A 56350-nucleotide genomic window follows, 5' to 3' on the forward strand; every position below is an offset into this window, starting at 1 on the left:
TCTCGTTCGACGGGGTCACCGGCGCCTTCGCGATCACCTCGGACCCGATCGTCATCGCGCTCGGGCTCGGCTTGATCGGCTCGATGTTCGTGCGGTCCATCACCATCTACCTGGTCAAGCAGGAAACCCTCGACCGGTACGTCTACCTGGAACACGGCGCGCACTGGGCGATCGGCGCGCTGGCCGTGATCATGCTCGGATCCATCGATCCGGGTTTGCAGGTGCCCGAGGCGGTCACCGCCTCGGTGGGTGTGGTCTTCATCGGGGCGGCGCTGGGCTGGAGCCTGCTGCGCAACCGGCGCAGGGCGCAGGCTAGTGGCGATCGCAAGCGCGGCGAAGCCGGGAGCAGCGGGTCGCCACCATCGGGCTAGTGGCGGGTCGCCACCGTCGAGCTAGTGCCCCTCGGCCTTGAACCGGTCCACCGAGCGCTGAATCTCGGCCTCGGCCTCCGCGCGGCCGACCCAGTCCGCCGCCTTGACGAACTTGCCCGGCTCCAGGTCCTTGTAGTGCACGAAGAAGTGCTTGATCACGTCCAGCTCGAACTCGGGCACGTCGCCGATGTCCTGGATGTGGTCCCAGCGGTGGTCGCCGGCCGGCACGCACAAAACCTTGTCGTCGCCGCCCTTTTCGTCGGTCATCCGAAACATCCCCACCGGGCGGGCCTCCACGATCACCCCGGGAAACACCGACTGCGGCAACAGCACCATGGCGTCCAGCGGGTCACCGTCCTCGCCGAGGGTGTCCTCGATGTAGCCGTAGTCGGTCGGGTAGCCCATCGCGGTGTACAGGTAGCGGTCCAGACGCACCCGTCCGGTCTCGTGGTCGATCTCGTATTTGTTCCGCTGGCCCTTGAGGATCTCGATGGTCACGTCGAATTCCACCGCGTCGGCTCCTTGTCTGGGTGTCTGCATGGGCAGGCCAATTTTGCTCTGCTACACCCTAGTCGAGCCCATCGGCGCCGATTCGGCAGAATGGGTTCAGACAGTCAGGAGAGTGATGGCCCGTACTCGCTGGCAAAAATCCACCCCAGTGTTGATCGGGTTGGGCGTGCTGGCGTTCGTCGCTGCCGTGGTGGTGGCGGCGACGTTTTTCACCACGACCGGGCACGGCGCGGGCAGCGCGCGCGCCCCGATCCCGCCTCCGCACGCGCCCACGGTCAAGCCCGGCATGGTCCCGGTGAGCGACACCGCCGAGTTACCCAGCGGGCCCGGCGTGGGCGCCGCGCTGGCACCGGTGGCGGGCGATCCCAACCTCGGCAAGCTCGGCGGCCGGATCACCGACGCCCTCACCGGAAAAGAGCTGTGGCAGGTCGCCGACGACATGCCGCTGGTGCCGGCGTCGACCAACAAGGTGCTGACGGCCGCCGCCGCCCTGCTGACGTTGGACCGCCAGGCCCGGATCAGCACCCGGGTGGTCGCGGGCAGCCAGAACGCCCAGGGCCCCGTCGTGCTGGTGGGCGCCGGCGATCCGGTGCTGTCGGCGGCGCCGCCCGGGCAGGACACCTGGTACCGCGGCGCGGCCCGCATCAGCGACCTCGTCGAACAGATCCGGCGCAGCGGGGTGACCCCGACCGCGGTGCAGGTGGACACCTCGGCGTTCAGCGGCCCGACGATGGCGCAGGGCTGGGATCCCGCCGACGTCGACAACGGCGACATCGCGCCGATCGAGTCGGTGATGATCGACGCCGGGCGCATCCAGCCGACCACGGTCAACTCCCGGCGGTCCCGGACGCCGGCGCTGGACGCCGGCCGCGAGCTGGCCAAGGCGCTGAACCTCGATCCCGCCGCGGTGACGATCGCGACGGCGCCGTCCGGGGCGCGGCAGCTGGCCGTCGTGCAGTCGGCGCCGTTGGTCCAGCGACTCTCCGAGATGATGGACCACTCCGACAACGTGCTGGCCGAATGCATCGCCCGTGAGGTGGCGGCCGCGATCAACCGGCCGCGCAGCTTCGCCGGCGCGGCCGACGCGGTGACCAACCGGTTGAGCACCGCCCACGTCGACACCGCGGGCGCGGCGCTGCTGGACTCCAGCGGGCTTTCGGTCGACGACCGGCTCACGGCCAAGACGCTCGACGGGGTGCTGCAGGCCGCCGCCGGGCCCGACCAGCCGTCGCTGCGGGCGCTGCTGGACCTGCTTCCGATCGCCGCCGGCAGCGGCACGCTGGGCGACCGGTTCCTCGACGCCTCGACCAGCCAGGGCCCCGCCGGCTGGCTGCGGGCCAAGACCGGCTCGCTGACCAACATCAACGCGCTGGCCGGGGTGCTCACCGACCGCAGCGGCCGGGTGCTCACCTTCGCGTTCATCTCCAACGACGCGGGCCCCAACGGCCGCAACGTGATGGACGCGCTGGCGACCCGGCTCTGGTTCTGCGGGTGCTCATGACGCCGGCGTCGGAGCTGACGCTGGGCACCGCCGTCGACTGGCAATTCGCGGCCACGGTCGGCAGGCGGCTGGCCCGGCCCGGGCCACCGTCCAGCGACTACACCCGGCGCCAGGTGATCGACGAACTGGTGGGCGCGGCCGCCAAAGCCGAACCCCTGGTCCGTGACGTCACCGGCCTGGTCGCGGGTGGTGCCGTGCCCGCCGCGCGCATCGTCGACCGCCCGGAATGGGTAGCCGCCGCGGCCGAGTCGATGCGGGTGATGATGAACGGCGCGGAGAAGCCGCGCGGGTTTCTCACGGGCCGGGTCACCGGCGCGCAGACCGGCGCCGTCCTGGCCTACGTCTCGTCGGGGATCCTCGGCCAATACGACCCCTTCGCCACCGATAACGGGGCCAGGGCCGGCTGCCTGCTGCTGGTATACCCGAACGTCATCGCCGTCGAGCGGCAGCTTCGGATCGAGCCGTCCGATTTCCGGCTGTGGGTGTGCCTGCACGAGGTCACCCATCGCGTGCAGTTCACCGCCAACCCGTGGCTGCCCGACTACATGTCGCAGGCGCTGGGCCTGCTGACCCGCGACGCCGGTGACGACCTGAAGGAGGTGGTGAGCCGGCTCGCCGACTACGCCCGCAATCGCGGCAATCAGAACTCAGACGCCAACTCGGCGGGCATCCTCGGTCTGGTGCGGGCGGTGCAGTCCGAGCCCCAGCGCCACGCCCTGGATCAGCTGCTCGTGCTGGGCACGCTGCTGGAGGGCCACGCCGACCACGTGATGGATGCCGTCGGGCCGATCGCCGTGCCGTCGGTGGCCACCATCCGCCGCCGCTTCGACGAGCGCCGCCACCGCAAGCAACCTCCCCTGCAGCGCTTGCTGCGCGCACTGCTGGGACTCGACGCCAAGCTCAGCCAATACACGCGCGGCAAGGCCTTCGTCGACCACGTCGTGGGCCAGGTGGGCATGGCGCGATTCAACGCCATCTGGACGGGGCCCGAAACGCTGCCGCTGCCCATCGAGATCGAAGAGCCCCAGCGATGGATCGACAGGGTGCTGTAGGCCGGCTGCGCGCGGCGGTCGAGGCGTTCATCAAGACGCACCTCGCCACCGTCGACCAATGGTGCGTGGCCCTGTCCGGTGGCCCGGATTCGTTGGCGCTGACCGCGGTGGCGGCCCAGCTGCGGCCCACCACCGCGGTGGTGGTGGACCACGGCCTGCAACCCGACTCGGCCGACGTCGCCGAAGCCGCCCGGAAGCAAGCAGTGTCACTGGGATGTGTTGCGGCGCAAGTGGTTCGGGTGCAGGTCGGCACGGAGGGTGGCCCCGAAGCCGCGGCGCGCGCGGCCCGCTATGCCGCGCTGGCCGCCTACCACGACGGCCCGGTGCTGCTGGGTCACACGCTCGACGACCAGGCCGAGACGGTGCTGCTCGGGCTGGGTCGGGGGTCCGGCGTGCGCTCGATCGCCGGGATGCGCCCCTACGACCCGCCGTGGTGCCGGCCGCTGTTGGGGGTCCGGCGCGCGGTGACGCACGACGCGTGCCGGGAGCTGGGCCTGACGCCGTGGCGCGATCCGCACAACAGCGACCCCCGCTTCACCCGGACCCGGTTGCGTGCCGAGGTGTTGCCGCTGCTCGAAGATGTGCTCGGCGGGGGCGTCGCCGAGGCGCTGGCCCGCACCGCGACCGCGCTGCGGGAGGACGGCGAGTTGATCGACGCGCTGGCCGCCCGGGCGCTGCCCGGCGCCAAGGCGGGCGATGGGCTGCGGGTCTCGGCGCTGGCGACGCTGGACGCGCCCGTGCGGCGGCGCGTGATCCGGGCCTGGCTGCTGGCGGGCGGCGCAACGGGGCTGACCGACAAGCAGATTCGGGGGGTCGACACCCTGGTCACCGCGTGGCGCGGCCAGGGCGGCGTGGCGGTGGGGTCGTCCGTGCCCGACGAGCGGTTGTTCGCGGGCCGCCGCGACGGCGTTTTGACGCTGTGGCGCGAACCGGTCGGCTGACCGCAATATCGGGGCCGCCGTTGGTTATCCGCCCGCCGGCGTGGCACTCTGTGGGCGTGGCCCAGATCTCCTCGGCGATCACCCCCGCCCAGCCCGCGGAGCTCTACCCCGGGGATATCAAGTCTGTCCTGCTGACGGCGGAGCAGATTCAGGCGCGAATCGCCGAACTCGGCCGCGAAATCGGGGAGCACTACCGCGACGCCGCGAGCGAGACCGGCCAGGACCTGCTGTTGATCACCGTGCTCAAGGGCGCCGTGATCTTCGTCACCGACCTGGCCCGCGCGATCCCGGTGCCGACGCAGTTCGAATTCATGGCCGTCAGCTCATACGGATCATCGACGTCCTCGTCGGGTGTGGTGCGCATCCTCAAGGACCTGGACCGCGACATCCAGGGCCGCGATGTCCTGATCGTCGAGGACGTCGTGGACTCGGGCCTGACCCTGTCGTGGCTGCTGCGCAACCTCAAAACGCGGCATCCGCGGTCGCTGAAGGTGTGCACGCTGCTGCGCAAGCCGGACGCGAAGGGAGCCCACGTCGACATCGCCTACGTGGGCTTCGACATCCCGAACGACTTCGTCGTCGGCTACGGCCTCGATTACGACGAGCGCTACCGCGACCTGTCCTACATCGGCACCCTGGACCCCAGGGTCTACCAGCAGTAGCTCGCGGCGATCGCGAGCGTGGCGAAGCCGGGCGCGGCGGGTCGCCGCCATCCGGCTTCGCGGCGATCGCGAGCGCGGCGAAGCCGGGCGCGGCGGGTCGCCGCCATCCGGCCGGGTCAGTCCAGCTCCCACACGGCGGTGACCGAGAAGTTCACGGTCTGCTGGCCGGGCTCGAGCGGGACCATCGACGGCATGGCGCGCGGCGTCGGCGTCCCGACCGGCGGGGGGTTGCCGGTGGCCTCCGAGATGGACAGCACCCGGCCCAGCCGGAGCCCGGACAGCTGGGCGTACTGCTCGGCGCGACCCTTGGCGTCGTTGAACGCCCGCGCGCGGGCGTCCTTGACCAGCTGCGAATCGTCGGCGATGGAATAGCGGACCGACCTGATCCGGGTGGCGTCGCCGCCCGTGCCGACGACGAGGGCCAGCAACCGCGACGCGGCGTCGGGCGGGTGGATCTTGACGGCGACGGCATTGGTGGCGCGGTACCCGGTGATGTCGGCCGTGCCGCTGGGGCCAGGGTTGTTGTACTGCGGCGCCAGGGTGACTTCGGTGGTGCTGATGTCCTTGTGGTCGACGCCGGCGCCGAGCAGCGCGTTGATGACCGCCTGCTGACGGTCGTTGGTCTGGTTCATCGCGGTGGTCACGTCGGGGGCGGTGAATTCGATACCGACGTCGGCGGTCAGCGTGTCCGGGACGCCTTGCACTTGCCCGGTTCCCAACACCGTTACCTGGCGGGGGTTGGCGCCCGGGTGCGACGGGTGGGCTCGTCGCATGCCGACGCCGCCGCGACGGTCAGGCCGGCCGCGGCCACCGCGATCGATCGGCGGACAAGGTTCGAGGCGTTGGTTGCGACCGGCATGCCTGGCACCCTAGCCGCTGGCCCCACGGTCCGTGTTGTGAATTTCCGGTCAAGTGGTCGGCGCCGGGGCCCGGTTCCCGGCCCAGTCCGGTTCGTGGATGCGAATAGTGATGTGCGAGAGCCAGTTTGACACCAACACCATGGCGATGATCACGACGATGATCACCACCAGGGGTAGTTCCAGGGCCAGGCTGAGCCATATCGGCCGTGTTGCCGCCGGACCCGCCATGAACCCGACCGGCAGTGCCTGGGCAGCATAGCCAGCGGCCGGATTGGGTCAGCGGGTCGTCCGGCGCCGGTTCACCGGTACCCCGAGCAAAGCAAAATCGGCGCTGCGGCGCGCTCATATAGGAACATATATGACTCCAATCATATTGTATTACCGCGATATTCATGCTGAATCCAAAAGTCGCAGCGGATCCGACCAGCTAAATGAATAGTTGTCCAACCGGCCGTGAAAAGGCGACCCGAAGGCTGTCATCATCCGAGGTCACCGGCCTAACGTGACGAGCGTCGGACTCGGCGCCGGTGATCGTCGCTGAAAGCTGGTTAATTGAAAGGGTTTTGAGGACTCACCATGTCTTTTCTGATGGCACGGCCGGAAATTCTCGATGCGGCTTCGGGTGAGCTGCACGGCATCAATGCCGCAGTGCAGGAGAACAATTCGGCGCTCGCCGTGGCGACGACGGCGGTGGCCCCCGCCGCCGCCGATGCGGTGTCGGTACTGACGGCCGCCCGGTTTTCCCAACACGGACAGCTCTTCCAGGAGATCAGTGCGCAGGCGGCGGCGGTTCGCGAGCAGTTGGCGACGACGCTTGGCATCAGCGCCGGTTCGTATGCCGCCACGGAACTCGCCAACGCCGCCGCGGTCGGTTAGGCGAGGACACGATGCTGGACTTTGCGCAGTTGCCGCCGGAGATCAATTCCGCGCTGATCTATTCGGGTCCAGGTTCGGGGCCGTTACTGGTCGCCGCGGCGGCATGGGGCGGCCTGGCCGCCGGCCTGCATTCCGCGGCTTCGTCCTATGGGTCGGTGATCGCGGGCATCGAGGGCGGCCCATGGCAGGGGCCCGCCGCGACGTCCATGCTCACCGCGGCCGTGCCGCAAGTGGCGTGGCTGAGCGCCACGGCCGGACAGGCCGAACAGGCGGCGAACCAAGCGGTGGCAGCGGCGGGTGCCTATGAGGCGGCATTCGCCGAAACGGTGCCGCCGCCGGTGATCGCGGCGAACCGGGCGTTGCTGATGGAGTTGCTGGCGACGAACTTCCTCGGGCAGAACACCCCGGCGATCGCGGCCACCGAGGCGCAATACGCCGAGATGTGGGCCCAGGACGCCGCCGCGATGTACGAATATGCCGGCGCTTCGGCGGCGGCGTCGACCTTGCCCGCGTTCGAATCGGCGGCGCCCACCACGGACCCCGCCGGCGTCGCCGGTCAGGCCGCCGCGGTGGCCCGGGCCGCCGGCGCGAGCGGGAGCGACAGCGCGCAGGGGCTCGACGCGGTGCCCCAGACCCTGTCGGCGCTGGCCGGGCCGACCAACACGTCCCCGTCGCCGGCCAATCCCACGCTGTCCCTCGGTGGAATCGGCATGAACCCCGAGGGCGACGGCATTGTCGTGGGGGGCCCGTTGGGGGATCTGTTGGAGGGCCTGACCGGGTCTCAAACCCTCGATGCCAGCACGCCTTTCGACGCCTTCATCCGTTTGATTTCGCCGACGCGGTTGTTCACCACGGCGTTCAAGGACATCCAAAGTCTCGCGCAGGGCTTCATGCCCGCCGCGAAGTCCGCCGCCGAGGGCGTCGCCAAGGCCGCGGAAGCGGCCCTTCCCGCCGTTTCGGGTGCGGGACTGGGCTCGATCGGCGCGATCGGCGGGGCCGTCGGCAAGGCGGCATCGATCGGCGGATTGGCGGTGCCCGCCGCCTGGGCGAGTGCGGCCCCGGCGCCGCCGATCGCCGTGGCGCTCAATGGTGCCACCACCGCGGGGGCCGTCGAACGTGCCACGAACGCGGTGGGCGGGGTTCCGATGGTGCCCGCCGCTGGGGCGGGGCGCGGCGTCGCGGCCCACTTCGTCACTCCCCGATACGGTTTCAAGCCCACTGTCATCGCGCAGCCCCCCGCGGGTGGGTGACGCGTCAGAAGGGTGGGTCGTCGGGCAGGGGCTGCAGGGTGGATTGGTCGGGTTCCCAGTCCGGGGGCAGTTCTTCGGGTTCTCGGGGGTCGTTGACCCAGGTGCAGTAGGGGCTGGTGCTCGGTGTCCCCTTGAACAGGAACAGCATGTCGCGCATGTGGTTTCGGAACTTGCGCGCCGCGATTTCGTCTTTGCGGTCCTGTTCGAGGCGGCGGCGGGCCTCGTTGATCGGGCGCTGCTCGCGATTGTGGGTGCGCGCCTGGGTGATCCGCGCGCTGCGCTGCCGGGATCGGCCGCGTCGTCTCGGCTCGGGGGCGGCGCAGGCCGGGGCGCGCGCCGCCGGAAACAGATCCGCACCCACGGGGGAGGTCCGGTAGGTGTTGCCGGTCGGCGAGGTCCAGATCACGGTTCCATCGGCCAACTGTTTGTCGCGCCAGCCCCCGAAGGTTTTGAGCCGATGATGCTGGCGGCACAGGCATTTCAGGTTCTCCGCGACGGTGCGCCCGCCCGCCCGCGGATCTTGATGGTTGAACGGAACGGTGTGGTCGATATCGCAGATCATCGCCGGGCGGGAGCATCCGGGGAAGCGGCAGGTCAGATCGCGGCAGCGCACGAACCGCTCCAGCCCCGCCGGCGGTTGATAGCGCAAGGCCTCGACCGGACTGGTCACCGGGTTGGCCACCAGCACCGACGCGGCGGCCGCCAACCGGCGCACCTGCTCGGCATCGATGACCCCATAGCCCTCCAGATAGCCAGGCCCGGCGCCGTCGGCGTAGACGGTCTGTTCGCCGGCCATCACGTTGACGACCACCCGCGTCCCGGTCGGCTCACTTTCGCGAGTGTGCTCGCCGGCCCGGGTGGGGCAGTCGGCCCGCCGGCACGCACAGCCCAACCGGCGGCCTTCGGCCAGCGCCGACAGTGCGTCGGCGCGGCGCTGATCCATCGTCCGTGGATCGGCCGGGCACACCTGCTTGGCGAGTTGGGACAGCCGGCGATCAAAGGCCGTCGCGGCGGCGGCGGCCACCGAACCGCGGATCTCGGCCATCCCGTTGTCCGCGGCGCTGATGGCGACGTAACGGTCCTCCTCGGCGGCCACCCGACGCTCCCGGGCGGCGTCGGGATCGGCGACCCGCACCGCGGCATCAACCGCGTTGACGATCCGCTGCCGCGACCAACCGTGCCAATTCCCGATCCGGGCGGCCAACGACTCATCGAGCGTGGCGATCACCTTCGGGTCGGTGACGAGATCGGTGCGGGTGATGACCAAACGCACCGTGCGCCAGTCCGTTCGCCCCTCGGCCAACAGCGCCGCCACCCGCGGCAGGCGGGTATCGAGCGCCTCGGCGTGCGACACCAGAAAACTGGCACCCATCGCAGACAGGTTCATCACCGCGGCGACCTCGGCGGCGGTCTGCTCGAAACCGTCGATCTCGGCGTACTCCCGATCGGCCCCGTCGGCAGTGGCCACCCGATGCCGCAGCAGCGCCGCCACCGCCGCCAACCGCCGCGCCACCAGCATCGACTCCTCCCGATGCGTGGACTCGATCACCGCTACCAGAGCGGCGCGATCCGACCGTACTTCGAACATGCGTTCGATTATAGGTGGGCCCCCTGACAAGTTCAGGGCGTGACGAGAACCTTGCAGTGCCGCTCGGGGTCGGCCAGATCGTCGAACGCCGCCCCGACCGCATCCAGGCCCACCTCGCCGGTGATCAGCGGGCTGACGTCGATGTCGCCGTCGGCCAGCGCGCGCAACGAGTCGCCGAACTCGTCCGGGGTGTAGGCGAGCACGAACTGCACGTTGATCTCTTTGGCGATCGCGAAGAAGGGATGCACGGTGTCGGGTTGCATGCACACCCCGGCGACCACCAGTCGAGTGCCCGGCCGCGCGCGGAGCAGCACGTCGTCGATGATGCCAGGCACCCCGACGGCCTCGAACACCACCGCGGGCTTGACACTGTCGAAGGGCGAGCCCTGCGCTGGATCCAGCGTCTGGTGAGCTCCCATCGCGGTGGCGAGCTCCCGTCGCTTCGGTGAAAAGTCCGCCGCCACAATGGTTTCGACGCCCTTGGACCGAAGGGCGGCGACGATGGCGATCCCGATTGGGCCGCAGCCCAGTACCAGCGCCGTCTCCCCGGGCGCGACGTTGGACTTGTTGACGGCATGCAATCCCACCGCCATGGGTTCAGTCAGTGCTGCGTGTTTGGAGTCCAGGCCATTGGGGACGGGCAGCAGCAGCGGCGCGGACAACAGCATCCGTTCGGAGTAGCCGCCGATTGTGCTGTTGCTGTACACAATTGGCTCGACGCCCTTGGCGGACAACAGCACCGGCAGCGAGGTGACCAGGGTGCCCGGTGGATGGGTCTCGGTGTCGGGGCCGGCTTCGAGTATCTCGGCGCTGAATTCGTGACCCATGAAGATGTCGTGGTCCAGGTCGACGTGCATGCCACCGCCGCCACCGGCCGCCCGTTCGGTCATTTCCAGCACCTGGGCGCCGTGGGCGGCGAAATGCAGGTCGCTGCCGCAGATTCCGCATGCCCGCACGTCGACGAGCACCTGCCCGGCTTCGGGGATCGGGTCGGGCACGTCGTCGCGGTAGACCATCCGGCCGTCGCGCAACACCGACGCGCGCATCAGTGCACCGCGTCTTTCTGTTCGTCGACGTGCTCGGTGATGGCCTTGACCACGGCCTCGCCGGCCCGGCCGATCAACTGGTCACGTTTACCTCTGGCCCAGTCGTGGGATGCGCGCGACGCTTCGAGTTGACGTTTGAAGTGGGGAATCACCTTGCGCGCCATCAGGTCATAGCAACGGTACGTCGCCTCGGGTGAGGCCCAGTCATGGCCGAGCATCAGCAGGGTGCCGAAGCCGCCGGAGCGGTCGAGCAGGTCTTCGATGTGGGCGATGGCGTCCTCGGGCGTGCCGATGCAGCAATTCCCCTTGGCCGCGTAGTCCGCGACGAACTCGTGTGGCGTCTGGGTGCCTTCCACGCTGTTGGCCAGCGGGACGAACCCGGCGGCGCCGAAGTAATTCGCGAAATCCTGTAGCCCGTAAGTGCAATCGTCGATGGCCTGCTCGCGGCTGTCGGCGATGTGCATGATGCTCAGGACGCGCCAGTTGCCGCGGTCCGGCTCGTCCCGTCCGGCCTTTTCGGCCTGCTCGCGCACCACGTCCCAGGTGGTTTCCAGCGCCGCGTAGCCGCCCGGCACCGACATCGACAGCGACAGCAGCGAGGTGCCCAGCGCGCCGGCCAGCCGCGGACCGGACGGCGAAATCATTGCCGCCGTGGATATTTCGGGGTAAGGCCAGGTGTAGGGCCGGATGTGCAACTGCGCGTCGCGCAGGGTGAACCAATCGGAGTGGCGGTCGATCCGTTCGGTGGGTGCGGCCCGGAACAGCGCCAGGATGGCCTCAAGGGATTCCTGCATCATCGGTCGCTGTTCGACGGGGTCGATGCCCATCATGTAGGCGTCCGACGGCAGCGCGCCCGGGCCGGTACCGAACATGACCCGGCCGCGGGTCAGGTGATCCAGCAGCACCCAGCGATCGGCGACCATCAGCGGGTGGTGGTAGGGCAGCGAGACCACGCCCGTGCCCAGCCGGATGTGTTTGGTCCGCTCGGCCGCCGCGGCGATGAATACCTCCGGACAGGCGATCAGCTCGTAGCCGCCCGAGTGGTGTTCGCCGAACCACGCTTCGTCGAACCCGAGCCGATCCAGCGCGACGACGCGTTCCATGTCGTACTCGAGTGCGACCGTTGGGGATTGGCCGACGGGGTGAAATGGGGTGATAAAGACACCGAAACGCAGGGGCGCACTCATCAAAGCTCCAATCCGTTGAGGAATTCCAGTAAGGCCGCATTCACCTCGCCGGGGCGCTCCTGCTGCAGCCAATGCCCGGCGCCGTCGATCATCACCTGTTGGTACGGCCCGGAAATCGCCTCCGCAGCGCGGTCGGCACGGGTGAACGACAGGACGGGATCGGCCGTCCCGCCGATGAACAGACACGGGACCGAAATCTTGACGTCGTCGAGTTCGGGCGTGGTCTCCCAGTTGCGGTCGAAATTGCGATACCAGTTCAGCCCGCCGGTGAAGCCGGTCCGCGAGAATTCGGCGATGTAGTGGTCGAGCTCGTCCTGGCTTATCCAGTCCGGCAGGCCGTCCGGTTCGGGAAGGCGTTCGACGAAACCTTCCGGACCGGGGCTGGCCATCCGCACCAGCGCATCCTTGCCGTCGGTTCGCAGGCTGCCCATCATGCGACGGATCACTCGGGCGGGATCGGCGTTCAATTCGGCGTCGGCGACACCGGGCTCCTGGAAGTAGAGGATGTAGAAGAAGTTCTCGCCGAACATCTTTCGCCACGCCTTCGTCGGCGCCACGTGCGGGCGCGGCGTCACGGGCACGCTGAGCGCGGCGACGGCCGCTACCCGGTCGGGGTGCAGCAGCGGGGCGTTCCACACCACGGCGGCGCCCCAGTCGTGGCCGATCCACACGGCACGCTCGGCGCCGACGTCGTCGAGCAGACCGACCAGGTCTCCCGTCAACTGGTGAATGTCGTACGCCTCGACGGCATCCGGGCGATCCGAACCGCCGTAGCCGCGCTGATCGGGCGCCAGCACGTGGTAGCCGGCGTGCGCGAGGACGTCTATCTGGTGGCGCCAGGAGTAGGCCAGTTCGGGAAAGCCGTGGGCCAGGATCACCACGGGTGCGCCGCGGTCGCCCGCTTCGGTCACCCGCAGCCGCACACCATTGGTATCTACTAACCGTTGGGTTGGGGGCACCGTCTCACCAAAGCACAACGGTTGCGCACTGAGAAGGGTCTCTTTGGCCCAGCGCAGCATAATTTGTGCATGCGATTGGACCACGTAGTTCTGTGGACGAAGGATCCGCGCGCGGCGATGGACTTCTATTCGAGGCTGGTCGGGCTGGCACCGGTGCGATTCGCCGAGTTCGAGGCCGCCGAGGCGCCTTTCCCCAGCGTGCGGGTGTCCGAGGATTCCATCATCGACCTGATGCCACTCGAGATGGCTTCCGGCGCGGTGTCGTCCGCGGTGGCCGAAGGAAGCGCCGGCCAACCGGTCAACCACGTGTGCCTCGCCCTGTCGAAGGCCGAATACGACGCGCTCGACGCGCGCCTGCAGGCCGAGGGCGTGGACACCAGCGCGCGGCTGAACCACAGCTTCGGCGCGCGGGGCTGGGCGCCGCAGGGATTCTATTTCGCCGATCCCGACGGGAATGTGGTCGAGGCGCGCTACTACGAGTGAGCCTGCCGGCCCGGGAACTGCCAATCGTTAACTGGACAGCCCGGCGCTGCCGGAGCTGGCGATCGCCACGGAGCAGATGGTGGCGACCCGCTGCGCCCCGGCGCTGCCGGAGCTGGCGATCGCCACGGAGCAGATGGTGGCGACCCGCTGCGCCCCGGCGCTGCCGGAGCTGGCGATCGCCACAGGCGGTAGCCTGGACTTTTCCAGCTGCGTGTATATCGGGGAAGGACCTGGCCGGCAAGGCCGATGATTGATGAACCGGAAAAACGTTATTCGCACCATCACGGCGATTGCTGTCGTGGTGCTGCTCGGCTGGTCGTTCTTCTATTTCAGCGACGACACTCGCGGCTATAAGCCCGTCGACACGTCCGTGGCGATGTCCCAGATCAACGGCGACAACGTCAAAAGCGCGCAAATCGACGATCGCGAGCAGCAGCTGCGCCTGACCCTGAAGAAGGGCAATGGCGACACGGACAACTCCGACAAGGTCATCACCAAATACCCGAGCGGGTATGCGGTGGACCTTTTCAACGCGCTGACCGCCAAGAATGCGAAGGTCAGCACCGTCGTCAACCAGGGCAGCATCCTGGGCGAGCTGCTGGTTTACGTCCTGCCGCTGCTGCTGCTGGTGGGGCTGTTCGTGATGTTCTCCCGCATGCAGGGCGGCGCCCGGATGGGCTTCGGGTTCGGCAAGTCGCGCGCCAAGCAGCTCTCCAAGGACATGCCCAAGACCACGTTCGCCGACGTCGCCGGCGTCGACGAGGCGGTCGAGGAGCTTTACGAGATCAAGGACTTCCTGCAGAACCCCGGTCGCTATCAGGCGCTGGGCGCCAAGATCCCCCGGGGCGTGCTGCTCTACGGTCCGCCCGGGACCGGTAAGACGCTGCTTGCCCGCGCGGTGGCGGGCGAGGCCGGCGTCCCGTTCTTCACCATCTCCGGCTCGGACTTCGTCGAGATGTTCGTCGGTGTCGGCGCGTCCCGGGTACGCGACCTGTTCGACCAGGCCAAACAGAACAACCCGTGCATCATCTTCGTCGACGAGATCGACGCCGTGGGCCGCCAGCGCGGCGCGGGCCTGGGCGGCGGGCACGACGAGCGCGAGCAGACGCTGAACCAGTTGCTGGTCGAAATGGACGGGTTCGACCCGCGGGCCGGCGTCATCCTGATCGCGGCCACCAACCGGCCGGACATCCTGGACCCGGCGCTGCTGCGGCCCGGCCGCTTCGACCGGCAGATCCCGGTGTCCAACCCGGACCTGGCGGGCCGCAAGGCGGTGCTGGAGGTGCACTCCAAGGGCAAGCCGATCGGCCCGGACGCCGACCTCGCCGGGCTGGCCAAGCGGACCGTCGGCATGACCGGCGCCGACCTGGCCAACGTCATCAACGAGGCGGCGCTGCTCACCGCCCGGGAGAACGGCACCGTCATCACCAGCGCCGCCTTGGAAGAGGCGGTGGACCGGGTGATCGGCGGCCCGCGCCGCAAGGGCCGCATCATCAGCGAGCAGGAAAAGAAGATCACCGCCTACCACGAAGGCGGCCACACCCTGGCGGCCTGGGCGATGCCCGACATCGAGCCGATCTACAAGGTGACGATCCTGGCGCGAGGCCGCACCGGCGGGCACGCGGTGGCGGTGCCGGAGGAAGACAAGGGGCTGCGGACCCGCTCGGAGATGATCGCGCAGTTGGTGTTTGCCATGGGCGGGCGTGCCGCGGAGGAGCTGGTCTTCCGGGAGCCGACCACCGGCGCGGTGTCGGACATCGAGCAGGCCACCAAGATCGCACGCGCCATGGTCACCGAATTCGGGATGAGCTCCAAACTCGGTGCGGTCAAATACGGTTCGGAGCACGGCGACCCGTTCCTGGGCCGCACCATGGGAACGCAGGCGGACTATTCGCACGAGGTCGCCCGCGACATCGACGACGAGATCCGCAAGCTGATCGAGGCCGCGCACACCGAGGCGTGGGAAATCCTCACCGAATACCGCGACATCCTCGACACCCTCGCCGGGGAGCTGCTGGAAAAGGAAACCCTGCACCGGGCCGAACTGGAAAGCATCTTCTCGGGCGTCGAAAAGCGCCCGCGGCTCACCATGTTCGACGATTTCGGGGGCCGCATCCCGTCGGACAAGCCGCCCATCAAGACGCCCGGCGAGCTGGCCATCGAGCGTGGCGAGCCGTGGCCGCCGCCCACCCCCGAGCCGGCGTTCAAGGCGGCCATCGCGCGGGCCAGCGAAGCGGCACGGCTGGAGGCGGACCGAAACGCCAACGGCGGCAACGGTTCTCATGGCGGCCAGGGCAGCGGTAAGGGCGCGCCGCACGGGCCCACCCAGCCGGACTACGGCGCGCCGGCCGGCTGGCGCGCGCCGGGATGGCCGCCGCAAGCGCAGCAACCGCAGCAGCAGCCGAACTATTGGCATCCGCCGGCACAGCCGCCGCAGCAGCCCTATTGGCAGCAACCGGCGCCCAGTTATCCGGGCCCGCAGCCCTATCCCGGCCAGCAGGGCCACGCCGGCCACCAGCAGGGCTATCCGGGCGGGCAGGGTCGTTCCGGCCAGCAGGGCCAGGCGCAGCCGTCGTACCCGCCGTACCCGCCGTATCCCCCACCGGGACAGCCCGCCCAGGAGGGTGGCTCGCCCGACCGGCAGGATGACGACGTGAGCCGGTCCAATCCGCCGGCCCACGGCTGAGCAAACGGAGGATTCGATGGCACTGCCGGACACCGCGATGTCCAAGATGCGGGTCTTCGACCAGGACCGTGCCGAGGCCGCGGTCCGCGAGTTGCTGTGCGCGATCGGCGAAGACCCGGACCGGCACGGCCTGCGGGAAACCCCGGCCCGCGTCGCCCGCGCCTACCGGGAGATGTTCGCCGGGCTCTACACCGATCCGGACAGCGTGTTGAACACTATGTTCGACGAGGATCACGACGAGCTGGTGCTGGTCAAGGAAATCCCGCTGTACTCCACCTGCGAACACCACCTGGTGTCGTTCCATGGGGTGGCCCACGTCGGCTACATCCCGGGCAACGACGGCAGGGTCACCGGCCTGTCGAAGATCGCGCGACTGGTCGATCTGTACGCCAAGCGGCCCCAGGTGCAGGAACGGCTCACCAGCCAAATCGCCGACGCCCTGGTGAAAAAGCTCAATCCGCGCGGGGTGATCGTCGTGGTCGAGGCCGAGCACCTGTGCATGGCGATGCGCGGTGTCCGCAAGCCCGGAGCGACGACCACGACCTCGGCGGTGCGCGGAATATTCAAAACGAACGCCGCTTCTCGAGCCGAGGCGCTCGACCTCATCCTGCGGAAGTGAGCCTGGCGCCTGTGCAGGTAATGGGAGTTCTGAACGTCACTGACGATTCGTTCTCCGACGGCGGCCGCTATCTCGACCCCGACAAAGCCGTGGCACACGGATTGGCGCTGGCCGCCGACGGCGCCGACATCGTCGACGTCGGGGGAGAATCCACCCGTCCCGGTGCCACGCGCGTCGACGCCCGTGTCGAGGCCTCCCGGGTCGTCCCCGTCGTCAAAGAGCTTTCCTCGCAAGGCATTACGGTGAGCATCGATACCATGCACGCCGACGTCGCGCGGGCGGCGCTGTGCAGCGGCGCGCGGATCGTCAACGACGTGTCCGGCGGCCGGGCCGATTCCGCCATGGCGCCGCTGCTGGCCGAGGCGAAAGTGCCTTGGGTGCTGATGCATTGGCGCTCCGTGTCGGCGCAGCGTCCGCACGCGGCCCCGGACTATCGTGACGTGGTCGCCGAGGTGCGCGCCGAGTTGCTTGCCAGTGTCAATGCCGCGGTGGCCGCCGGTGTGGATCCCGCTCAGCTGATGATCGATCCGGGTCTGGGATTCGCCAAGACGGGACAACACAATTGGGCGCTGCTGCATGCGCTGCCGCAATTGGTCGCCACCGGGATCCCGGTGCTGCTGGGCGCGTCGCGCAAACGGTTCCTCGGTACGTTGCTGGCCGGGCCCGACGGTTCGCCGCGGCCCCCCGACGGGCGTGAGACGGCGACCGCGGTGATTTCCGCGCTCGCCGCGCTGCACGGGGCCTGGGGGGTACGGGTGCACGATGTGCGCGCCACGGTCGATGCGCTCAAGGTCGTGGCGGCGTGGAACGACGAGACGCACACTGGGCTGGCTGAACACGATGGCTGATCGAATCGAGTTGCGCGGGTTGAAGGTTCGCGGGCAACACGGGGTTTTCGACCACGAACGCGCGAGCGGGCAGGACTTCGTCGTCGACGTCACCGTGTGGATCGATCTGGCGTCGGCCGCCGCCACCGACGACCTGACCGACACCTACGACTACGGCGCGCTGGCCCGGCTGGCGGCCGACGTCGTGGCGGGACCCGCGCGAAACCTGATCGAGACCGTCGCCGCCCAGATCGCCGATGAGGTGATGGACGACGAACGCGTGCACGCCGTCGAGGTGGTGGTGCACAAGCCGCAGGCCCCGATCCCGCAGCAGTTCGCCGACGTCTCGGTGGTGGTGCGGCGGTCCCGGCGCGGTGGCCGGGGTTCGGTGGTGCCGTTATGACGCGTGTTGACGACGATGATGCCGGCTCGGTCCTGTGCGGAGCCGGGATCGAGGAGTGGCGCGGATGACCAGAGTGGTGTTGTCCATCGGGTCCAACCTGGGGGACCGGCTGGCGCGGTTGCAGTCGGTCGTCGACGGGCTGGGGGACGCGGTGCTCGCCGTGTCACCGGTGTACGAGACCGACCCCTGGGGCCGGGTCGATCAGGCGCCGTTCCTGAACGCGGTGCTGATCGCCGACGACCCGGCCTGCGACGGGCAGGGCTGGCTGGCCCGGGCGCAGGAGTTCGAGCGCGCGGCGGGCAGGGTCCGCGGCGAGCGCTGGGGGCCGCGCACCCTCGACGTCGACCTGATCGCCTGTTACGGGCAAGCCGAGGTGACCTCGCGGGAGAACAACCTGACGCTCCCGCATCCGCTGGCCCATTTGCGGGCCTTCGTGCTGATCCCCTGGCTGGCGGTCGACCCGGACGCTCGGCTGACGGTCGCCGAAGGGCCGCGTCCCGTCGCGCAGTTGCTGGCCGAACTGGAGCCCGCCGACCGTGCCGCCGTACGGCGCTCCGACCTGACGCTCGAGCTCACAACCTGATGGGGCCCACCCGCAAGCGTGACCTGACGGCCGCGGTGGTCGGCGCCGCCGTGCTGGGTTACCTGCTGGTCAACGGCCTGTACCGGTGGTTTCCCCCGATCACGGTGTTGACCGGCCTGTCGTTGCTGGCGGTGGCCATCGGCGAGGCGCTGTGGGCGCGCTACGTGCGCGCCAAGATCGCCGACGGCGAAATCGGCCCCGGTCGGGGCAGGTTGCATCCGCTTGCGGTGGCACGCAGCCTGATGGTCGCCAAGGCGTCGGCCTGGGTGGGGGCGTTGATGCTGGGCTGGTGGGTGGGACTGCTGGTGTACTTCCTGCCGCGCCGGTCCTGGCTGCGGGCCGCCGCCGAGGACACCACCGGAACGGTGGTGGCGGCCATCAGCGCGCTGGCATTGGTGGTCGCCGCGCTGTGGCTGCAACATTGCTGCAAGTCCCCGTACGACCCGACCGAGCGCGGCGAGGGCGCCGAAACCTAGCGCCGATCGATCGGCGGATCAACCCAGGTGAGAATCGCCGGAGTAGGGCGACACGCGGATTGACCTCGCGCAGGTACAGTCAGGCCATGACCGTTCTGTCCCGCGGCGCCCGGGTGCGGCGCGGCGGCCGCAGGCCGGGGTGGGTGCTCTTGACCGCGTTGCTGGTCCTCGCGATAGGTGCCAGTTCCGCATTGGTTTTCACCAATCGGGTGGAACTCCTCAAGCTCGCTGTAATCCTGGCGCTGTGGGCCGCAGTCGCCGGCGCCTTCGTTTCCGTGCTCTATCGCCGCCAAAGCGACGCCGATCAAGCCCGCGTCCGCGATCTCAAGCTGGTCTACGACCTCCAGCTCGACCGGGAGATCTCGGCCAGGCGCGAATACGAACTGACCGTGGAGTCCCAGCTGCGTCGCGAGCTGGCCTCCGAGTTGCGCGCCCAGGCCGCCGACGATCTGGCCGAACTGCGCGCCGAGCTGAGCGCCTTGCGCACCAGCCTGGAAATCCTGTTCGACACCGACCTCGCGCACCGCCCCGCGCTCGGGACCGTCGAGAGCGAGCCGCAACCGGAGCGCGCCTACAGCGAGTGGGATCGCAACGGCGAGACCCCCCGCGACAACCCCGTCGATTGGGTGCCCAGCGATCGGGTCACTTCGGTGCCCCAGGACAACCCGCGCGGCCGCGCCGACGAGACGGCCATCATCGACGTCCCCGAAGAACCCCTACTGCCGCCCCGCCAACCGCCGCCACCCCGTCGGGAACGGCCCCGCTACCAGTACGAACCGCCCCAAGAACCCGCGTATCCGGCGCCGGAGCCGGCCTACGCCCCACCGCCGCCGGAGCCCCGGTTCGAACCCCGCCAGCAACCGCCACCGCAACCCGAACCCGAACCGCAGGCTCCGCCGGAGCCCGAACCACAGCCTGCGCCCCGGGCGGAGCGGCACCGCCAGGACTGGCAGCCGACGGCCGCGGAAGGCCAGTGGTTGCCACCCGGGACACCGGGCAGCAACTGGACCGGCGCCGACGCCCCCGGGGAACCGGCGGGCGGGCGGCGGCGCGCCCGGCATTCGGGCCCCGACGAGTCCCGAGACGAACCTCGGGACGAAGCCCGGGACGAATACCGAGACGAAGCCTGGGACGGCCTGCCCGTCGAGCCCCTGCCCCAACCGCCCTACGCCGAGTCCGGCCGCCGGGCACGGTCACGCCATTCGGCGGAGTACCGCGACTACGGGGTGCGCAGTTTCGCCCCCGGCACCGAGCCACCGGCCCCGGCGCCGCCCCCGCCGCCCGAGCCCCCGGTGCAGCAGCGCCCGCCCGCCGGCGCGCCCCCGCCGCCGCGGCTGGCGCCGCCGCCGGCACCGGAGCACACGCCCCGGCACGGCGGTGATCCCCAGCGCGAGGACGCCGGCGCCGCCGGAGAGACCACCGCCACGGGCGGCCAGTCGGTGGCCGACCTGCTGGCCCGCCTGCAGGTGCAGCCCTCCGAGGGCGGCCGGCGTCGCCGCCGCGAAGGCTGAGCTGGGAGCTTCCTCACATTGGGAAACGCCTGGTGATCGACTAGAGTCTTGGTGACCGAACGGTACCCACCTGGTGGGACCGGAACGAACAAGAAATCTGTGAGGTCGTCTGCGATGGTGCAGTTCGACGGTCTGCGCCCGGCCAGGCTCAAGGTGGGAATCATCTCCGCCGGCCGGGTGGGCACCGCGCTCGGTGTCGCGCTGGAGCGCGCGGACCACGTCGTGGTGGCGTGCAGCGCCATCTCCCATGCGTCGCGGCAGCGGGCGCAGCGCCGCCTGCCCGACACCCCGGTGGCGACGCCGCCCGACGTCGCCGCCGGCGCCGAGCTGTTACTGCTCGCGGTTCCCGACAGCGAACTCGCCGGCCTGGTATCCGGGCTGGCCGCGACGTCGGCCGTGCGGCCCGGGACCATCGTGGTCCACACGTCCGGCGCCAACGGGGTGAGCGTCCTGGCGCCGCTGGCCGCGCAGGGCTGCATCCCGCTGGCGATCCACCCGGCCATGACGTTCACCGGCTCCGACGAGGACATCAGCAGGCTGCCGGACACCTGCTTCGGCATCACGGCGGCCGACGAGGTCGGGTACGCGATCGGTCAATCGCTCGTCCTGGAGATGGGCGGGGAGCCGTTCTGCGTCGCCGAGGACGCCCGCGTCCTCTACCACGCGGCGCTGGCCCACGCGGGCAACCACATCGTGACCGTGCTCGCCGACGCCCTGGAGGCGCTGCGCGCCGCGCTGCGGGGCAGCGAGCTGCTCGGCCAACAGTCCGTCGACGACCAGCCGGGCGGCATCGCCGAACGCATCGTCGGCCCGCTGGCCCGGGCGGCGCTGGAGAACACCCTGCAACGCGGGCAGGCCGCGCTCACCGGCCCGGTCGCGCGCGGCGACGCCGCCGCGGTCGCCGGGCATCTGGCGGCCCTGGCCGGGGTCGGACCCGAACTGGCGCAGGCGTATCGGGTGAACGCCCTGCGAACCGCGCAGCGCGCGCACGCCCCCCAGGACGTCGTGGAGGTGCTGGCGCCATGACCCGAGCAAAACCCCCGGCCTTCAAGGCGGGCGAACTCAACCTGTACCCGAACCCGCGTGATGTCACCGACGTCAGCCGCGCCCTGCGCCACACCGGCCGCCGGGTGATGCTGGTGCCCACCATGGGCGCGCTGCACGACGGCCATCTGGCGTTGGTGCGGGCGGCCAAGCGGGTGCCCGGCTCGGTGGTCGTGGTCTCGATCTTCGTCAACCCCCTGCAATTCGGCGCCGGTGAGGATCTCGACGCCTATCCCCGCACCATGGACGACGACCTCGCGCTGCTGCGCGCAGAAGGCGTCGAAATCGTCTTCGCCCCAACGGCCGCCGCGATGTATCCCGACGGGCTGCGCACCACGGTGCAGCCCGGACCGCTGGCCGCCGAGCTCGAGGGCCGCCACCGGCCCACCCATTTCGCGGGCGTGCTCACCGTCGTGTGCAAGCTGCTGCAGATCGTGCGCCCGGACCGGATCTTCTTCGGCGAGAAGGACTATCAGCAGCTGGTGATGATCCGCCAGATGGTCGCCGACCTCAACATCGACGCCCAGGTCGTCGGGGTGCCGACCGTCCGGGAATCCGACGGCCTGGCGATGTCGTCGCGCAACCGCTACCTCGACCCCACGCAACGCGAACTGGCGGTGACGCTTTCGGCCGCGCTGACTGCTGGCGCCCACGCCGCGCACCACGGCGGCGCGGCCGCGCTGGACGCGGCGCGCGCGGTGCTCGACGCCGTCCCCGCGCTCACGGTCGACTACCTCGAGCTGCGCGACGCCGGGCTCGGGCCGGCGCCCGCCCACGGTTCGGCCCGGCTGCTGGTCGCCGCCCGGCTGGGCACCACCAGGCTGCTGGACAACATCGAAATGCAGATCGAAACACCCGCCGGCACCTCAGGGCCGGACGGCAATCACGAATACGCCCAATCACCTTGGAGGAATTGATGCTACGGACGATGCTGCGGTCGAAGATCCACCGGGCCACCGTCACGCAGGCCGACCTGCACTACGTGGGCTCGGTGACCATCGACGCCGATCTGATGGACGCGGCGGACCTGCTCGAAGGCGAACAGGTGACCATCGTCGACATCGACAACGGCGCCCGCCTCGTCACCTACGCCATCACCGGCGAACGCGGCAGCGGCGTGATCGGGATCAACGGTGCCGCAGCGCATCTCGTCCACCCGGGCGACCTGGTGATCCTGATCGCGTACGGGACCATGGAGGAGGCGGAGGCCCGGGCGTATCGGCCGCGGATCGTCTTCGTCGACGCCGACAACAAACCGGTCGACCTCGGCCACGACCCGGCGTTCGTGCCCGAAGACGCGGCCGAGCTGCTGGATCCCCGGATCGTTGCGCGGTAGCCGTGCTGCTGGCGATCGACGTCCGTAACACCCACACCGTCGTCGGGCTCATATCGGGCGCCAAGGAGCACGCAAACGTCGTGCAGCAGTGGCGGATCCGCACCGAATCGGAGATCACCGCGGATGAATTGGCGCTGACCATCGACGGATTGATCGGCGACGACTCCGAGCGGCTCACCGGCGCCGCCGCGCTGTCGACCGTCCCCTCGGTGCTGCACGAGGTGCGGCTCATGCTCGACCAGTACTGGCCGTCGGTGCCCCACGTGCTGATCGAGCCCGGGGTGCGCACCGGCATCCCGCTGCTGGTGGACAACCCCAAAGAGGTGGGCGCCGACCGAATCGTCAACTGCCTGGCGGCCTTTCACAAGTTCGGTCAGGCCGCCATCGTCATCGACTTCGGGTCCTCGATCTGCGTGGACGTCGTGTCGGCCAAGGGCGAATTCCTCGGCGGCGCGATCGCGCCCGGGCTGCAGGTTTCCTCCGATGCCGCGGCGGCCCGCTCGGCCGCGCTGCGCCGCGTCGAGCTGACCCGGCCCCGTTCGGTGATCGGCAAGAACACGGTCGAGTGCATGCAGGCCGGTGCGGTGTTCGGGTTCGCCGGTCTGGTCGACGGCCTGGTCGGACGCATCCGTGACGACGTGGACGGCTTTGCCGGTGACGACGTCGCCATCGTGGCCACCGGACACACCGCGCCCCTGCTGCTGCCCGAGCTGCAGACCGTCAGCCATTACGAACAGCACCTGACCCTGCACGGCCTGCGGCTGGTCTTCGAACGCAACCGCGACGCCCAGCGCGGCCGGCTGAAGACCGCCCGCTAGGGCGCCCGCCGGTCAAGGGCACCACGAGAGTTGATTTAAGCTGGCACGTCGTGAGTGCCGACGAGCCAGATATTCCCGAGCAGTACCGGATCCGCCGGGACAAGCGCGCTCGGCTGCTCGCCGAGGGGCGCGACCCCTACCCGGTCGCCGTCGAACGCACCCACACGTTGGCGCAGGTCCGCGCCGCCCACCCCGACCTGCCGGTCGACACCGCGACCGACGACGTCGTCGGCGTCGCCGGCCGGGTGATCTTCGCCCGCAACTCGGGAAAGCTCTGCTTCGCCACGCTGCAGGAGGGCGACGGCACCACGCTGCAGGTGATGGTCAGCCTCGACAAGGTGGGCCGCGAATCCCTCGACGCGTGGAAGGCCGACGTCGACCTGGGCGACATCGTCTACGTGCACGGCAACGTGATCAGCTCACGGCGCGGCGAATTGTCCGTGCTGGCCGATTCGTGGCGGATGGCGTCGAAGTCGTTGCGTCCGCTACCGGTCGCGCACAAGGAGATGAGTGAAGAGGCGCGGGTGCGGCAGCGCTACGTCGACCTGATCGTCCGCCCGCAGGCGCGCACGGTCGCCCGGCAGCGGATCGCGGTCATCCGCGCCATCCGCAACGCATTGGAGCGCCGCGGCTTTCTCGAAGTCGAAACCCCGATGTTGCAGACGCTCGCCGGCGGCGCGGCCGCGCGGCCCTTCATCACACATTCCAATGCGCTGGACATCGATCTCTACTTGAGGATCGCACCGGAACTGTTCCTCAAGCGGTGCGTGGTCGGCGGTTTCGACAGAGTTTTCGAACTAAATCGCGTGTTTCGAAACGAAGGTGCGGATTCCACGCATTCTCCCGAATTCTCCATGCTCGAGACCTACCAGGCGTACGGAACGTATGACGATTCGGCGGTTGTGACGCGCGAGCTTATTCAAGAGGTCGCCGACGAGGCGATCGGAACCCGACAACTACCGCTGCCCGACGGCAGTGTCTACGACATAGACGGAGAATGGGCTTCGATCGAAATGTACCCGTCGTTGTCGTCGGCGCTCGGTGAAGAGATCACGCCGGAGGCGACGGTGGAAAAGCTGCTCGGCATCGCCGATCGCCTCGGCGTCGAGATCCCGCGCGACCGTGGTTACGGACACGGAAAGATCGTCGAGGAGCTGTGGGAGCACACGGTGGGCAACGCGCTCGTCGCACCCACGTTCGTGCGGGACTTCCCGGTCGAGACAACACCTTTGACGCGCCAGCACCGCAGCATCGCCGGCGTCACCGAGAAGTGGGACCTGTATGTGCGCGGGGTCGAGCTGGCCACCGGTTACTCGGAATTGAACGACCCGGTCGTGCAGCGGGAGAGGTTCGCCGCCCAAGCGCGCGCGGCGGCCGCCGGCGACGACGAGGCCATGGTGCTCGACGAGGATTTTCTTGCCGCACTCGAGTATGCGATGCCGCCATGTACCGGAACGGGAATGGGTATCGACCGGTTGTTGATGACATTGACCGGACTGTCAATTCGGGAGACAGTTTTGTTCCCCATTGTTCGGCCACACTCGTAGTCGAAAAGCTCAACCCTGCAACGCCCGTACAGATTGAGTATGCTGCGTTGTTATGGCAGATTGGTGACCGGGGAGGTCGATCCAATCTGCTCAGCAACTGCTCAGGACGAAATGCGAGGGTGAGCCAATGGCAAAAAAAGTGACCGTCACCTTGGTCGATGATTTCGACGGTGCCGGCGCAGCCGACGAAACGGTCGAATTCGGGCTTGACGGGGTGACCTATGAGATTGATCTTTCGTCCAAGAATGCCGCGAAACTTCGCGGGGATCTGAAGCAGTGGGTGGAAGCCGGTCGCCGCGTCGGCGGCCGCCGGCGGGGGCGGTCCGGCTCGGGACGCGGGCGCGGCGCCATCGACCGTGAGCAGAGCGCGGCGATCCGCGAATGGGCTCGCCGGAACGGGCACAACGTGTCGACGCGCGGCCGCATCCCGGCCGACGTCATCGACGCGTTCCACGCCGCAACCTGACAGTCTTCAAACCGGCGCCCGGGCCCCAAGCCCGGGCGCCGGTTTGTCATTTCGCTCGGCGCGAAACGATGGTCGGGCGTCCCGGGAAACGAATTGGGACATTGCAACGTTTCTTGGGATACGGCGGGTAAAGCCCCAGGCAGTCGCAAGTGAGATCAGGGCCGGAACGACCGAGTTGCGTCGACAGCGAACGAGGCCGCACAAGGTTAGGTCCGCCGGCAAGCCGACCATTACAGTGGATGGCAGGTACGCGATTCCGGCCACAGGGGACCGGCAGGGTTGTTCGAAGGGCCGCTAACTAGTTTGTACCGATGTTGAGGGAGAGCAGGTAACCCGATGTTTGAAAGATTTACCGACCGTGCCCGCAGGGTCGTCGTCCTGGCGCAAGAAGAGGCCCGGATGCTCAACCACAACTACATCGGCACCGAGCACATCCTGCTGGGTTTGATTCACGAGGGCGAAGGCGTCGCGGCGAAGTCGCTGGAGTCGCTGGGCATCTCGCTCGAGGGCGTTCGCAGCCAGGTCGAGGAGATCATCGGCCAGGGCCAGCAGGCGCCGTCGGGCCACATCCCGTTCACCCCGCGCGCCAAGAAGGTTCTCGAGCTGAGCCTGCGCGAGGCGCTGCAGCTCGGCCACAACTACATCGGCACCGAGCACATCCTGCTGGGCCTGATCCGTGAGGGTGAGGGCGTGGCCGCGCAGGTGCTGGTGAAGCTGGGCGCGGAGCTGACCCGGGTGCGCCAGCAGGTCATCCAGCTGCTGAGTGGCTACCAGGGCAAGGAGGCCGCCGAGGCGGGCACCGGTGGCCGCGGTGGCGAGTCCGGCAGCCCCTCGACGTCGTTGGTGCTCGACCAGTTCGGCCGCAACCTGACGGCCGCCGCGATGGAAGGCAAGCTGGACCCGGTCATCGGCCGCGAGAAGGAAATCGAGCGGGTGATGCAGGTGCTGAGCCGGCGCACCAAGAACAACCCGGTGCTGATCGGCGAGCCCGGCGTCGGCAAGACGGCCGTCGTCGAGGGCCTGGCGCAGGCCATCGTGCACGGCGAGGTCCCGGAGACACTCAAGGACAAGCAGCTCTACACGCTGGACCTGGGCTCGCTGGTCGCGGGCTCGCGCTACCGCGGTGACTTCGAGGAACGCCTCAAGAAGGTGCTCAAGGAGATCAACACCCGCGGCGACATCATCCTGTTCATCGACGAGCTGCACACCCTGGTGGGTGCGGGCGCCGCCGAGGGCGCGATCGACGCCGCGTCGATCCTCAAGCCCAAGCTGGCCCGCGGCGAGCTGCAGACGATCGGCGCCACCACGCTCGACGAGTACCGCAAGTACATCGAGAAGGACGCCGCCCTGGAGCGCCGCTTCCAGCCGGTGCAGGTCGGGGAGCCGACGGTGGAGCACACCATCGAGATCCTCAAGGGCCTGCGCGACCGCTACGAGGCGCACCACCGGGTCTCGATCACCGACCCGGCGCTGGTCGCGGCGGCCACCCTGGCCGACCGCTACATCAACGACCGGTTCCTGCCGGACAAGGCGATCGACCTGATCGACGAGGCGGGCGCCCGGATGCGGATCCGCCGGATGACCGCGCCGCCAGACCTGCGCGAGTTCGACGAGAAGATCGCCGACGCGCGCCGGGAGAAGGAATCGGCGATCGACGCCCAGGACTTCGAGAAGGCGGCCAGCCTGCGGGATCGGGAGAAGCAGCTGGTGGCCCAGCGCGCCGAGCGCGAAAAGCAGTGGCGCTCCGGCGATCTCGACGTGGTCGCCGAGGTCGACGACGAGCAGATCGCCGAGGTGCTGGGCAACTGGACGGGCATCCCGGTGTTCAAGCTCACCGAGGCCGAGACCACGCGGTTGCTGCGCATGGAGGACGAGCTGCACAAGCGGATCATCGGCCAGGAGGACGCCGTCAAGGCCGTCTCCAAGGCGATCCGCCGCACCCGCGCCGGGCTGAAAGACCCCAAGCGCCCGTCGGGTTCGTTCATCTTCGCCGGCCCGTCCGGTGTCGGTAAGACCGAGCTGTCCAAGGCGCTGGCGAACTTCCTGTTCGGCGACGACGACGCGCTCATCCAGATCGACATGGGCGAGTTCCACGACCGGTTCACCGCGTCGCGGTTGTTCGGCGCCCCGCCGGGATACGTCGGCTACGAGGAGGGCGGCCAGCTCACCGAGAAGGTGCGCCGCAAGCCGTTCTCCGTGGTGCTGTTCGACGAGATCGAGAAGGCGCACCAGGAGATCTACAACAGCCTGCTGCAGGTCCTCGAGGACGGTCGGCTCACCGACGGTCAGGGACGCACGGTGGACTTCAAGAACACCGTGCTGATCTTCACCTCGAACCTCGGCACGTCCGACATCTCCAAGCCGGTCGGCCTGGGCTTCACCCAGGGTGGCGGTGAGAACAACTACGAGCGGATGAAGCAGAAGGTCAACGACGAGCTGAAGAAGCACTTCCGCCCGGAGTTCCTCAACCGCATCGACGACATCATCGTCTTCCACCAGCTGACCCGCGACGAGATCATCCGGATGGTCGATCTGATGATCCAGCGCGTCGGCAACCAGCTCAAGAGCAAGGACATGGCGATGGAGCTGACCGACAAGGCCAAGGCATTGCTGGCCAAGCGCGGCTTCGACCCCGTGCTGGGTGCCCGTCCGCTGCGGCGCACCATCCAGCGCGAGATCGAGGACCAGCTCTCGGAGAAGATCCTCTTCGAGGAGGTCGGTCCCGGCCAGGTTGTCACGGTCGACGTCGACAACTGGGACGGCGAGAGCGCCGGCGAGGACGCGAAGTTCACCTTCACCGGCACCCGCAAGCCGCCGGCCGAGCCGGACCTGGCCAAGGCCGGGGCGCACGCCGCGCCGCAGGGGCCGGACCCGCAGTAGCGAGCGGTTCTCGCGGCGCCGGCGCTATCGCGGCGCGATCAACGCGAAGGCCTGCTTGGCGACCTGCAGCATCCAGCCGGTCACGGTCGGCCCGTGGTCGCGCGGCCAGGTCAGCTGGAAGCTGACCACCCAGGGCTGCCGCGTCTTGTCGACGGCATACCAGCTGAACGTCAAATCACCCGGCAGGCCACCGGCTTTCGCGCCGATGTAGGGCCACACGTTGCGGTCCAGCTGGATACCCGCCACCGCGGAGAGGATTTCGCGCACCGGCGCGGCCTCGCCGACGGCGTCGGCCTGCAGCGCCGCGTGGACCCGGCAGATGTCCTCGGCGTTGCCGTACCACTCCGCGCCGTACGAGGACGCGGGTGAGTGGGCGCGCATCGGATCCGGGTCGTACGGCGTGGAATTCGCCTGCTGAAGCAGTTGGGCCCGCACCTGGGGGGACCCGTGCTCCCATTGGCCGCGCAGGTCGGGTCTGCCCCAGCCGACCGAGAAAAGCTCGTACATGGTGGGGAAGGGCGTCATGCTGGCCGGGTCGTGATGGCCGGCCGTGGCGAGCGCTTCGGAGATGGCCTGCGTGCCCAACTTTCCGATCAGCAGATCGGTGGCCATATTGTCGCTGGTGGCGATCATCTTCTCGGCGGCCTTGCGAACCGAGACGTGGGCCCCGGCGGGCAGCGCCAAACCCGACGAGCCGACGGCCCGGCTCTTGTCGGTGACGGTCAGTTGGTCATCCCAGGACACCGTGCCGTTCTTGATGGCGCTGGCCAGGGCATGCAACACGTACAGCTTGAAAATCGATGCCAGCGGCAGGGATTCGCGGGCGTTGGTGCCCGCCACCGGGTTGCAGTGGCCGTCGTCGACCTTGGCGACCTGATAGGAGTAGCGCGCGCCGGTCTTGCTCAGCACCGCGTCGATGTCCTGCCACGACTTGACCGTCGGCGCCCGCGTGTCCAGGTCGAACCGGTCCACCCACCCGCCGTCGTCGGTGTGGATCCGGATGTCTTGGCGGGCACCGTAGGACGACGTCAGGTGCAGGGTGGCCACGCTCGCACCGATGTCGACGCCGTCGAGGGCGAACGGGCGATCCCACCACAGCGCCTCCATGGTGGTCTGCACCGACTCGACCTTGTCGGCGGCGGCCAGCGTGCCGACCCCGACCGGCCCGATGGGCCAGTCCGAGTTGAGCATGTCCAACGTCTGCTGGGCCCGAATGCCGGGCGGGGTCCGGGTGTCGATCTGCCGTCCCGAATTTGCCGCGTTCGCCTGCGGTGAGGGGGAGGGGGCGCAGCCGGGCGCCGAGGTGACGATCAGTGTGGTGGCGGCGCTCAGCGCCAGCGCGCGGCGCCAGGCCGACCGCCCGCTAGCCAGCCTGCTTGTTTGCGGCAACGTCCAGCACAACCTCGAATTCCAGCAGGGACGCCCCGGTCGCCACCGGGTTGGCCCGATGGCCGGCGTGGGCCTCGATGGCCGGACCCTTCGCCCACGCCTGGAACGCCTCGTCGGACTCCCAGTGCGTCACCACGAAGTAGCGGTCCTCGCCCTGGACCGGGCGCAGCAACTGGAAGCCGAGGAAACCGGGCTGATTCTCCACCGCGTGCGCGCGGTGGGCGAACCGCTTCTCCAGTTCGGGGCCGGCGTCGGCGGGAACTTCGATTGCGTTGATCTTCACCACAGGCGGCATGCCGCTAGGCTACCCCGCCCCCCGCGCCGTTCAACTAGGGCGGTCCACGCAAGATGGTGACATGCCCGGCGATTTGTTGACGCGTCACGGGGGACGCGGCGAGCCGTTGGTGCTGGTGCACGGCCTGATGGGGCGCGGGACCACGTGGACGCGTCAACTGCCGTGGCTGACCCGCTTGGGCACCGTCTACAGCTACGACGCGCCATGGCATCGGGGACGCGACGTCGACGATCCGCACCCGATCAGCACCGAGCGGTTCGTGGCCGACCTGGGTGACGCGGTGGGCGAGTTGGGCGCGCGGGTCAGGATCGTCGGGCATTCGATGGGTGCCCTGCACGCGTGGTGCCTGGCCGCGCAGCGCCCCGAACTGGTTTCCGCGCTGGTGCTCGAGGACATGGCTCCAGACTTCCGCGGCCGCACCACCGGCCCGTGGGAGCCTTGGCTGCACGCGCTTCCGGTCGAATTCGATTCCGCGGAGCAGGTATTCGCCGAATTCGGGCCCGTCGCCGGGCAGTATTTCCTGGAGGCGTTCGACCGCACCGAAACCGGGTGGCGGCTGCACGGTCACACCTCACGATGGATCGAGATCGCCGCGGAGTGGGGCACCCGCGACTACTGGGCGCAGTGGCGGGCGGTGCGCGCCCCGTCGCTGCTCATCGAGGCCGGCAACTCGGTCACCCCGCCGGGCCAGATGCGGCAGATGGCCGAAAGCGGCGATGCCGCAACGTATTTGCGTGTTCCGCAAGCGGGTCACCTGATCCACGACGAAGCGCCCGGCCAATACCGCGAAGCGGTGCAGGCTTTCCTGGCCGCGCCGCATCCGCGGGCCTGATCCGCTACCCCTCGCCGGCCAACGCGAACCGGCCGTCGCGGGTCTGTGTCACCAGGCCGTCGGCGAGCAGCGAATACAGCGCCCGGTCGCGCTGCGCGGTGTCGGTCAGCCACGCCACGTCCAGCTCGGCCCGACTGGCCGGGGAATCCTTGGCGCGCAACACATCCAGCAGGCGGCCGCGAACCTGGCGGTCGGTGCCGGCATAGGTCTGGACGCGTCGCGGCGGTCCTTGCGCGGCGGGATAACCCGCGCGCCGCCAGGCGCATTGGCCCAGCGGGCACAGCCCGCATCGCGGGGTGCGCGCGGTGCACACCGTCGCTCCCAGCTCCATCAGCGCGACCGAGAACTGCGGTGCGGTCGCGTCGTCGGGTAGCAGAGCCGACACGTCGCCGTGGTCGCGGGTCGCGGACGGCGCGCCCGCGTCGGCCAGGCCGTGCACGACGCGCGCCACCACCCGGCGCACGTTGGTGTCGACCACCGGCACCCGCCGGCGATAGGCGAAGCAGGCGACGGCGCGCGCGGTGTAGCTGCCGACGCCGGGCAGCGTCAGCAGGGTATCGACGTCATCGGGGACGACGTCGTCGTGATCGCGCGCGATCACGGTGGCGCACTCGTGTAATCGCTTGGCCCGCCGCGGATAACCGAGCTTGCCCCAGGCGCGCAACACGTCCGCGGCGCTGGCCGCGGCCGTCGCCGACGGGGTCGGCCAGCGCCGCACCCAATCCGACCAGATCGGCAACACCCGGGCCACCGGCGTCTGCTGCAACATGAACTCGCTGACCAGGATCTGCCAGGCGCTCACCCCGGGTTCGCGCCAGGGCAGGTCGCGGCGTGAGGTCTCGTACCAGGCCAAAAGATTGGTAACTGATATGTATGCCGGACCCGGCGTTGCTTGTTCCGGCATGATGGCAGCCATGCCTAACACCAGTCCGGTAACAGCGTGGAAGTCACTCAAAGAGGGTAACGAGCGATTCGTCGCCGGTAAGCCGCAGCATCCCAGCCAAAGTGTTGAGCATCGAGCCAGCCTGGCCGCCGGGCAGAGTCCCACCGCGGTCGTGTTCGGCTGCTCGGACAGCCGGGTCGCCGCCGAGCTCATCTTCGACCAGGGCCTGGGCGACATGTTCGTGGTGCGCACCGCCGGGCAGGCCATCGACACCGCGGTCCTGGGTTCCATCGAGTTCGCGGTGAGCGTGCTCAACGTGCCCCTCATCGTCGTCCTGGGTCACGACAGCTGCGGCGCGATCAAGGCCGCCCTGGGCGCGATCGAAGAGGGATCCATCCCGGGCGGTTTCGTGCGCGACGTGGTGGAGCGGGTCGCGCCGTCGATCCTGATGGGCCGCCGTGACGGCCTGAACCGCGTCGAGGAGTTCGTGGAGCGACACGTACGCGAAACCGTGGCGCAGCTGGTGTCGCGGTCCACGGCGATCGCCGAGCGGATCGCCGACGGCACGGTCGCGGTGGCCGGTGTCACCTACCACCTTGCCGACGGGCGCGCGGCGTTGTGTGACCACGTCGGCGACATCGGCGAATAGCGGGCCGAATAGCGGGGCCGATCGCGGGCGAATGGGCCGCGCGGTCGGCCGCCACTAACACGGCGATTGGCCGGCAAACCTAGCGACACGCCGAGGCGGGTCAACCGAATCGGCGTGACCTGGGCCTACGCTGCGAACGTGCTCGATCTGGAACCGCGTGGCCCGCTACCCACCGAGATCTATTGGCGGCGCAGAGGCCTGGCCGTGGGCATCGCGGTCGTCGTGATCGGGATCGTGGCCGCCACCGTCATCGCGTTCATGGGGCACAGCTCGGGAGCCAAGCCCACCACCGCCGACAAGCCGAACTCAGCGCAGAGCAAGCCGGGATCGCCCGCGCCCCAGGCGCCGCCACCGGCGGGGCCCGAAAGCCCCGCCCCCGGGGCGCCGCCGGCGCAGGGCCAGAACCCCGAGACGCCCACCCCCACCGCCGCGGTGCAGCCGCCGCCGGTGCTGAAGGAGGGTGACGACTGCCCCGACTCGACGCTGGCGGTCAAGGGCCTGACCAACGCTCCCCAGTACTTCATCGGTGACCAGCCGAAGTTCACCATGGTCGTCACCAACATCGGGCTGGTCGCGTGCAAGCGCGACGTCGGGGCCGCGGTGCTGGCGGCCTACGTCTACTCGCTGGACAACAAGCGGCTGTGGTCGAACCTGGACTGCGCGCCGTCCAACGAGACGCTGATCAAGACCTTCACGCCGGGCGAGCAGGTGACCACCGCGGTGACGTGGACGGGCATGGGATCGGCGCCGCACTGCCCGCTGCCGCGGCCGGCGATCGGGCCGGGCACCTACAACCTGGTCGTCCAGCTGGGCAATCTGCGCTCGATGCCGGTGCCGTTCATCATGAACCAGCCCCCGCCGCCGCCGGGCCCGGTGCCCGGCCCGGGCCAGCCCGGCGCCGTGCCGCAGCCGGAGGCGCCGCCGATGCCCCCGGCCGGCTGACCTCAACGAGCATTAGCTCAGTGAGTCGGTGATCGTCGACTCCGCCAGCTGCGACAGCCCCTCCCGCACGTGGCGCGCCCACATCGCGCCGATGCCGTCGACCGATTGCAGGTCGCTGGCGCTGGCCGCCAACACGTTCTGCAGCGTCCCGAACGAGCGGACCAGCAGATCGGCGTGGGCGAACTGCAGCCGGGGGATGCCGGCCAGCGCGCGGTAGCCGCGCGGGCTGACCGCCGAATCCTGCGCCTCCGTCGTCGTCGGGTAGCCGAAAACCTTTGCCAGAGCGGTGAAGTCGAGCAGCTCGGTGTCCGAGAGCGCGTCCAGCTCGTCCAGCGTCGCGGTCAGCTGCGCTTCGGACAGCGGCTCCGGGCTGGCGTGGTAGTCCCGCACGATCAGCTCCCGGGCGATGTCGTTGCCGCCGAGCAGCTCGTCGAGCTGCAGCCGCAGCTGGCGCCCGTCGGTGCCGAGTTCGACGACGTCGTTGTCGATCACCTGGCCGATCCGCCGGACCAGCTCGAGGCGCTGCACCACCGTCAGGACGTCGCGCAGGGTGACGAAGTCCTCGATCTCGGCCCGCGACAGCTGCCGGCTGACCTCGTCGAGCCTGATCTTGTACCGCTCCAGGGTGGCGATGGCCTGATTGGCCCGCGACAGGATCGTCGCGGAATCGGCGACCACGTGGCGCTCCCCGCCCACGTAGACGGTCACGATGTTCATCGAGTGGCTCACCGAGATCACCGGGTATCCGGTCTGGATCGCCGCCCGCTCCGCCGACCGGTGTCGAGTCCCCGATTCGTCGGTGGCGATCGACGGGTCCGGCACCAACTGCACGTTGGCGCGCACGATGCGGCTGCCGTCGGTGGACAGCACCACGGCGCCGTCCATCTTTGCCAGCTCGCGCAGCCGGGTCGGCGCGTAGCGCACGTCCAGCGCGAAGCCGCCGTCGCAGATGGCTTCGACGTTTTCGTCGTTGCCGAGCACGATCAGCGCGCCGGTGCGGCCGCGCAGGATGCGTTCCAGGCCGTCACGCAGCCCGGTCCCCGGCGCCAGGCGGGCAACGGTGTCACGCAACGTCGGTCGGGTCACAGCGTGCATTCTGCGGCCCATCGCGTCACGCGTCCAGCCGGTACGGGTTTGCGGGGCCGCCCCGGCGCTCGGCGATGTCGATCATGTGCTGGAGCGCCGCGACGATGGTGGGCGCGCGCAGCGCGCGCATCCCGCGGGGCACGATATCGCGCCGGGGGTCGTCGCCGTCCGGGATGAGCGCGACGGTGAATCCCTGGCGCGCGGCCTCGGACAGCCGCCGCTCCATGCCGCTGACCCGCCGCAGGTCGCCGGCCAGGCCCACCTCCCCGATCATCACCGCCGTGGTGGGCAGGGGCAGATCGGCCAGCGCGGACGCCAGCGCGACCGCGACCGCCAGGTCCGATGACGGGTCGGTCAGCCGCATGCCGCCGACGGTGGACAGGTAGATGTCGTGGGCGGCGACGGGCAACTTGGCGTGCTTTTCCAGCACGGCGGTGATCATGGCGGCCCGCGAATGGTCGATGCCGCTGACGGCGCGGCGCGGCGAACCGCCCGACGGCGAGGCCAGCAGGGCCTGCACCTCGCCGATGAGCGGACGTTTGCCGTCGAGGGTCACCGTGATCGCGGTGCCCGGAACCGGCGCGGGGCGCTGGTCCAAGAACAGGTTCGACGGGTCGGCGACCCCTTCGATCCCGTTGTCGTGCAACAGGAAACACCCGACCTCGTCGGCGGCGCCGAACCGGTTCTTGATGCCCCGGACCATCCGCAGCGAGCCGTTGCGGTCACCCTCGAAGTGCAGGACCACGTCGACGAGGTGCTCGAGGGAACGCGGCCCGGCGATGGCCCCGTCCTTGGTGACGTGCCCGACCAGGATCAGCGCGACCCCGTTGGTCTTGGCCGCCGCGGTCAGCGCCGACGTCACCGCCCGCACCTGCGTGACGCCGCCGGCGACGCCGTCGGCCTCGGTGGTGGACATGGTTTGCACCGAGTCCACGATCACCAGCGCGGGCTTGACCGTGGCGATGTGCTCGAGCACGGTGTGCAGGTCGGATTCGGCGGCCAGGTACAGCTCGTCGCCGCCGCAGCCGATGCGGTCGGCGCGCAACCGGATCTGGCCGGCGGACTCCTCGCCGGAGATGTACAGCGCGCGGCGGCCGGATTCCGCCCAGCGGTGGGCGACCTCGAGCAACAGCGTCGACTTCCCCACGCCCGGATCGCCCGCCAGCAGCGTGACCGAACCGGGCACCACGCCGCCGCCGAGCACCCGGTCGAGTTCGCCTACGCCCGTCGTGCGGTGCTGGCTGGCGCCCGGCTCGATGGACGTGATCGGCACGGCCTGCGACGCCGCGGCACGAACGGCGCGGCGCCCGGCGACGGTACTGAGCACCGGGACCTCGTCAACGGTGCCCCAGGTGCCGCACTCGAGGCAGCGGCCGACCCATTTCGCGGTGACGTGCCGGCATTCCGAGCAGCGGTATTGCGAGCGCGCGGTTGCCACGTGATGACGGTATCGAGCCGCTACGACTAGCCCCCGTCACGACAGGCGGTTACCCCGCGTGATTTTGGTGCGGCGGGGTCACTCCGGCCGAAATCGGGACCAGCACGGTGGCCTGCCCGGCCTTCTCGAAGTTGAACGTGAAGTTGTAGGTCAGGCCGTTCGAGATGGGCTTGGCCAAGGTGACGGTCGCCTTGGCCGCGGTGCTGGAATCGATCGGTCCCGGCGCCACCTTCTGGCCCTCGGGCGTGCCGATGAACAGCATCCCGCCGGCGGGCAGGCGGGTGTCGCCGCTGATCGCCACGGCGCCGACGTCGCTGGTGATGCCGACGAGCCTGTCCGGGGTGGTCGGCGACTGGTTGACGGCCACCAGCACCAGGTCGACCGCCCGGCCGGGCTGCAGGAAGTCACCCGTCTGCGTGGCCTGGAGGTGGATGTTGCGCAACGCCACGTTGTTGAAGGTGACCTTGTTCCCGTTGATGGCGGGCTCCTGCACCGCCATCTGCGAAACCTGACCGGCCCCGCAACCGCTGAGCAGCGCGGCCAGCACGGCCAGCACGCCGGCCACGGCGATCGCGGGAAGGCCGAGGCGGATCTTGAAGCGGTTCACTCTCTACAGCCTCCTGCTCGGCCGGTTCGACTAATGCAACTATGCACAGTAGTAGGGACGCTGTGCACGCGGTAGCGCGGGGCGCCAGACCAGCGCAGGAGCTGTTTTAAAGGCCGCCAACCGCCCGGTCCGGGGGCGTTGGTAATGTGCTGCACTGCACGACTTGGTCCCCATGTCAACCCCTAATCTGCGCGTGTTGTGCCCCTGACCTGCATCGTTGCTTCGCGCGTGGTTAGGCGGGCGTGTTAGGATGAAGTAACGAAAGGGGCTCGAATCAGATGATCTTCAAGGTCGGCGACACCGTTGTTTATCCGCATCACGGTGCTGCGTTAGTCGAGGCGATCGAAACCCGGACGATCAAAGGGGAACAAAAAGAATATCTCGTCTTGAAGGTGGCGCAGGGAGACCTGACCGTTCGAGTTCCCGCGGAGAACGCCGAGTACGTCGGCGTCCGCGACGTCGTCGGACAGGAAGGCCTCGACAAGGTGTTCCAGGTGCTGCGCGCCCCGCACACCGAGGAGCCGACGAACTGGTCGCGCCGCTACAAGGCCAATCTCGAAAAGCTTGCCTCCGGCGACGTCAACAAGGTGGCCGAGGTGGTGCGCGACCTGTGGCGCCGCGACCAGGAGCGCGGACTGTCGGCCGGTGAGAAGCGCATGCTGGCCAAGGCCCGCCAGATCCTCGTCGGTGAACTGGCGTTGGCGGAGAGCACCGACGACGCCAAGGCGGAGACCATCCTCGACGAGGTTCTGGCCGCCGCTTCCTGAAGGTCCTGACGCTTCGGTGGCCCGACAGACGGGCACCTCGGGCAACGTAATCGCCGTCGTCCCGGCCGCAGGTTCGGGCGAACGACTGGCGGCGGGAATCCCCAAGGCATTCTGCGAGATTGCCGGCCGCACCCTGCTGGAGCGCGCCGTCGCGGGTCTACTGGAATCCGGCGTGGTCGATCACGTCGTGGTGGCCGTGCCCGCCGACCGGATCGACGAGGCCAAGCGCGTCCTCGCCGGCCGGGCCACCGTCGTCGCCGGCGGGCCCGACCGCACCCGATCCGTCGACCTGGCCTTGGCCGCCCTCCCCGTGGCCGCCGCGTACGTGCTGGTGCACGACGCGGCGCGCGCGCTGACCCCTCCGACGCTGATCACCCGCGTGGTCGACGCCCTGCGGGCCGGCCACGACGCCGTGGTGCCCGCGTTGCGGCTGCACGACACCATCAAGGCCGTGGACGCCAACGGGGTGGTCCTGGGGACGCCGGAGCGCGACGGGCTACGGGCGGTGCAGACGCCCCAGGGGTTCGCCACCGACCTGCTGCAGCGCGCCTACCGGGCCGGCGCCGGCGCGGCCGGTTTCACCGATGACGCGTCGCTGGTCGAGCACGTCGGCGGGCAGGTCCAGGTGGTCGACGGCGATCCGCTGGCGTTCAAGATCACCACTCAGCTCGATTTGTTGCTGGCCGAAGCGATCGTGCGCCGATGAGCGAGCCCCTTCCCGTCCCCAGGGTCGGCCTGGGCGTCGACGTGCACCCGATCGAACCCGGGCGGCCGTGCTGGCTGCTGGGTCTGCTGTTCGCCGACGCCGACGGCTGCGCCGGCCACTCCGACGGCGACGTGGGGGCGCACGCGCTGTGCGACGCGGTGCTCTCGGCGGCGGGCCTCGGCGACGTGGGCGCCATGTTCGGGGTAGACGATCCGCGCTTCGAGGGCATCAGCGGCGCGGACATGCTGCGCCACGTCGCCGCACTGGCGTCGGGCGCAGGCTTCCGGGTCTCCAACGCCGCCGTGCAGGTCATCGGGAACCGGCCGAAGGTCGGTCCCCGCCGCGCCGAGGCGCAGCGCGTGCTGTCGGAATTATTGGGAGCGCCGGTGTCGGTGTCGGCGACCACGACCGACGGGTTAGGGCTGACCGGACGCGGTGAGGGGCTGGCTGCCATCGCCACCGCGCTGGTGGTCCCCGCGGGCTAAGCCCGCGCAGCGCCGGGCGCCGGGGAACTACCCGGTAAGCTGGCACGTCGTGACCGATCGCGCCCGCTTGCGGCTACACGACACGGCAGCCGGTGCTGTGCGTGATTTCGTGCCGCTGCGCGAGGGCCACGTCTCCATCTACCTTTGCGGCGCCACCGTGCAGGGCCTGCCGCACATCGGCCACGTCCGCAGCGGGGTGGCCTTCGACATCCTGCGCCGCTGGCTGATCGCCCGCGGGTGCGACGTCGCCTTCATCCGCAACGTCACCGACATCGACGACAAGATCCTCAACAAGGCCGCCGCGGCGGGCAGGCCGTGGTGGGAGTGGGCGGCCACCTACGAACGCGCCTTCTCCGCCGCCTACGACGCCCTGGACGTGCTGCCGCCGTCGGCCGAGCCGCGGGCCACCGGCCACATCACCCAGATGATCGAGTTGATGCACCGCCTGATCGAAACCGACCACGCGTACGCCGCCGGCGGCGACGTCTACTTCGACGTGCTCAGCTACCCGGAGTACGGGCAACTGTCCGGCCACAAGATCGACGACGTCCATCAGGGCGAGGGCGCGGCCACCTGCAAACGCGACCAGCGCGACTTCACCCTGTGGAAGGCCGCCAAGCCCGGCGAGCCGTCCTGGCCCACGCCGTGGGGCCGCGGCCGCCCGGGCTGGCACCTGGAATGCTCGGCGATGGCCCGCACCTACCTGGGCGCCGAATTCGACATCCATTGCGGCGGAATGGATTTGGTCTTCCCGCATCACGAGAACGAGATCGCCCAGAGCCGCGCCGCCGGCGACGGTTTCGCCCGCTACTGGCTGCACAATGGCTGGGTGACGATGGGCGGCGAGAAGATGAGCAAGTCGCTGGGCAACGTGCTGGCCATCCCGGCGCTGCTGCAGCGGGTCCGGCCCGCCGAGTTGCGCTACTACCTGGGCAGCGCCCACTACCGGTCGATGCTGGAATTCTCCGAGACCGCCCTGCAGGACGCGGTGAAAGCCTATGTGGGCGTTGAGGAATTCCTGCACCGGGTGCGGGTTCGGGTCGGCGGCGTCGAGCCCGGCCAGTGGACGCCGAAGTTCGCCGACGCGCTCAACGACGACCTGGCGGTGCCGGCGGCGCTGGCCGAGGTGCACTCCGCCCGCGCCGAGGGCAACCGGGCGCTGGACTCCGGCGATCACGACGGCGCGCTGCGCCACGCCCGGGCGATCCGCGCAATGATGGGCATCCTGGGCTGCGACCCCCTCGACGAGCGCTGGGAGACCCGCGACGAGACGTCGGCGGCGCTGGCCGCCGTCGACGTGCTGGTGCACGCGGAGCTGGAGAACCGGGAGAAGGCGCGCGAGCAGCGCAACTGGGCGCTCGCCGACGAGATCCGGGACCGGCTCAAGCACGCCGGCATCGAGGTCACCGACACCGCCGACGGGCCGCAGTGGTCGCTGCAGGCCGGCCCGGATCAGTAGGGGCCACGCACATGGCCGGCAATTCGCGACGCCGCGGCGCAATCCGTAAGGCGGGCACCAAGAAGGGCCCGACCGTCGGTTCGGGCGGCCAGCGTCGCCGCGGGCTGGAGGGCCGCGGCCCCACGCCTCCCGCGCACATGCGCCCCAACCACCCCGCCGCCAAGCGCGCCCAGTCGCCGTCGCGCCGCCCCGCGCGGGGTAAGACCGACGAGACCGAGACGGTGCTGGGCCGCAACCCGGTGCTGGAGTGCCTGCGCGCCGGCGTTCCGGCGACCGCGCTCTACGTGGCGCTGGGCAGCGAAGCCGACGAGCGGCTCACCGAATCCGTCTCCCGCGCCGCCGATTTGGGCATCGCGATCCTGGAGGTGCCGCGCACCGACCTGGACCGGATGACCAACAACCATCTGCATCAGGGCATCGCGTTGCAGGTGCCGCCCTACAACTACGCCCACCCCGACGACCTGGTGGAGGCGGCGACCGGTTCGCCGCCCGCGCTGCTGGTCGCGCTCGACAACATCTCCGACCCCCGCAACCTGGGCGCCATCGTGCGTTCGGTCGCCGCGTTCGGCGGCCACGGCGTGCTCATCCCGCAGCGGCGGTCGGCCTCGGTGACGGCGGTGGCATGGCGCACCAGCGCCGGGGCCGCGGCCCGCGTCCCGGTGGCCCGGGCCACCAATCTCACCAGGACACTGACGGATTGGGCGGATCGCGGCCTGCGGGTGATCGGGCTGGACGCCGGCGGCGACACCACGCTCGACGACCTCGACGGCACCGACCCGATCGTGGTCGTCGTCGGGTCGGAAGGCAAGGGGCTGTCGCGGCTGGTGCGGCAGAACTGCGACGAGGTCGTGTCCATCCCGATGGCCGGCAATGCCGAATCGCTGAACGCCTCGGTGGCCGCCGGGGTGGTGCTCGCCGAAATTTCGCGCCAGCGCAGGGGTTAGGTGATCGCCCGCCTCGTTGCCGCGCTGCTGGCATCGGCGGTGCTTGTGGCGGCGCCGGCCGCCGCGCAGGCACCCGACTTCGACCTGCAGGCCCACCGCGGCGGGCGCGGGGAGGCCACCGAGCAGTCGTTGCGGGCCTTCGCCAGGTCGCTCGAATTGGGGGTCAGCACACTGGAACTCGACGTCGTGCTCACCCGGGACCGCCAACCGCTGGTGTGGCACGACCCGACGATCGCGGCCGAGAAATGCGCCGACACCGCACCCGCATTCGCCGGCGACCCGCAGTACCCCTACGTCGGCAAACTCGTGCACGATCTCACGCTGGCCCAGATCCGCACCCTGGACTGCGGGCGCCGGCTGGACGACTTCCCGAACGCCGAAGTGGTGCCGGGCAACAGGATCGCCACGCTGCCTCAGGTTTTCGCCCTCGCCGACTCCTACCGCGCCGACGCCGTGCGCTACAACATCGAAACCAAGGTGGACGCCGATGAACCCGAGCCGCAGGAGTTCGTCGACGTGATACTGGAAGCGGTCAGGGCCGCGGGCAAGGTCGAGCGGGTGGACATACAGAGCTTCGACTGGCGCACGCTGCCGTTGGTCCACCGGGCCGAACCGTCAATCCCGTTGGTGGCCCTCTATGACGAGCAGACTCCCGGCGATCCGCTGATCGGCGCGCTGACGGTCGGCGCCGACGCCGTCTCACCGGACTACCGGCTGGTCGCCGGCAAGCCGTACGTCGACCGCGCGCATGCGTTGGGGCTCAAGGTCATTCCGTGGACGGTCGACGATGTCGACGCCATGCGCCGGCAGATCGGGTACGGGGTCGACGGCATCATCACCGATTATCCGACGGCGTTGCGGGGTGTGCTGGCCGAGCTGTCCATGCCGTTGCCGCCGGCATACCGTCGGGGCTAGAGGCCGAGCGCCCGCGCCGACGCCCACAGCGCGAGCACCGCCACCGCCAGCGACGCGGGCACGGTGCACACCCCGAGGCGGGTGTATTCGCCGACCCCGGCGTCGACGTCGTGCTGGCGAAGCACGCGCCGCCACAACAGGTTTGACAATGACCCGACGTAGGTCAGGTTGGGGCCGATGTTGACCCCGATCAGCACCGCCAGCACCGCCACCGGCCCGGCCGGGGCGACCAGCGGCAGCAACACCAGGGTGGCGGGCAGGTTGTTGACGACGTTGGCCAGCACGGCCGCGATCGCGGCGATCGCCAGCAAGGCGGGCAGGCCCGAGCCCGACGGCAGCACCGCCGACATCGCCCGGTCCATCCCGCCCAGCATGACCGCCCGCACCACGACCCCCAGCGCCAGCACGAATACCAGGAAGGACACGTTGGCCGAGCGCACGATCTCCGACACCGACGTGTGGCGGCGGCGCAGGCTGCGCGCCGCCAGCACCGCGGCGCCGCACAGCGCCACCCAGGCCGGCGCCACCCCCACCGACTGGGCGACCGCGAACCCGGCCAGCGTCAGCGCGACGACCACCAACACGAACACCGGCGGGCGTGGTGGCGCGCCGCGTTGCTCCGGGTTCGGCTGCACCCGTAGGTCCTTGGCGAAGAACCAGCGGAAGATCACGTAGAGGGTGGCCACCGCGCCGAGCCACGGCAGCGCCATCACCAGCGTGAACTTGGTGAACGAGATGTCGGCCGTGTGGAAGGCCAGCAGGTTGGTCAGGTTGGACACCGGAAGCAGCAGCGAGGCGCCGTTGGCCAGATGGGCGGTGGCGTAGGCGTAGGGCCGCACCCGAGTGCGCTGCCGCCGCACGGCGGCGAGCACCACCGGGGTCAGCAGCACCACGGCGGCGTCCAGGCTCAGCACGGCGGTGATCCCCGACGCGATCGCGAACACCCGCCGCAGCAGCGTGCCCGACCCGACGCGTCCGCGCGCGATCGCCGCGCCGGCGGCCTCGAACAGGCCCTCGTCGTCGCACAGCTTGGCCAGCACCAGCACCGCCCCGAGGAAGGCGACCACCTCGGACAGGTCGGCGATCTCCTTGGCCGCCTGCTGGACCGAGACCGCCCCGATCCCGACCAGGACGAGGGCGGCCGGAATCGCGGCCAGCGCCTCGGGCCAGCCCCGTGGGCGCGCGACGGCGAACCCCAGGACGACGGCGAGCAGCAACAGCGCGACGGTCAGTGCCAACGTCTAGACCGCTTCGCCCCACGGGTCCTCGCGCCGCCACACCGTCGGCAGGTGCAGCGCGACACCGTCCTGTGCGGCCAGCTCATCGAGGACGCGGATGGAGACGTCGAGGTCGTCGCCCGCATAGGGCAAGGCGCGCAACGGCTTTGTCAGCGGGCGGAAGAAGTCGTCCCAGTGGATGAGGATCACCCGGCGAGCGCCCACCACGCGGACGGTCTCGGCCCAATAGTCGACCAGATACGACCGCGGCTGCAGCCCCAGCTGCCCGACGGACAGGTAGACGGCATCGGCGCGGTGGCCGGCCAGCGCCCCCTTGACGAAACCGGCGCTGCCACAGATCAGCAGCCGCCGGCCCGTCGGCCGGTGGGCCACCAGCGTCGACCACGACTCGCCGCAGCGGTACGCCGACGCCTTCACCGGGGTGATCAGCGGTTCGTCGATCACGCCGGGATACCGGTCGGGTGGGCAGTGGTGGGAGTTTACCAACGTTATCTCGTAGTCGCCCAACCGAATTGGCTGCCCGTCGACCGCGACGACGATCCGGTTCTCCGGGAGGCCGTAGCCGCGCCCGACGTTGGCCGCGGACTGGCCGCCGATCAGCTGCGCGCCGGTGCGGTCGGCGACCAGCGCGGAGTCCAGCACGTGGTCGATGTGGGTGTGCACCGGGATGACGGCGGCCAGTCGCGACACCTTGGCCCGGGCCAGGCATCCGTCGACGCGGGCCGGCGACGGCGCCACCTTGCCGGCCGCGATCTTGGCCAGGCCCGGCCGGGAGAAGTAGCCGTCGGTCATCAACGCCGACGAGCCGTCGTCGATCAGCAGCGTCGCCACGCCCATCCAGGTCACCGAGAGCCCGTCGGGCCCGGCCGCGGGGGCGTCGAATCGGTCCGCGTACCGAGCGATGTCGGGCCGCCCGAGCTTGAGCCGCATCAGCAGAACGCCCGAAGGTCGGCGCCGGCCGCCGTGAGGCGATCGCGGACCGCGGTGGCAATCCGCACCGCCCCCGGCGAATCACCATGCACGCAAACCGATTCCACGCTCACCTCGATGTGGCTCCCGTCGATCGCGGTGACCTGGCCCGCGGTCACCATGGCGGTGACGCGCTCGGCGATCGCGCCCGGATCGTGCAATACCGCGCCGGGTTCGCGGCGGGAGACCAGCCGCCCGTCCGGGCGGTAGGCCCGGTCGGCGAACGCCTCGGCCACGGTCCGCAGACCGCGTCGGGCGGCCTCGTCGAAGAACGCCGACCCGGCCATGCCCAGCACCGGCAGGCCGTCGTCGACGAGCCGCACCGCCTCGGCGACCGCGGCGGCCTGCTCGCTGTTGGTCACGATCGTGTTGTACAGCGCCCCATGCGGTTTCACGTAGGACACGACAGAACCGCACGCGTGCGCGATCGCCTGCAGCGCGCCGATCTGATACACCACGTCGGCGATCAGGTCGTCGGCGGCGACGTCGATGAAGCGCCTGCCGAACCCGGCCAGGTCGCGGTAGCTCACCTGCGCCCCGATGCGCACCCCGCGCCGCGCGGCCGAGGTGCATACCCGCACCAGTCCGGCGGGGTCCCCCGCGTGGAAACCGCACGCCACGTTGGCGCTGGTGACGATGTCGAGCATGGCGTCGTCGTCACCGAGGCGCCAGACGCCGAAGCCCTCGCCCAGGTCGGCGTTGAGGTCGATACCGGCCACCCGCCCAGCTTATGGGGGCGGGCTATTGCCCGGCGACCTTGGCCGCGATCTGCTGGGCGATGTCGGCGGCGGACCCGCCGGCCAGGAAGGACGCGCACGTGGCGACGTCGATGGCGATGTTGTTGCGAACGGTCAGCGCCCGCTGGCACGTCCAGCCGTCGCCGCCGTCCTGAGCTGTCGACGTGCTGAGTGTGCCGCCGACTTTGTGGGCGTCGCCCGCGGTCCACACGACTTCGGGCTTGCCCGGGGGACGGTCGACGAACTTGCGGTTGGCGCAGGCGAACCACCGCCGCACCGAGGCGTCGTAGAAGGTGTTGGCCTGGCGCGCGGTGGGATAGGCGATCACGGCCTCGGCGGCGGAGTCATTGCGGACGGCGGGGTCGTCGTAGTTGTCGTCCAGTTGTTGGCCGCGCATCGCGGTCCAGCCGGTGTCCGCATACACGGCTTCCTGGGCGGGACCGTCCAGCGCCAGGCAGCTCTTGTCGCTGAAAGTCGCGCTGGAGTCCCACATCGCCTGGGTGCGGTTGCGGACCCGCATTCCCGCGGTGAGCACGGAGTTGATCTGGCCCTGGTCGAGCAGCAGCCCGTCCAGGGCGGCGACGGCCACGGGGGTCTGCGGCAGCGGGCCGGCGGTGTCTGCGGGCGCGGCGCTTCCGTCGACGACGGTGGTGCAGCCCACCGCGAGGGTGGACACCGCCGCCTGCACCAGGACCGCGATTCGCCTGCGCGCCATGGCCTCCGAGCCTTCCCCGACGTGGGCCGATCTGTGCGACCAGCTTAGGCGGACGCCTCGCGCCGGCGCCCCACCAGCCAGCAGACCAGGTAGATCAGAAACGAGATGCTGGCGACGAAGACCGACACCGGCACGCCCGGCGCAAGCGATAGCACGATCCCGCCGACCGCGGCCACCTCGGCGAACACCACCGAGGTCAGCATGGCCGCCGCCGGCGAGGTGACCACCCGGGCCGCCGCGGCCGCCGGCGTGATCAGCAGCGACATCACCAGCAGCGCCCCGACGATCTGCACCGCCTGGGCGGCCACCACCCCGACCAGCGCGGCGAACACGATCCCGAGCGCGTGGACCGGCACGCCGCGGGCGGCGGCGACATCAGGGTCGACGGTGGCGAACAACAGCGGGCGGTAACACGTTGCCAGCACCGCGATGACGAGGAGGCAAACCAGCGCCAGCATCGTCAGCCCCGTGTAGCCGACCCCGACGATCTGGCCGGTCAGCAGCGCGAAGCTGGTCGCCGTCCGGCCCGGGTAGAGGTGGATGAACAACACCGCCAGGCCCAGGCCGAACGCCAGGACCACCCCGATCACCGAATCGCGTTCCCGGGCGCGCCGGCCCAGGACGCCGAACAGCGCCGCCGCCAGGGCGCTGCCGATCAGCGCGCCCAGACCCACCCCGAATCCGACGAGCAGCGCGAAAGCGGCTCCGGTCAACGACAATTCGCTGGACCCGTGCACGGCGAACGACATTTGCCGCATCACGATGAACGGCCCGATCAGCCCGGCCACCAAACCCAGCAGCGCGGCCGCCACCAACGCCTGCTGCACGAAGTCGTGGCTGAGCAGATGCGCGGTGATGTCGAAGGAGAACAGGTGGTGTCCCACGTCGGCGAGCCGGTGCTCCATCAGCCGTGCCCGTCGGTGCGCTCGCCGGCCACAACGTAGCCGTCCCTGACCTTCACCACCTGGATGTCGGATCGATACAGCGCCGACAGCGTCTCGCTGGTCATCACCTGCTCGACGGTGCCGATCCTGAACCGGCCGTCGACCAGGTACAGCACCCGGTCCACATACGGCAGGATCGGGTTGATCTCGTGGGTGACGACGATGACCGTGGTCCCCGCCTCCCGGCGGCGCCGGTCGATCAGCGCCGACACCAGCTTCGCGTTCGCCGGGTCCAGCGTCAGCAGCGGTTCGTCGCACAGCAGCAGGGTCGGGTCGCTGACCAGTGCCTGGGCGATGCGCACCCGCTGCAGCTCGCCGCCGGACATCACGCCGACCCGGACGTCCGCCACGCGTTCGCCGTTGACCTGGCTCAGCGCGTGGGCGACGGTCGCGCGCCGCCGGGCACGGTCGCGGGACCGCAGCGGGACGGCGCCCCAGCGCCCGCCGTCGACACCCAGCCGAACCAGGTCCCGTCCCCGCAGCATCACGTCGCGGTCCAGCGGCCGATGTTGCGGCACATAGCCGATGCGCCCGCTGCCCGAGGTGATCGGCCTGCCTTCCACCAACCCGACGCCGGCGCTCAGCGGCAGCTGCCCGAGGAGCACGTTGAGTAGCGACGTCTTGCCGCTGCCGTTGGGGCCGAGCACCGCGATGAACTCGCCGCGCGAGACCGACAGGTCAAGGTGGTCCCACAGCACCCGGTCGCCGAACGCCAGGCGGGCGCCGCGCAGCGACACGGTGTCCGGGTGCCGATCGACGGCGGGCGCCGTGTCGATGCTCACGGCTGGACGGGCCGGCTCGACTGCAGCGCGGCCAGCAGCCGTTCGACCGTATTGCGTTGCCAGCTCAGGTAATCCGCCCCGTCAGGTAGGGTCTCGGCCACCTCGGTGACGGGCACACCCGCGCGACGCGCGGCGTCGCGCAGGCTGGTGATTGCGGCCGCCGAGGTCTGCGGGTTGACCACCAGCGCCGAAACCTGGCCCCGGTCGATGAGGTCGAGGACCGACGCCAGATCGGCCGGCGCCGGGTCGGTCTCGTTCTCGATCGCCGCGGCGAACGAGGGCGGGGTGCGGTTCAGCAGGCCCGTCGCCTTCAGCAGGTAAAAGGCGACCGGTTCGGTCGCCACGACCGAAGTGTGGGGGTAGGTGGCGGCGATGCCGTGTTCGGTGCCGGCGATGGCGTCGGCGCCGCGCCCGAACGTGGCGGCACTGGCCCGGTAGTCCGCGGCGTTGCCCGGGTCGATCGTCGCGAGCCGGTCGGCGATCGTGGCGGCCACCGCCTTGGCGACGCTCAGGTCGTAGAAGACGTGCTCGTTGCGGGGTTGCCCGTCGTTCTCGAGGAACGAGTAGGCGTTGACCGGCCTGGCGCCGGGCTGGCGGGCCAGCACCTCGTCGACCCATCCGTCGTAGCCGCCGCCGTTGTAGACGACCAGGGCGGCGTCGGCGATGGCGGCGGCGTCCGAGGGGCTGGCCTCATAGGAGTGCGGGTCGGTTTCCGCGCCGCTCAGGATGGACTTGACCGCCACATGGCTGCCGGCGACGGCGCGCGCGACGCTGCCCCACACGTCGGTGGAGGCGACGACGGCCGACGCGTGCGGGTGCGCGGGGTGCCCGCCGCAGCCGGACAGCACCGCCGAGCCGGCCACGGCCAGTGCGGCCGCCAGCCCACGCGTCAGTGCCATGCGCACGTCCGATTTCCTCCCGCCCGCCAGCAAGCCGATCCACAATACTAATGAAAATCGTTTCCATTACAAAGCCGCGGTCGGAAGCGCATGGGCCGCGCACCGATCCGCTGTAGCGTCACCGAACGTGAGCCCCACACCGCGCCGGCGTGCGACCCTGGCGTCGGTCGCGGACGAGCTCAAGGTTTCGCGCACGACGATCTCGAACGCCTTCAACCGCCCCGATCAACTCTCCGCCGACCTGCGTGAACGCGTGCTCGCGACGGCCAAGCGGCTCGGCTACGCCGGCCCCGACCCGGTGGCGCGCTCGTTGCGGACCCGCAAGGCCGGCGCGGTCGGTCTGGTGATGGCCGAGCCGCTGACCTATTTCTTCAGCGACCCCGCCGCCCGGGATTTCGTCACCGGGGTGGCGCAGTCCTGCGAGGCGGCCGGGCAGGGGCTGCTGCTGGTGGCCGTGGGGCCCAGCCGCAGCCTGAAAGAGGGAACCGACGCGGTGCTGTCGGCGGGCGTGGACGGTTTCGTGGTGTATTCGGTGTGCGATGACGATCCCTACCTGCAGGTGGTGCTGCAGCGGCGGCTGCCGGTCGTGGTGGTCGATCAGCCGAAGGATCTCGCCGGCGCCTCGCGGGTGGGCATCGACGACCGCGCGGCGATGCGTGAGCTCGCCGACTACGTGCTCGGGCTGGGGCATCGCGAGATCGGGCTGCTGACCATGCGGCTGGGCCGGGACCGGCGCCACGGCCTAGTGGACGCCGAGCGGTTGCGCTCGCCCGCCTTCGACGTGCAACGCGAGCGCATCATCGGCGTGTGGGAGGCGATGACTGCCGCCGGCATCGACCCGGGTTCGCTGACCGTGGTGGAAAGCTACGAGCACCTGGCCGAATCGGGCGGCGCGGCCGCCAAGGTGGCGCTGGAAACCAATCCGCGCATCACCGCGCTGCTGTGCACCGCGGACATCCTGGCCCTGTCCGCCATGGATTACCTACGGGCGCATGGCATTTACGTGCCCGGCCAGCTGACCGTCACCGGATTCGACGGCGTGCCCGAGGCCATCAGCCGCGGCCTGACCACGGTGTCGCAGCCGAGCCTGCACAAGGGGCGCCGCGCGGGCGAGCTGTTGTTGAAGCCACCGCGATCCGGTCTGCCGGTCACCGAACTCCTCGACACCGAGCTGATCCGCGGACGCACCGCCGGCCCGCCCGCATGAGCGCCGCTATTTGGAGTCTTGGTCGCCGATCAGCAACCGCACGGCCAGATCCAGCCGCTTGCTGACGTCGGTGGCCGAGGCGCGGCGGGTGAGCCAGGCGAGCAGGTTCGACAGCCACACGTCGGAGATCACCCGGGCGATGTGGTACTGGTCCTCGGTCGGTTCGCCGTCGGCCATCGCGCGCGCGAACATCGAGTCGATGAGCTTTTCGACCTGGTCGACCTCGCTGGCCGCCGACGCGTCGGCGAAGACGTAGGCGCGCGTCATCGCCTCGGTCAGCAGCGGGTTGCGTTGCATCGCGCGGTTGAGCTTGCCCACCATGAAGTTCAGCCGCTGAAAGGGTGTGCCGCCGGTCATGGCCGAGCGGTCGGTCTTGGCGTCGATGCGGCCGAACTCGCGGCCCAGCGCCGACACCAGCAGGTGCACCTTCGACGGGAAATACCGGTACAGCGTCCCCACCGCCACGTCGGCGCGATCCGCGACCGCACGCATCTGAACGGCCTCGTAGCCGCCCTTGGACGCGATGGCCATGGTGGCATCCAGGATGCGCTTGCGGCGTTCCCGCTGCGCCTCAGACCCGAGTTCGGACTCCGCCAGAACCGCCACGTTTATGACCTCACGCGGCTGCGAGTCGGAAACGCGGCTCGAACTAGCCTTGGAAGTGGCCTTGGCGTTGGCGCTGGCTGGCATGTGATGGTTTGCTCCTGTTCCGGGCGGTTCGTTTGCAAACGATACGCATTCTGCGTGTGAATTTCCCACCTCCATACCGCCGGGGACAAGCGCATGTGCTGCTGCAATGGCGTTCGACTTGACGGTCGATCACTGGCACTATTAGAACACGTTCTAGTCTTCGGTGAGCGGGTTGCGCGCCAACTGGTGGTGGGGATGTCCCCGCTCGCGCAAAGATCGGACAATCAGGACACGGGCGCCGGCCGGCCCCGTGTCACGTCGAGCCAAGGACGCGGAGGTCCTCTCAGGTGGTAGCGACCGTCACCGATGAGCAGTTTGCCGCGCGCGCCCTGGTGCGCGACTGGGCCCGCAACGCGACGTCGGGACCGGGTGGCACCGCGGCGATCCGCGAGGTCGAGCAGGGCAAGCCCGACGCGTGGCGGCCGGTGTTCTCCCGGCTGGCCGAACTGGGAATCTTCGGCGTCGCGATCCCGGAGGAATCCGGCGGGGCGGGTGGGTCCATCGAAGACCTGTGCGCGATGGTCGAGGAGGTGGCCAAAGCGCTGGTCCCAGGCCCGGTCGCGACCACCGCGCTCGCGACGCTCGTCGTCACCGACCCCGAACTGCTGGAGGCGCTGGCCGCCGGGGAGCGCTTCGCCGGGCTGGCGCTCGAAGGCGACGTCCGACTCGACGGCGCGACGTCGACGGCGTCGGGCACACTTCCGTTCGCGCTGGGCGCCTCGAACACGGTGCGCGATGGCGTGCTGCTGGCGCCCGCCGACGACAAGTGGCTGCTGATCGACGCCACCGGCGAGGGCGTGCGGGTCGAGCCGCTGCAGGCCACCGACTTCTCCCGGCCGCTGGCCCGGGTGGTGCTCAGCTCCGCCCCGGCCACGGTGCTGCCCGAAACCGGCACGCGCGTCGAGGAACTGGTCGCGACCGTCCTGGCCGCCGAGGCGGCCGGCATCACCCGATGGGCGCTCGAGACCGCCGTCGACTACGCCAAGGTCCGCGAGCAGTTCGGCAAGCCGATCGGCAGCTTCCAGGCCATCAAACACCTGTGCGCCGAGATGCTGTGCCGCGCCGAGCAGGCCGAGGTGGCCGCCTCGGACGCGGCTCGCGCCGCCGCCGACGGCGACGCGTCCCAGTTCTCCATCGCGGCCGCGCTGGCCGCCAGCACCTGCATCGCCACCGTGAAGGCCAACGTCAAGGACTGCATCCAGGTGCTCGGCGGCATCGGCTGCACCTGGGAGCACGACGCACACCTGTACCTGCGCCGGGCGCACGCCATCGGCCGCTTCCTGGGCGGCCCCGAGCGCTGGCAGCGGCGCATCACCGCGCTCACCCAGGACGGCGTGCGCCGGCGGCTGGGCATCGACCTCACCGAGGTCGAGGGCCGGCGCGCCGAGATCGCCGCGGCCGTCGCCGAGATCGCCGAACTGCCGGCCGAGAAGCGACAGGTGGGTCTGGCCGAGGCGGGCCTGCAGGCGCCGCACTGGCCCAAGCCGTACGGGCGCGCCGCATCCCCGGCCGAGCAGCTGCTGATCGATCAGGAGCTCGCCGCGGCCGGCGTCGAACGGCCGGACCTGGTGATCGGCTGGTGGGCGGCGCCGACCATCCTCGAGCACGGCACACCGGAGCAGATCGAGCAATTCGTGCCGGGCACGTTGCGCGGTGAATTCCTGTGGTGCCAACTGTTTTCCGAGCCCGGCGCGGGCTCCGACCTGGCGTCGCTGCGCACCAAGGCGGTCCGCGGTGACGGAGGCTGGCTGCTGACCGGCCAGAAGGTGTGGACGTCCGCGGCGCACAAGGCGCGCTGGGGCGTGTGCCTGGCGCGCACCGACCCCGATGCCCCGAAACACAAAGGCATCACCTACTTCCTGGTCGACATGAAATCGCCCGGCATCGACATCCGGCCGCTGCGCGAGATCACCGGCGACTCGCTGTTCAACGAGGTGTTCCTGGACAACGTGTTCGTGCCCGACGAGATGGTGGTCGGTGAGGTCAACGACGGCTGGCGGCTGGCCCGCACCACGCTGGCCAACGAGCGGGTGGCGATGGCCAACGGTACGGCGCTGGGCAACCCGATGGAAGAGCTGTTAACCCTCTTGGCGGCAAGGGAACTCGACGTCGCCGAGCAGGACCGGCTGGCGCGCCTGATCATCCTGGCCCAGACCGGCGCGCTGCTGGACCAGCGCATCGCCCAGCTCGCGGTGGGCGGCCAGGACCCCGGCGCGCAATCGAGTGTGCGCAAGCTGATCGGCGTCCGCTACCGCCAGGCGCTGGCCGAATTCACCATGGATGCCGCCGAAGGCGGCGGCCTCGTCGACCGCCGGGCCGACGGCGACCGGGCGGTGTTCGATTTCCTCAACACCCGCTGCCTGACGATCGCGGGCGGCACGGAGCAGATCCTGCTGACCGTGGCGGCCGAACGCCTGCTCGGTCTGCCGCGCTAGCCGAGATCGGCCGCGGCGGCGTGTAATTCGTGCAGCGCTTCGCATGCCATGGCGCCCAGGTCTCGGTCGTCGCCCGGTTCGCTCCAGCGTGCGTAGGCCGTCTTGAACGCCAGCGCACCGAGTTCGGCGGCCAATACCGCCGTCGGCTCGGGTATGCCGCGCGCCTGGAGTGCCTCGGCCACCGCGCGCGCCAGCCCGATTTGTTTGAGCGCGTTGCGCTCCTGGAGTTCGGTGCTGGCGGCGATCGCGGCCTTGAGTCTGGGCGCGAGCTCCCGGTTGAACGACGTGAACGCGGCCGCGGCCGATTTCAGGCCGGAGCACACGGCGGCCAGCGGCGTCGCGTCGGCCGGCGCCGTGGCGATCCCCTCGCGCAGGAGTTGCGCGATCGCGTCCTGGCCGGCCGCCAGCACGTCCCGCTTGTCCGGGAAGTGCCGAAAGAACGTGCTTTTCGTCAGGCCGGCGCGCTCGGCGATCTGCGTGACGGTCGTCTCGTCGTAGCCCCGCTCGTTGAACAGGTCGAGTGCGGCGGCGACCAGGCGTTCGCGCGCATCGGGTTCCCACCGGGCCATGGCCCCAGCCTAGTGATGCGACCATAGTCCCGTCACGGGTGTAGGGTGATGGGACAAATGTCTCATCGCGTAGAAGGAGCTGCTCGTGCGCGTATTCGTCACCGGGGCCAGCGGAGGAATCGGCTCGGCCGTCGTCACGGAACTGGTCGCCGCCGGCCATCAGGTTGTGGGCCTGGCCCGCTCGGAGGCCGCGGCGGCGACCATCGGCGGACTCGGGGGCGAGCCGCTGCGCGGCGACGTCACCGACCTCGACGTGTTGCGGGAGGCGGCCGGCGACGCCGACGGCGTTGCCTACCTGGCGTTCTCGCACGACTTCGCCGGTACCGGAGACGTGATCGGAGACGCGATCGGGGACGAGGCCCGCGCGGTCGCCGCGCTCGGCGACGCGCTCGCCGACACCGGCAAGCCGCTGGTGCTCGCCAGCGGCACCCCCGCGGTGGCCGGTCGCGCCAGCACCGAGGACGACCCGTTCAACACCGAGGGGCCGATGGCCGGGCGTGGCCGCACCGGACAAGCCGTCATCGACCTGGCCGAGCGCGGTGTCAGATCGGCCGTGGTGCGGCTGCCGCGGTCGGTCCATGACGCCGGCGGACGCTACGGCTTCGCCGGCATGCTCATTCAGCTCGCGCGCCGGCGCGGGGTGTCGGCCTTCATCGGCGACGGCGCGCAACGCTGGCCCGCGGTGCACCGCGACGACGCGGCGTCGTTGTTCCGGCTGGCCCTCGAGCAGGCCCCGCCCGGCTCGGTACTGCACGCGGTGGGTGACGAAGGCGACCCGATGCGGGCGATCGCCGAGGTGATCGGCCGCCGGCTCGGGGTGCCCGTCGAATCCGCCCCGGTCGAGGCCTTCGGCCCGCTCGGCGCCATCTTCGCCGCCGACCAGCCCTCGTCCAGCGCGCTGACCCGCCAACGATTCGACTGGAAACCCACGGGCCCAAGCCTTCTCGACGACCTCGAGACCGGCGACTACCCGGACTGAGAGATCAGGAGAAGGTGGTCTGCGCGCAGGTGCTGGGCGAGGTGATGTTGACCCCGGAGTAGACGACCTGGATGTGGGTGCAGGCGATGACGTTGTTGTCGGTCTTGGGTTGCCCCGTCTGCCAATCGGTGGAGTCGATGCGCCCGTTGGTCTGATACTTCTCCGGGGGGCCCTCACCCATGTAGATCGTGGTGATCTCGTCGGAACCCATCGACTTGTGCACCCGCTCGTACTGGCCGTCGGCGTGCGCGTCGAGGTAGGCCAGCCGGTTCGAGGAGCGGATCTCGGTGGTCTGACGGGCCCACAGGCCGGGCGGGAAACCGGTCACCCCGTCGGGCGTCAGCATGTCCGCGCCGGCGGTGAAGTCGCAGTGGCCGTCGGATTTGAAGCAGTTGAGGATCACCCGCGTCTCGAGCTGGTTGGGCCCGTCCAGCGGGAACAGCGTGGTGGCCGTGTTGCTCGCCGCCGCGCACACCCCGGCGGGCAGCAACATCGGCAGCGCCGCGACCACCGCGAATCCCGACACCAGCCGCATCATCGACGCCATCCCTTCCCCGTTGCTGACCCCAAGGATGAACCTAACCCCGCGACTACTCGTCGTAGGTCACTTCTACCGAATCAGATTCGGGGTGGGATTGACAGGCCAGGATCAGGCCCTCGTCGAGGTCCTGCTGCTCGAGAACGTCGTTGACCTCCATGTTCACCTTGCCGCTGCGCAGGGTGCAGGCGCACGCGCCGCAGTGACCCTCGCGGCAGGAGAATGGCGCGTCGAGGCCCTTGGCCAGCAGCACGTCGAGCAACTTGGCGTTGCGCGGCCACGACACCGTGTGGGTCTCGCCGTCGAGCTCCACCACCGCGGTGGCCGGCGGCTGGTCACCCTCGGGGGTGTCCTCGATCTTCACCGCGGCGAACGGATCCGATTCCAGCGACTTGAACACCTCGATATGTATTTGTGGCGCAGGCACTTTCAGCGTCTCCAGCGCCTCCTTGGCGGACTCCATGAACGCGCCCGGGCCGCAGATGTAGACGGGCCGGTCGGTGTAGGGGGCCGCCAGCTTGGCCAGCGCGGCCACGCTGGGCAGGCCCTGCAGCGATTCCAGCCAGTGCACGACGGTGAGCCGGTCGGGGTATTTGGCCGACAGCTCGCGCAGCGCCTCGGCGAAGATCACCGAATCCTCGTCGCGGTTGGCGTAGATCAACGTCACCTGTCCGCCGCCGTCGGCCAGCGCCGACTTGCAGATCGACATGATCGGGGTGATCCCGCTGCCCGCGGCCATCAGCAGGAAGTCGTCGCCGAGCGTCTTCGGCACAAAATTGCCCGACGGGGCCAGCACGTGGATGCGCATGCCCGCCCGCGCGTTGTCGCACAGCCAGTTGGAGGCGTACCCGTCGGCGGTCCGTTTGACCGTGACGGCCAGGGCGTCGTCGGTGAACGGCGAGCTGCACAGCGAATAGCAGCGCGCCACCGACCCGGTGCGCTCGCTGGGGACGCGCAACGTCAGGAACTGGCCCGGCGAGTAACGCAGCCGCTCGGGCGGGATGCCGGGGTCCCCTTCGTCGTCGGGCACCGCGAACACCAGTGACCGCGCATCGTCGGTCTCCGCGATGACCTCGGCGATCTGCAGTTCGAGGACGTGGTCACCGAGTGGCTCGTCGGGTACTTGGTCCAGATCCGCCTCGGTCAAGGCCCGTGCCTTCCTGTCGTTGCAACTAGAACATGTTACAGAAAAGTGGATTCGTATCGCTACCAGCCGCAGGAATACCCTGCTCGACACAAATCGGAACGTGTTCTAGTCTCTGGTGTAAGTCCGCTGTGTAAGTCTGGCCCAGGAGGCAAACTTAAGTGACGTCCATTCAACAGCGTGATGCGCAGTCGGTTCTGGCTGGCATCGATGATCTGCTCCCGCAGATCCGGGAGCGCGCTCAGGCGACGGAGGATCTGCGGCGGCTGCCCGACGAGACCGTTCAGGACCTGCAAGACGTGGGCTTCTTCACGCTGTTGCAGCCCGAGCAGTGGGGCGGCCTGCAGTGCGATCCGACGCTGTTCTACGAGGCGGTCCGGCGGCTGGCCAGCGCCTGCGGCTCCACCGGCTGGGTGAGCTCCATCATCGGCGTGCACAACTGGCACCTGGCGTTGTTCGACCAGCAGGCCCAGGAGGAGGTCTGGGGCGAGGACCCCAAGACCCGGGTTTCCTCTTCGTACGCCCCGATGGGCGCGGGCGTGGTGACCGACGGCGGCTACCTGGTCAACGGCGCATGGAACTGGTCCTCGGGCTGTGACCACGCGACGTGGGCGTTCCTGGGTGG

The 56350-nt window shown here is 69.8% G+C and carries 59 protein-coding genes and 1 pseudogene (2 of these 60 only partly in view); 35 read left to right on the forward strand and 25 right to left on the reverse strand.

Annotation, left to right across the window (positions count from 1 at the left end):
* Window positions 1–371: the end of a DUF475 domain-containing protein gene (locus W7U_RS23610; protein WP_008263446.1), read on the forward strand. It extends 751 nt beyond the left edge of the window; the window shows 371 of its 1122 coding nt (coding positions 752–1122); its start codon lies beyond the left edge, outside the window; the stop codon is at window positions 369–371.
* Window positions 372–392: 21 nt separating this feature from the next.
* On the opposite strand, the gene W7U_RS23615 is transcribed toward W7U_RS23610, so the two are convergent.
* Complete coding sequence (locus tag W7U_RS23615) at window positions 393–881, reverse strand: inorganic diphosphatase (protein WP_008263447.1); 489 nt, start codon at window positions 879–881, stop codon at window positions 393–395.
* 115 nt (window positions 882–996) lie between these two features.
* On the opposite strand from W7U_RS23615, the gene dacB reads away from it, so the two are divergent.
* Genes dacB through hpt form a run of 4 tightly spaced genes read left to right on the forward strand, consistent with a single transcriptional unit; the run spans window position 997 to window position 5037 of the window.
* Window positions 997–2382 carry a D-alanyl-D-alanine carboxypeptidase/D-alanyl-D-alanine-endopeptidase gene (gene dacB, locus W7U_RS23620; protein ID WP_085976871.1) on the forward strand — a complete coding sequence of 462 codons (1386 nt, stop codon included), beginning with the start codon at window positions 997–999 and terminating at the stop codon, window positions 2380–2382.
* Window positions 2379–3434: a zinc-dependent metalloprotease gene (locus W7U_RS23625; RefSeq protein ID WP_008263449.1), complete on the forward strand. Its 1056-nt coding sequence runs from the start codon at window positions 2379–2381 to the stop codon at window positions 3432–3434. Before dacB ends, W7U_RS23625 begins: the two co-directional genes overlap by 4 nt.
* The gene (gene tilS / locus W7U_RS23630) at window positions 3413–4375 is read left to right on the forward strand and encodes a tRNA lysidine(34) synthetase TilS (RefSeq protein ID WP_008263451.1); all 963 of its coding nucleotides are present in this window, start codon (window positions 3413–3415) and stop codon (window positions 4373–4375) included. The genes W7U_RS23625 and tilS overlap by 22 nt, the downstream gene beginning before the upstream one ends.
* A gap of 50 nt (window positions 4376–4425) precedes the next feature.
* Entirely contained in the window at window positions 4426–5037 is a 612-nt protein-coding gene (gene hpt / locus W7U_RS23635) for a hypoxanthine phosphoribosyltransferase (RefSeq protein WP_008263453.1), read from the forward strand.
* Window positions 5038–5153: 116 nt separating this feature from the next.
* Here the strand turns inward: hpt and W7U_RS23640 are convergent.
* Together W7U_RS23640 and W7U_RS23645 are read right to left on the reverse strand one after the other, a co-directional pair.
* A pseudogene (locus W7U_RS23640) lies at window positions 5154–5896 on the reverse strand (SIMPL domain-containing protein).
* Window positions 5897–5945: 49 nt separating this feature from the next.
* The gene (locus tag W7U_RS23645) at window positions 5946–6125 is read right to left on the reverse strand and encodes a hypothetical protein (protein ID WP_036429796.1); all 180 of its coding nucleotides are present in this window, start codon (window positions 6123–6125) and stop codon (window positions 5946–5948) included.
* Between the two features lie 348 nt (window positions 6126–6473).
* Here W7U_RS23645 and W7U_RS23650 point away from each other — a divergent pair, with 348 nt between their 5' ends.
* Both W7U_RS23650 and W7U_RS23655 read left to right on the forward strand, forming a co-directional pair.
* On the forward strand, window positions 6474–6773 hold the full coding sequence (locus tag W7U_RS23650) for a PE family protein (protein ID WP_036429799.1): 300 nt from the start codon (window positions 6474–6476) through the stop codon (window positions 6771–6773).
* Window positions 6774–6784: 11 nt separating this feature from the next.
* Window positions 6785–8023 (forward strand): PPE family protein, encoded by a 1239-nt coding sequence (locus tag W7U_RS23655; RefSeq protein ID WP_008263458.1) that lies wholly within the window; start codon window positions 6785–6787, stop codon window positions 8021–8023.
* Between the two features lie 4 nt (window positions 8024–8027).
* On the opposite strand, the gene W7U_RS23660 is transcribed toward W7U_RS23655, so the two are convergent.
* The 4 genes from W7U_RS23660 to W7U_RS23675 are packed head-to-tail and all read right to left on the reverse strand — an operon-like array spanning window position 8028 to window position 12821.
* A complete protein-coding gene (locus tag W7U_RS23660) occupies window positions 8028–9611 on the reverse strand; it encodes an HNH endonuclease signature motif containing protein (protein WP_008263459.1) in 1584 nt (527 codons plus the stop codon).
* Window positions 9612–9643: 32 nt separating this feature from the next.
* Window positions 9644–10657, reverse strand: coding sequence for a zinc-binding dehydrogenase (locus tag W7U_RS23665; protein WP_008263460.1), 1014 nt, complete (start codon window positions 10655–10657; stop codon window positions 9644–9646).
* Window positions 10657–11844, reverse strand: a complete 1188-nt coding sequence (locus tag W7U_RS23670) for an LLM class flavin-dependent oxidoreductase (RefSeq protein ID WP_008263461.1) — start codon at window positions 11842–11844, stop codon at window positions 10657–10659. The genes W7U_RS23665 and W7U_RS23670 overlap by 1 nt, the downstream gene beginning before the upstream one ends.
* The gene (locus W7U_RS23675; RefSeq protein ID WP_225336770.1) at window positions 11844–12821 is read right to left on the reverse strand and encodes an alpha/beta hydrolase; all 978 of its coding nucleotides are present in this window, start codon (window positions 12819–12821) and stop codon (window positions 11844–11846) included. Before W7U_RS23675 ends, W7U_RS23670 begins: the two co-directional genes overlap by 1 nt.
* 51 nt (window positions 12822–12872) lie before the next feature.
* Between W7U_RS23675 and W7U_RS23680 the strand changes: the two genes are divergently transcribed.
* Window positions 12873–13286 carry a VOC family protein gene (locus tag W7U_RS23680; RefSeq protein ID WP_036429802.1) on the forward strand — a complete coding sequence of 138 codons (414 nt, stop codon included), beginning with the start codon at window positions 12873–12875 and terminating at the stop codon, window positions 13284–13286.
* A gap of 27 nt (window positions 13287–13313) precedes the next feature.
* Here the strand turns inward: W7U_RS23680 and W7U_RS26585 are convergent, their stop codons facing one another.
* Window positions 13314–13469, reverse strand: coding sequence for a hypothetical protein (locus W7U_RS26585; RefSeq protein WP_168707693.1), 156 nt, complete (start codon window positions 13467–13469; stop codon window positions 13314–13316).
* Window positions 13470–13539: 70 nt separating this feature from the next.
* Between W7U_RS26585 and ftsH the strand changes: the two genes are divergently transcribed.
* The 14 genes from ftsH (at window position 13540) to clpC1 (ending at window position 28482) form a co-directional block, all read left to right on the forward strand.
* Window positions 13540–15972, forward strand: a complete 2433-nt coding sequence (ftsH, locus tag W7U_RS23690; protein ID WP_008263469.1) for an ATP-dependent zinc metalloprotease FtsH — start codon at window positions 13540–13542, stop codon at window positions 15970–15972.
* Window positions 15973–15988: 16 nt separating this feature from the next.
* The gene (folE, locus tag W7U_RS23695) at window positions 15989–16591 is read left to right on the forward strand and encodes a GTP cyclohydrolase I FolE (protein ID WP_014378981.1); all 603 of its coding nucleotides are present in this window, start codon (window positions 15989–15991) and stop codon (window positions 16589–16591) included.
* Entirely contained in the window at window positions 16588–17439 is an 852-nt protein-coding gene (gene folP / locus W7U_RS23700; RefSeq protein WP_085976873.1) for a dihydropteroate synthase, read from the forward strand. Before folE ends, folP begins: the two co-directional genes overlap by 4 nt.
* Window positions 17432–17821: a dihydroneopterin aldolase gene (folB, locus tag W7U_RS23705; RefSeq protein WP_008263472.1), complete on the forward strand. Its 390-nt coding sequence runs from the start codon at window positions 17432–17434 to the stop codon at window positions 17819–17821. Before folP ends, folB begins: the two co-directional genes overlap by 8 nt.
* 64 nt (window positions 17822–17885) lie before the next feature.
* On the forward strand, window positions 17886–18404 hold the full coding sequence (folK, locus tag W7U_RS23710) for a 2-amino-4-hydroxy-6-hydroxymethyldihydropteridine diphosphokinase (RefSeq protein WP_008263487.1): 519 nt from the start codon (window positions 17886–17888) through the stop codon (window positions 18402–18404).
* Entirely contained in the window at window positions 18404–18880 is a 477-nt protein-coding gene (locus W7U_RS23715) for a DUF3180 domain-containing protein (protein WP_008263488.1), read from the forward strand. Before folK ends, W7U_RS23715 begins: the two co-directional genes overlap by 1 nt.
* A gap of 86 nt (window positions 18881–18966) precedes the next feature.
* On the forward strand, window positions 18967–20391 hold the full coding sequence (locus W7U_RS23720; protein ID WP_008263490.1) for a DUF6779 domain-containing protein: 1425 nt from the start codon (window positions 18967–18969) through the stop codon (window positions 20389–20391).
* A 114-nt stretch (window positions 20392–20505) separates the two neighbouring features.
* Complete coding sequence (locus tag W7U_RS23725; RefSeq protein ID WP_008263492.1) at window positions 20506–21417, forward strand: Rossmann-like and DUF2520 domain-containing protein; 912 nt, start codon at window positions 20506–20508, stop codon at window positions 21415–21417.
* Window positions 21414–22352, forward strand: coding sequence for a pantoate--beta-alanine ligase (gene panC / locus W7U_RS23730; protein ID WP_008263493.1), 939 nt, complete (start codon window positions 21414–21416; stop codon window positions 22350–22352). Before W7U_RS23725 ends, panC begins: the two co-directional genes overlap by 4 nt.
* Window positions 22352–22771, forward strand: a complete 420-nt coding sequence (gene panD / locus W7U_RS23735) for an aspartate 1-decarboxylase (protein ID WP_008263496.1) — start codon at window positions 22352–22354, stop codon at window positions 22769–22771. Before panC ends, panD begins: the two co-directional genes overlap by 1 nt.
* A 2-nt stretch (window positions 22772–22773) precedes the next feature.
* Window positions 22774–23589, forward strand: coding sequence for a type III pantothenate kinase (locus W7U_RS23740; protein ID WP_008263499.1), 816 nt, complete (start codon window positions 22774–22776; stop codon window positions 23587–23589).
* Between the two features lie 50 nt (window positions 23590–23639).
* Entirely contained in the window at window positions 23640–25136 is a 1497-nt protein-coding gene (gene lysS / locus W7U_RS23745) for a lysine--tRNA ligase (protein ID WP_008263500.1), read from the forward strand.
* A gap of 127 nt (window positions 25137–25263) precedes the next feature.
* Window positions 25264–25602: a histone-like nucleoid-structuring protein Lsr2 gene (gene lsr2, locus W7U_RS23750; RefSeq protein WP_008263502.1), complete on the forward strand. Its 339-nt coding sequence runs from the start codon at window positions 25264–25266 to the stop codon at window positions 25600–25602.
* Window positions 25603–25938: 336 nt separating this feature from the next.
* Entirely contained in the window at window positions 25939–28482 is a 2544-nt protein-coding gene (gene clpC1, locus W7U_RS23755) for an ATP-dependent protease ATP-binding subunit ClpC (RefSeq protein ID WP_008263504.1), read from the forward strand.
* Between the two features lie 24 nt (window positions 28483–28506).
* Here the strand turns inward: clpC1 and W7U_RS23760 are convergent, their stop codons facing one another.
* Both W7U_RS23760 and mhuD read right to left on the reverse strand, forming a co-directional pair.
* The gene (locus W7U_RS23760; RefSeq protein ID WP_008263511.1) at window positions 28507–29871 is read right to left on the reverse strand and encodes a serine hydrolase; all 1365 of its coding nucleotides are present in this window, start codon (window positions 29869–29871) and stop codon (window positions 28507–28509) included.
* The gene (mhuD, locus tag W7U_RS23765) at window positions 29846–30166 is read right to left on the reverse strand and encodes a mycobilin-forming heme oxygenase MhuD (RefSeq protein ID WP_003875625.1); all 321 of its coding nucleotides are present in this window, start codon (window positions 30164–30166) and stop codon (window positions 29846–29848) included. The genes W7U_RS23760 and mhuD overlap by 26 nt, the downstream gene beginning before the upstream one ends.
* A gap of 61 nt (window positions 30167–30227) precedes the next feature.
* Here mhuD and W7U_RS23770 point away from each other — a divergent pair, with 61 nt between their 5' ends.
* Window positions 30228–30998 (forward strand): alpha/beta hydrolase, encoded by a 771-nt coding sequence (locus W7U_RS23770; protein ID WP_008263516.1) that lies wholly within the window; start codon window positions 30228–30230, stop codon window positions 30996–30998.
* A gap of 4 nt (window positions 30999–31002) precedes the next feature.
* Here the strand turns inward: W7U_RS23770 and W7U_RS23775 are convergent, their stop codons facing one another.
* Window positions 31003–31914, reverse strand: a complete 912-nt coding sequence (locus W7U_RS23775; protein WP_008263517.1) for an A/G-specific adenine glycosylase — start codon at window positions 31912–31914, stop codon at window positions 31003–31005.
* Between W7U_RS23775 and W7U_RS23780 the strand changes: the two genes are divergently transcribed.
* Window positions 31913–32530 carry a carbonic anhydrase gene (locus tag W7U_RS23780; protein ID WP_008263518.1) on the forward strand — a complete coding sequence of 206 codons (618 nt, stop codon included), beginning with the start codon at window positions 31913–31915 and terminating at the stop codon, window positions 32528–32530. The two genes, W7U_RS23775 and W7U_RS23780, sit on opposite strands and share 2 nt — an antisense overlap.
* A gap of 138 nt (window positions 32531–32668) precedes the next feature.
* Complete coding sequence (locus W7U_RS23785) at window positions 32669–33472, forward strand: hypothetical protein (RefSeq protein WP_085976473.1); 804 nt, start codon at window positions 32669–32671, stop codon at window positions 33470–33472.
* A 12-nt stretch (window positions 33473–33484) separates the two neighbouring features.
* On the opposite strand, the gene disA is transcribed toward W7U_RS23785, so the two are convergent.
* From disA to W7U_RS23800, 3 genes are read right to left on the reverse strand one after another with little or no spacing between them, the layout of a single operon-like run.
* Entirely contained in the window at window positions 33485–34567 is a 1083-nt protein-coding gene (gene disA / locus W7U_RS23790; RefSeq protein ID WP_008263522.1) for a DNA integrity scanning diadenylate cyclase DisA, read from the reverse strand.
* Window positions 34568–34583: 16 nt separating this feature from the next.
* Window positions 34584–35996 carry a DNA repair protein RadA gene (gene radA / locus W7U_RS23795; RefSeq protein ID WP_008263524.1) on the reverse strand — a complete coding sequence of 471 codons (1413 nt, stop codon included), beginning with the start codon at window positions 35994–35996 and terminating at the stop codon, window positions 34584–34586.
* 49 nt (window positions 35997–36045) lie between these two features.
* Complete coding sequence (locus W7U_RS23800; RefSeq protein WP_008263526.1) at window positions 36046–36603, reverse strand: hypothetical protein; 558 nt, start codon at window positions 36601–36603, stop codon at window positions 36046–36048.
* A gap of 278 nt (window positions 36604–36881) precedes the next feature.
* Here W7U_RS23800 and carD point away from each other — a divergent pair, with 278 nt between their 5' ends.
* Genes carD through W7U_RS23830 form a run of 6 tightly spaced genes read left to right on the forward strand, consistent with a single transcriptional unit; the run spans window position 36882 to window position 41879 of the window.
* On the forward strand, window positions 36882–37370 hold the full coding sequence (gene carD, locus W7U_RS23805; RefSeq protein WP_003419482.1) for an RNA polymerase-binding transcription factor CarD: 489 nt from the start codon (window positions 36882–36884) through the stop codon (window positions 37368–37370).
* Between the two features lie 16 nt (window positions 37371–37386).
* Complete coding sequence (gene ispD / locus W7U_RS23810; RefSeq protein WP_008263535.1) at window positions 37387–38076, forward strand: 2-C-methyl-D-erythritol 4-phosphate cytidylyltransferase; 690 nt, start codon at window positions 37387–37389, stop codon at window positions 38074–38076.
* Window positions 38073–38561: a 2-C-methyl-D-erythritol 2,4-cyclodiphosphate synthase gene (gene ispF / locus W7U_RS23815; protein ID WP_008263536.1), complete on the forward strand. Its 489-nt coding sequence runs from the start codon at window positions 38073–38075 to the stop codon at window positions 38559–38561. Before ispD ends, ispF begins: the two co-directional genes overlap by 4 nt.
* A gap of 49 nt (window positions 38562–38610) precedes the next feature.
* Entirely contained in the window at window positions 38611–40020 is a 1410-nt protein-coding gene (gene cysS / locus W7U_RS23820; protein ID WP_008263537.1) for a cysteine--tRNA ligase, read from the forward strand.
* 11 nt (window positions 40021–40031) lie between these two features.
* The gene (gene rlmB / locus W7U_RS23825) at window positions 40032–40964 is read left to right on the forward strand and encodes a 23S rRNA (guanosine(2251)-2'-O)-methyltransferase RlmB (RefSeq protein ID WP_008263538.1); all 933 of its coding nucleotides are present in this window, start codon (window positions 40032–40034) and stop codon (window positions 40962–40964) included.
* A complete protein-coding gene (locus W7U_RS23830) occupies window positions 40965–41879 on the forward strand; it encodes a glycerophosphodiester phosphodiesterase (RefSeq protein WP_008263539.1) in 915 nt (304 codons plus the stop codon).
* Here W7U_RS23830 and W7U_RS23835 read toward each other — a convergent pair.
* Genes W7U_RS23835 through W7U_RS23865 form a run of 7 tightly spaced genes read right to left on the reverse strand, consistent with a single transcriptional unit; the run spans window position 41876 to window position 48163 of the window.
* Window positions 41876–43117: an SLC13 family permease gene (locus tag W7U_RS23835; protein ID WP_008263541.1), complete on the reverse strand. Its 1242-nt coding sequence runs from the start codon at window positions 43115–43117 to the stop codon at window positions 41876–41878. The two genes, W7U_RS23830 and W7U_RS23835, sit on opposite strands and share 4 nt — an antisense overlap.
* A gap of 3 nt (window positions 43118–43120) precedes the next feature.
* The gene (locus tag W7U_RS23840; protein ID WP_008263542.1) at window positions 43121–44047 is read right to left on the reverse strand and encodes an MBL fold metallo-hydrolase; all 927 of its coding nucleotides are present in this window, start codon (window positions 44045–44047) and stop codon (window positions 43121–43123) included.
* The gene (locus W7U_RS23845) at window positions 44047–44805 is read right to left on the reverse strand and encodes a 5-oxoprolinase subunit PxpA (protein ID WP_008263550.1); all 759 of its coding nucleotides are present in this window, start codon (window positions 44803–44805) and stop codon (window positions 44047–44049) included. Before W7U_RS23845 ends, W7U_RS23840 begins: the two co-directional genes overlap by 1 nt.
* A 22-nt stretch (window positions 44806–44827) precedes the next feature.
* On the reverse strand, window positions 44828–45538 hold the full coding sequence (locus W7U_RS23850) for a sensor domain-containing protein (protein ID WP_008263553.1): 711 nt from the start codon (window positions 45536–45538) through the stop codon (window positions 44828–44830).
* A gap of 44 nt (window positions 45539–45582) precedes the next feature.
* The gene (locus W7U_RS23855; RefSeq protein WP_008263555.1) at window positions 45583–46443 is read right to left on the reverse strand and encodes a metal ABC transporter permease; all 861 of its coding nucleotides are present in this window, start codon (window positions 46441–46443) and stop codon (window positions 45583–45585) included.
* On the reverse strand, window positions 46443–47264 hold the full coding sequence (locus W7U_RS23860; RefSeq protein ID WP_008263556.1) for a metal ABC transporter ATP-binding protein: 822 nt from the start codon (window positions 47262–47264) through the stop codon (window positions 46443–46445). Before W7U_RS23860 ends, W7U_RS23855 begins: the two co-directional genes overlap by 1 nt.
* Window positions 47261–48163 carry a zinc ABC transporter substrate-binding protein gene (locus tag W7U_RS23865; RefSeq protein ID WP_014710852.1) on the reverse strand — a complete coding sequence of 301 codons (903 nt, stop codon included), beginning with the start codon at window positions 48161–48163 and terminating at the stop codon, window positions 47261–47263. Before W7U_RS23865 ends, W7U_RS23860 begins: the two co-directional genes overlap by 4 nt.
* Window positions 48164–48290: 127 nt before the next feature.
* Between W7U_RS23865 and W7U_RS23870 the strand changes: the two genes are divergently transcribed.
* On the forward strand, window positions 48291–49370 hold the full coding sequence (locus tag W7U_RS23870; protein WP_008263558.1) for a LacI family DNA-binding transcriptional regulator: 1080 nt from the start codon (window positions 48291–48293) through the stop codon (window positions 49368–49370).
* Between the two features lie 6 nt (window positions 49371–49376).
* Here the strand turns inward: W7U_RS23870 and kstR are convergent, their stop codons facing one another.
* The gene (gene kstR, locus W7U_RS23875; protein WP_008263559.1) at window positions 49377–49976 is read right to left on the reverse strand and encodes a cholesterol catabolism transcriptional regulator KstR; all 600 of its coding nucleotides are present in this window, start codon (window positions 49974–49976) and stop codon (window positions 49377–49379) included.
* Between the two features lie 371 nt (window positions 49977–50347).
* Between kstR and W7U_RS23880 the strand changes: the two genes are divergently transcribed.
* Window positions 50348–52495, forward strand: coding sequence for an acyl-CoA dehydrogenase (locus W7U_RS23880; protein WP_008263560.1), 2148 nt, complete (start codon window positions 50348–50350; stop codon window positions 52493–52495).
* On the opposite strand, the gene W7U_RS23885 is transcribed toward W7U_RS23880, so the two are convergent.
* Window positions 52492–53064 (reverse strand): TetR/AcrR family transcriptional regulator, encoded by a 573-nt coding sequence (locus tag W7U_RS23885; RefSeq protein WP_008263561.1) that lies wholly within the window; start codon window positions 53062–53064, stop codon window positions 52492–52494. The two genes, W7U_RS23880 and W7U_RS23885, sit on opposite strands and share 4 nt — an antisense overlap.
* An 85-nt stretch (window positions 53065–53149) precedes the next feature.
* On the opposite strand from W7U_RS23885, the gene W7U_RS23890 reads away from it, so the two are divergent.
* Window positions 53150–54043, forward strand: coding sequence for an SDR family oxidoreductase (locus W7U_RS23890; RefSeq protein WP_008263568.1), 894 nt, complete (start codon window positions 53150–53152; stop codon window positions 54041–54043).
* Window positions 54044–54047: 4 nt separating this feature from the next.
* Here the strand turns inward: W7U_RS23890 and W7U_RS23895 are convergent, their stop codons facing one another.
* Entirely contained in the window at window positions 54048–54581 is a 534-nt protein-coding gene (locus W7U_RS23895; protein WP_008263570.1) for a hypothetical protein, read from the reverse strand.
* A gap of 52 nt (window positions 54582–54633) precedes the next feature.
* Window positions 54634–55728, reverse strand: a complete 1095-nt coding sequence (locus W7U_RS23900; protein ID WP_008263571.1) for a ferredoxin--NADP reductase — start codon at window positions 55726–55728, stop codon at window positions 54634–54636.
* Between the two features lie 158 nt (window positions 55729–55886).
* Between W7U_RS23900 and hsaA the strand changes: the two genes are divergently transcribed.
* A protein-coding gene (gene hsaA / locus W7U_RS23905; protein WP_008263572.1) for a 3-hydroxy-9,10-secoandrosta-1,3,5(10)-triene-9,17-dione monooxygenase oxygenase subunit crosses the window boundary here: on the forward strand, window positions 55887–56350 show its 5' portion. The gene runs 721 nt beyond the window's last position; only the first 464 of its 1185 coding nucleotides appear in the window; it begins with the start codon at window positions 55887–55889; its stop codon lies beyond the right edge, outside the window.

This window comes from Mycobacterium sp. H4Y (assembly GCF_000364405.1).
Taxonomy (GTDB): Bacteria; Actinomycetota; Actinomycetes; order Mycobacteriales; family Mycobacteriaceae; genus Mycobacterium; species Mycobacterium intracellulare.

Bases quoted from the DNA above. Each gene is read 5' to 3' on its own strand.
- folE (WP_014378981.1), top strand. From the start codon at position 15,989: ATGGCACTGCCGGACACCGCGATGTCCAAGATGCGGGTCTTCGACCAG.
- rlmB (WP_008263538.1), top strand. From the start codon at position 40,032: ATGGCCGGCAATTCGCGACGCCGCGGCGCAATCCGTAAGGCGGGCACC.
- W7U_RS23855 (WP_008263555.1), bottom strand. From the start codon at position 46,443: ATGGAGCACCGGCTCGCCGACGTGGGACACCACCTGTTCTCCTTCGAC.
- folK (WP_008263487.1), top strand. From the start codon at position 17,886: ATGACCAGAGTGGTGTTGTCCATCGGGTCCAACCTGGGGGACCGGCTG.
- W7U_RS23650 (WP_036429799.1), top strand. From the start codon at position 6,474: ATGTCTTTTCTGATGGCACGGCCGGAAATTCTCGATGCGGCTTCGGGT.
- tilS (WP_008263451.1), top strand. From the start codon at position 3,413: ATGGATCGACAGGGTGCTGTAGGCCGGCTGCGCGCGGCGGTCGAGGCG.
- clpC1 (WP_008263504.1), top strand. From the start codon at position 25,939: ATGTTTGAAAGATTTACCGACCGTGCCCGCAGGGTCGTCGTCCTGGCG.
- W7U_RS23655 (WP_008263458.1), top strand. From the start codon at position 6,785: ATGCTGGACTTTGCGCAGTTGCCGCCGGAGATCAATTCCGCGCTGATC.
- folB (WP_008263472.1), top strand. From the start codon at position 17,432: ATGGCTGATCGAATCGAGTTGCGCGGGTTGAAGGTTCGCGGGCAACAC.
- W7U_RS23670 (WP_008263461.1), bottom strand. From the start codon at position 11,844: ATGAGTGCGCCCCTGCGTTTCGGTGTCTTTATCACCCCATTTCACCCC.
- mhuD (WP_003875625.1), bottom strand. From the start codon at position 30,166: ATGCCGCCTGTGGTGAAGATCAACGCAATCGAAGTTCCCGCCGACGCC.
- W7U_RS23720 (WP_008263490.1), top strand. From the start codon at position 18,967: ATGACCGTTCTGTCCCGCGGCGCCCGGGTGCGGCGCGGCGGCCGCAGG.
- W7U_RS23660 (WP_008263459.1), bottom strand. From the start codon at position 9,611: ATGTTCGAAGTACGGTCGGATCGCGCCGCTCTGGTAGCGGTGATCGAG.
- W7U_RS23895 (WP_008263570.1), bottom strand. From the start codon at position 54,581: ATGATGCGGCTGGTGTCGGGATTCGCGGTGGTCGCGGCGCTGCCGATG.
- W7U_RS23770 (WP_008263516.1), top strand. From the start codon at position 30,228: ATGCCCGGCGATTTGTTGACGCGTCACGGGGGACGCGGCGAGCCGTTG.
- W7U_RS23865 (WP_014710852.1), bottom strand. From the start codon at position 48,163: ATGGCACTGACGCGTGGGCTGGCGGCCGCACTGGCCGTGGCCGGCTCG.
- W7U_RS23645 (WP_036429796.1), bottom strand. From the start codon at position 6,125: ATGGCGGGTCCGGCGGCAACACGGCCGATATGGCTCAGCCTGGCCCTG.
- W7U_RS23850 (WP_008263553.1), bottom strand. From the start codon at position 45,538: ATGGCGCGCAGGCGAATCGCGGTCCTGGTGCAGGCGGCGGTGTCCACC.
- W7U_RS23625 (WP_008263449.1), top strand. From the start codon at position 2,379: ATGACGCCGGCGTCGGAGCTGACGCTGGGCACCGCCGTCGACTGGCAA.
- dacB (WP_085976871.1), top strand. From the start codon at position 997: ATGGCCCGTACTCGCTGGCAAAAATCCACCCCAGTGTTGATCGGGTTG.
- lsr2 (WP_008263502.1), top strand. From the start codon at position 25,264: ATGGCAAAAAAAGTGACCGTCACCTTGGTCGATGATTTCGACGGTGCC.
- W7U_RS23680 (WP_036429802.1), top strand. From the start codon at position 12,873: ATGCGATTGGACCACGTAGTTCTGTGGACGAAGGATCCGCGCGCGGCG.
- W7U_RS23780 (WP_008263518.1), top strand. From the start codon at position 31,913: ATGCCTAACACCAGTCCGGTAACAGCGTGGAAGTCACTCAAAGAGGGT.
- disA (WP_008263522.1), bottom strand. From the start codon at position 34,567: ATGCACGCTGTGACCCGACCGACGTTGCGTGACACCGTTGCCCGCCTG.
- W7U_RS23715 (WP_008263488.1), top strand. From the start codon at position 18,404: ATGGGGCCCACCCGCAAGCGTGACCTGACGGCCGCGGTGGTCGGCGCC.
- carD (WP_003419482.1), top strand. From the start codon at position 36,882: ATGATCTTCAAGGTCGGCGACACCGTTGTTTATCCGCATCACGGTGCT.
- panD (WP_008263496.1), top strand. From the start codon at position 22,352: ATGCTACGGACGATGCTGCGGTCGAAGATCCACCGGGCCACCGTCACG.
- W7U_RS23665 (WP_008263460.1), bottom strand. From the start codon at position 10,657: ATGCGCGCGTCGGTGTTGCGCGACGGCCGGATGGTCTACCGCGACGAC.
- W7U_RS23725 (WP_008263492.1), top strand. From the start codon at position 20,506: ATGGTGCAGTTCGACGGTCTGCGCCCGGCCAGGCTCAAGGTGGGAATC.
- W7U_RS23885 (WP_008263561.1), bottom strand. From the start codon at position 53,064: ATGGCCCGGTGGGAACCCGATGCGCGCGAACGCCTGGTCGCCGCCGCA.
- W7U_RS23775 (WP_008263517.1), bottom strand. From the start codon at position 31,914: ATGGCTGCCATCATGCCGGAACAAGCAACGCCGGGTCCGGCATACATA.
- ispF (WP_008263536.1), top strand. From the start codon at position 38,073: ATGAGCGAGCCCCTTCCCGTCCCCAGGGTCGGCCTGGGCGTCGACGTG.
- ftsH (WP_008263469.1), top strand. From the start codon at position 13,540: ATGAACCGGAAAAACGTTATTCGCACCATCACGGCGATTGCTGTCGTG.
- panC (WP_008263493.1), top strand. From the start codon at position 21,414: ATGACCCGAGCAAAACCCCCGGCCTTCAAGGCGGGCGAACTCAACCTG.
- W7U_RS23840 (WP_008263542.1), bottom strand. From the start codon at position 44,047: ATGCGGCTCAAGCTCGGGCGGCCCGACATCGCTCGGTACGCGGACCGA.